The 56379-nt window shown below is 46.1% G+C and carries 52 protein-coding genes and 3 pseudogenes (1 of these 55 cut by a window edge); 18 read left to right on the top strand and 37 right to left on the bottom strand.

Annotated elements, in window-relative coordinates; translation table 11 throughout:
* Window positions 1-575: 575 nt before the first annotated feature.
* A complete protein-coding gene (locus tag ACE1CM_RS41715; RefSeq protein ID WP_374885125.1) occupies window positions 576-2228 on the bottom strand; it encodes an HD domain-containing protein in 1653 nt (550 codons plus the stop codon).
* 497 nt (window positions 2229-2725) lie between these two features.
* Here ACE1CM_RS41715 and ACE1CM_RS41710 point away from each other — a divergent pair, with 497 nt between their 5' ends.
* Both ACE1CM_RS41710 and ACE1CM_RS41705 read left to right on the top strand, forming a co-directional pair.
* Entirely contained in the window at window positions 2726-3610 is an 885-nt protein-coding gene (locus tag ACE1CM_RS41710) for a 4-hydroxybenzoate solanesyltransferase (protein ID WP_374885123.1), read from the top strand.
* A 266-nt stretch (window positions 3611-3876) separates the two neighbouring features.
* Complete coding sequence (locus ACE1CM_RS41705; RefSeq protein WP_374885122.1) at window positions 3877-4371, top strand: TIGR00725 family protein; 495 nt, start codon at window positions 3877-3879, stop codon at window positions 4369-4371.
* Between the two features lie 148 nt (window positions 4372-4519).
* Here ACE1CM_RS41705 and ACE1CM_RS41700 read toward each other — a convergent pair whose 3' ends face one another.
* The 11 genes from ACE1CM_RS41700 to ACE1CM_RS41650 all read right to left on the bottom strand — a co-directional run bounded on the left by ACE1CM_RS41700 (window position 4520) and on the right by ACE1CM_RS41650 (window position 10445).
* The gene (locus ACE1CM_RS41700; protein WP_374885120.1) at window positions 4520-4672 is read right to left on the bottom strand and encodes a hypothetical protein; all 153 of its coding nucleotides are present in this window, start codon (window positions 4670-4672) and stop codon (window positions 4520-4522) included.
* 61 nt (window positions 4673-4733) lie between these two features.
* Window positions 4734-4922: a hypothetical protein gene (locus ACE1CM_RS41695; RefSeq protein ID WP_374885119.1), complete on the bottom strand. Its 189-nt coding sequence runs from the start codon at window positions 4920-4922 to the stop codon at window positions 4734-4736.
* 88 nt (window positions 4923-5010) lie between these two features.
* The gene (locus ACE1CM_RS41690) at window positions 5011-5220 is read right to left on the bottom strand and encodes a hypothetical protein (RefSeq protein WP_374885117.1); all 210 of its coding nucleotides are present in this window, start codon (window positions 5218-5220) and stop codon (window positions 5011-5013) included.
* Window positions 5217-5507: an Eco57I restriction-modification methylase domain-containing protein gene (locus ACE1CM_RS41685; protein WP_374885115.1), complete on the bottom strand. Its 291-nt coding sequence runs from the start codon at window positions 5505-5507 to the stop codon at window positions 5217-5219. Before ACE1CM_RS41685 ends, ACE1CM_RS41690 begins: the two co-directional genes overlap by 4 nt.
* A complete protein-coding gene (locus ACE1CM_RS41680) occupies window positions 5507-5836 on the bottom strand; it encodes a hypothetical protein (protein ID WP_374885114.1) in 330 nt (109 codons plus the stop codon). The genes ACE1CM_RS41685 and ACE1CM_RS41680 overlap by 1 nt, the downstream gene beginning before the upstream one ends.
* Window positions 5837-5878: 42 nt before the next feature.
* On the bottom strand, window positions 5879-6148 hold the full coding sequence (locus ACE1CM_RS41675; RefSeq protein WP_374885112.1) for a hypothetical protein: 270 nt from the start codon (window positions 6146-6148) through the stop codon (window positions 5879-5881).
* Window positions 6149-6259: 111 nt separating this feature from the next.
* Complete coding sequence (locus ACE1CM_RS41670; RefSeq protein ID WP_374885111.1) at window positions 6260-6754, bottom strand: hypothetical protein; 495 nt, start codon at window positions 6752-6754, stop codon at window positions 6260-6262.
* Window positions 6755-6951: 197 nt separating this feature from the next.
* Window positions 6952-7461: a hypothetical protein gene (locus ACE1CM_RS41665; protein WP_374885109.1), complete on the bottom strand. Its 510-nt coding sequence runs from the start codon at window positions 7459-7461 to the stop codon at window positions 6952-6954.
* Window positions 7462-7651: 190 nt separating this feature from the next.
* Window positions 7652-8668 (bottom strand): thiamine-phosphate kinase, encoded by a 1017-nt coding sequence (gene thiL / locus ACE1CM_RS41660; RefSeq protein WP_374885107.1) that lies wholly within the window; start codon window positions 8666-8668, stop codon window positions 7652-7654.
* 235 nt (window positions 8669-8903) lie between these two features.
* Complete coding sequence (locus ACE1CM_RS41655) at window positions 8904-9221, bottom strand: hypothetical protein (RefSeq protein ID WP_374885106.1); 318 nt, start codon at window positions 9219-9221, stop codon at window positions 8904-8906.
* 108 nt (window positions 9222-9329) lie between these two features.
* On the bottom strand, window positions 9330-10445 hold the full coding sequence (locus ACE1CM_RS41650; RefSeq protein WP_374885104.1) for a peptidylprolyl isomerase: 1116 nt from the start codon (window positions 10443-10445) through the stop codon (window positions 9330-9332).
* 321 nt (window positions 10446-10766) lie between these two features.
* Between ACE1CM_RS41650 and efp the strand changes: the two genes are divergently transcribed.
* The 3 genes from efp to ACE1CM_RS41635 all read left to right on the top strand — a co-directional run bounded on the left by efp (window position 10767) and on the right by ACE1CM_RS41635 (window position 12436).
* On the top strand, window positions 10767-11324 hold the full coding sequence (gene efp / locus ACE1CM_RS41645; RefSeq protein WP_226578363.1) for an elongation factor P: 558 nt from the start codon (window positions 10767-10769) through the stop codon (window positions 11322-11324).
* A 164-nt stretch (window positions 11325-11488) separates the two neighbouring features.
* Window positions 11489-12013 (top strand): acetyl-CoA carboxylase biotin carboxyl carrier protein, encoded by a 525-nt coding sequence (gene accB, locus ACE1CM_RS41640; RefSeq protein WP_374885103.1) that lies wholly within the window; start codon window positions 11489-11491, stop codon window positions 12011-12013.
* 69 nt (window positions 12014-12082) lie between these two features.
* Complete coding sequence (locus ACE1CM_RS41635; RefSeq protein WP_226578369.1) at window positions 12083-12436, top strand: metalloregulator ArsR/SmtB family transcription factor; 354 nt, start codon at window positions 12083-12085, stop codon at window positions 12434-12436.
* Between the two features lie 110 nt (window positions 12437-12546).
* On the opposite strand, the gene ACE1CM_RS41630 is transcribed toward ACE1CM_RS41635, so the two are convergent.
* The 4 genes from ACE1CM_RS41630 to ACE1CM_RS41615 all read right to left on the bottom strand — a co-directional run bounded on the left by ACE1CM_RS41630 (window position 12547) and on the right by ACE1CM_RS41615 (window position 16307).
* On the bottom strand, window positions 12547-13131 hold the full coding sequence (locus ACE1CM_RS41630; protein ID WP_374885101.1) for a GerMN domain-containing protein: 585 nt from the start codon (window positions 13129-13131) through the stop codon (window positions 12547-12549).
* Between the two features lie 72 nt (window positions 13132-13203).
* Window positions 13204-14040 carry a DUF2993 domain-containing protein gene (locus tag ACE1CM_RS41625; RefSeq protein WP_374885100.1) on the bottom strand — a complete coding sequence of 279 codons (837 nt, stop codon included), beginning with the start codon at window positions 14038-14040 and terminating at the stop codon, window positions 13204-13206.
* Between the two features lie 159 nt (window positions 14041-14199).
* Entirely contained in the window at window positions 14200-16068 is a 1869-nt protein-coding gene (gene proS / locus ACE1CM_RS41620; protein ID WP_374885099.1) for a proline--tRNA ligase, read from the bottom strand.
* Window positions 16069-16103: 35 nt separating this feature from the next.
* The gene (locus ACE1CM_RS41615; protein WP_374885097.1) at window positions 16104-16307 is read right to left on the bottom strand and encodes a hypothetical protein; all 204 of its coding nucleotides are present in this window, start codon (window positions 16305-16307) and stop codon (window positions 16104-16106) included.
* A 168-nt stretch (window positions 16308-16475) separates the two neighbouring features.
* Here ACE1CM_RS41615 and ACE1CM_RS41610 point away from each other — a divergent pair, with 168 nt between their 5' ends.
* Entirely contained in the window at window positions 16476-17804 is a 1329-nt protein-coding gene (locus ACE1CM_RS41610) for a TMEM143 family protein (RefSeq protein ID WP_374885095.1), read from the top strand.
* A 332-nt stretch (window positions 17805-18136) separates the two neighbouring features.
* The gene (locus tag ACE1CM_RS41605) at window positions 18137-18646 is read left to right on the top strand and encodes a hypothetical protein (protein ID WP_374885094.1); all 510 of its coding nucleotides are present in this window, start codon (window positions 18137-18139) and stop codon (window positions 18644-18646) included.
* A gap of 194 nt (window positions 18647-18840) precedes the next feature.
* On the opposite strand, the gene ACE1CM_RS41600 is transcribed toward ACE1CM_RS41605, so the two are convergent.
* Together ACE1CM_RS41600 and dnaK are read right to left on the bottom strand one after the other, a co-directional pair.
* Complete coding sequence (locus ACE1CM_RS41600; protein ID WP_374885093.1) at window positions 18841-19500, bottom strand: acetoacetate decarboxylase family protein; 660 nt, start codon at window positions 19498-19500, stop codon at window positions 18841-18843.
* Window positions 19501-19854: 354 nt separating this feature from the next.
* Complete coding sequence (gene dnaK, locus ACE1CM_RS41595; RefSeq protein ID WP_374885092.1) at window positions 19855-21762, bottom strand: molecular chaperone DnaK; 1908 nt, start codon at window positions 21760-21762, stop codon at window positions 19855-19857.
* Between the two features lie 389 nt (window positions 21763-22151).
* On the opposite strand from dnaK, the gene ACE1CM_RS41590 reads away from it, so the two are divergent.
* The 5 genes and pseudogenes from ACE1CM_RS41590 to ACE1CM_RS41570 all read left to right on the top strand — a co-directional run bounded on the left by ACE1CM_RS41590 (window position 22152) and on the right by ACE1CM_RS41570 (window position 23798).
* The gene (locus ACE1CM_RS41590) at window positions 22152-22352 is read left to right on the top strand and encodes a type II toxin-antitoxin system HicB family antitoxin (protein ID WP_374885090.1); all 201 of its coding nucleotides are present in this window, start codon (window positions 22152-22154) and stop codon (window positions 22350-22352) included.
* Window positions 22353-22456: 104 nt separating this feature from the next.
* Window positions 22457-22558, top strand: a pseudogene (locus ACE1CM_RS41585) (type II toxin-antitoxin system HicA family toxin); the annotation flags it as partial.
* A 16-nt stretch (window positions 22559-22574) separates the two neighbouring features.
* On the top strand, window positions 22575-23099 hold the full coding sequence (locus tag ACE1CM_RS41580) for a hypothetical protein (protein ID WP_374885088.1): 525 nt from the start codon (window positions 22575-22577) through the stop codon (window positions 23097-23099).
* A 128-nt stretch (window positions 23100-23227) separates the two neighbouring features.
* Entirely contained in the window at window positions 23228-23524 is a 297-nt protein-coding gene (locus tag ACE1CM_RS41575) for a BrnT family toxin (protein WP_374885086.1), read from the top strand.
* Window positions 23514-23798 carry a hypothetical protein gene (locus ACE1CM_RS41570; RefSeq protein WP_374885084.1) on the top strand — a complete coding sequence of 95 codons (285 nt, stop codon included), beginning with the start codon at window positions 23514-23516 and terminating at the stop codon, window positions 23796-23798. Before ACE1CM_RS41575 ends, ACE1CM_RS41570 begins: the two co-directional genes overlap by 11 nt.
* Window positions 23799-23921: 123 nt before the next feature.
* Here ACE1CM_RS41570 and ACE1CM_RS41565 read toward each other — a convergent pair whose 3' ends face one another.
* Together ACE1CM_RS41565 and ACE1CM_RS41560 are read right to left on the bottom strand one after the other, a co-directional pair.
* Window positions 23922-24716: a Uma2 family endonuclease gene (locus tag ACE1CM_RS41565; RefSeq protein ID WP_374885082.1), complete on the bottom strand. Its 795-nt coding sequence runs from the start codon at window positions 24714-24716 to the stop codon at window positions 23922-23924.
* 189 nt (window positions 24717-24905) lie between these two features.
* On the bottom strand, window positions 24906-25274 hold the full coding sequence (locus tag ACE1CM_RS41560) for a hypothetical protein (RefSeq protein ID WP_374885080.1): 369 nt from the start codon (window positions 25272-25274) through the stop codon (window positions 24906-24908).
* Between the two features lie 190 nt (window positions 25275-25464).
* Between ACE1CM_RS41560 and dusB the strand changes: the two genes are divergently transcribed.
* Window positions 25465-26538 carry a tRNA dihydrouridine synthase DusB gene (gene dusB, locus ACE1CM_RS41555; protein ID WP_374885078.1) on the top strand — a complete coding sequence of 358 codons (1074 nt, stop codon included), beginning with the start codon at window positions 25465-25467 and terminating at the stop codon, window positions 26536-26538.
* Between the two features lie 308 nt (window positions 26539-26846).
* Here dusB and ACE1CM_RS41550 read toward each other — a convergent pair whose 3' ends face one another.
* Window positions 26847-28679 carry a hypothetical protein gene (locus ACE1CM_RS41550; protein WP_374885076.1) on the bottom strand — a complete coding sequence of 611 codons (1833 nt, stop codon included), beginning with the start codon at window positions 28677-28679 and terminating at the stop codon, window positions 26847-26849.
* Window positions 28680-28758: 79 nt separating this feature from the next.
* Window positions 28759-28976: pseudogene (locus tag ACE1CM_RS41545) on the bottom strand (cofactor assembly of complex C subunit B); the annotation flags it as partial.
* Window positions 28977-29220: 244 nt separating this feature from the next.
* Between ACE1CM_RS41545 and ACE1CM_RS41540 the strand changes: the two are divergent.
* Together ACE1CM_RS41540 and ACE1CM_RS41535 are read left to right on the top strand one after the other, a co-directional pair.
* Complete coding sequence (locus ACE1CM_RS41540; RefSeq protein WP_374885074.1) at window positions 29221-31257, top strand: GAF domain-containing protein; 2037 nt, start codon at window positions 29221-29223, stop codon at window positions 31255-31257.
* A gap of 13 nt (window positions 31258-31270) precedes the next feature.
* A complete protein-coding gene (locus ACE1CM_RS41535) occupies window positions 31271-31666 on the top strand; it encodes a response regulator (protein WP_374885072.1) in 396 nt (131 codons plus the stop codon).
* Window positions 31667-31933: 267 nt separating this feature from the next.
* On the opposite strand, the gene ACE1CM_RS41530 is transcribed toward ACE1CM_RS41535, so the two are convergent.
* Entirely contained in the window at window positions 31934-34531 is a 2598-nt protein-coding gene (locus ACE1CM_RS41530; protein ID WP_374885070.1) for a GAF domain-containing protein, read from the bottom strand.
* Between the two features lie 292 nt (window positions 34532-34823).
* Window positions 34824-36614 carry a DNA repair protein RecN gene (gene recN, locus ACE1CM_RS41525; protein WP_374885068.1) on the bottom strand — a complete coding sequence of 597 codons (1791 nt, stop codon included), beginning with the start codon at window positions 36612-36614 and terminating at the stop codon, window positions 34824-34826.
* Window positions 36615-37320: 706 nt separating this feature from the next.
* Here recN and ACE1CM_RS41520 point away from each other — a divergent pair.
* Complete coding sequence (locus ACE1CM_RS41520) at window positions 37321-39315, top strand: ABC1 kinase family protein (RefSeq protein ID WP_374885066.1); 1995 nt, start codon at window positions 37321-37323, stop codon at window positions 39313-39315.
* A 123-nt stretch (window positions 39316-39438) separates the two neighbouring features.
* Here ACE1CM_RS41520 and ACE1CM_RS41515 read toward each other — a convergent pair whose 3' ends face one another.
* From ACE1CM_RS41515 to ACE1CM_RS41500, 4 genes are all read right to left on the bottom strand, one after another.
* Window positions 39439-39858 (bottom strand): hypothetical protein, encoded by a 420-nt coding sequence (locus ACE1CM_RS41515; RefSeq protein WP_374885064.1) that lies wholly within the window; start codon window positions 39856-39858, stop codon window positions 39439-39441.
* Between the two features lie 632 nt (window positions 39859-40490).
* Window positions 40491-41441: a RodZ domain-containing protein gene (locus ACE1CM_RS41510; RefSeq protein WP_374885062.1), complete on the bottom strand. Its 951-nt coding sequence runs from the start codon at window positions 41439-41441 to the stop codon at window positions 40491-40493.
* Window positions 41442-41566: 125 nt separating this feature from the next.
* Window positions 41567-44395 (bottom strand): valine--tRNA ligase, encoded by a 2829-nt coding sequence (locus ACE1CM_RS41505; RefSeq protein WP_374885060.1) that lies wholly within the window; start codon window positions 44393-44395, stop codon window positions 41567-41569.
* 51 nt (window positions 44396-44446) lie between these two features.
* A complete protein-coding gene (locus tag ACE1CM_RS41500) occupies window positions 44447-44986 on the bottom strand; it encodes a carbonic anhydrase (protein WP_374885058.1) in 540 nt (179 codons plus the stop codon).
* A 27-nt stretch (window positions 44987-45013) separates the two neighbouring features.
* On the opposite strand from ACE1CM_RS41500, the gene ACE1CM_RS41495 reads away from it, so the two are divergent.
* Complete coding sequence (locus ACE1CM_RS41495) at window positions 45014-45433, top strand: GxxExxY protein (RefSeq protein ID WP_374885057.1); 420 nt, start codon at window positions 45014-45016, stop codon at window positions 45431-45433.
* Window positions 45434-45474: 41 nt separating this feature from the next.
* Here the strand turns inward: ACE1CM_RS41495 and ACE1CM_RS41490 are convergent, their stop codons facing one another.
* The 6 genes from ACE1CM_RS41490 to ACE1CM_RS41465 form a co-directional block, all read right to left on the bottom strand.
* Window positions 45475-45846, bottom strand: coding sequence for a hypothetical protein (locus ACE1CM_RS41490; RefSeq protein ID WP_374885056.1), 372 nt, complete (start codon window positions 45844-45846; stop codon window positions 45475-45477).
* A gap of 24 nt (window positions 45847-45870) precedes the next feature.
* Window positions 45871-46872, bottom strand: a complete 1002-nt coding sequence (locus tag ACE1CM_RS41485) for a serine/threonine protein kinase (RefSeq protein ID WP_374885055.1) — start codon at window positions 46870-46872, stop codon at window positions 45871-45873.
* 3 nt (window positions 46873-46875) lie between these two features.
* The gene (locus ACE1CM_RS41480; protein WP_374885053.1) at window positions 46876-48699 is read right to left on the bottom strand and encodes an ankyrin repeat domain-containing protein; all 1824 of its coding nucleotides are present in this window, start codon (window positions 48697-48699) and stop codon (window positions 46876-46878) included.
* 235 nt (window positions 48700-48934) lie between these two features.
* On the bottom strand, window positions 48935-49795 hold the full coding sequence (locus ACE1CM_RS41475) for a hypothetical protein (RefSeq protein WP_374885051.1): 861 nt from the start codon (window positions 49793-49795) through the stop codon (window positions 48935-48937).
* An 87-nt stretch (window positions 49796-49882) separates the two neighbouring features.
* Window positions 49883-50422 carry a hypothetical protein gene (locus ACE1CM_RS41470; RefSeq protein ID WP_374885049.1) on the bottom strand — a complete coding sequence of 180 codons (540 nt, stop codon included), beginning with the start codon at window positions 50420-50422 and terminating at the stop codon, window positions 49883-49885.
* Window positions 50423-50634: 212 nt separating this feature from the next.
* The gene (locus tag ACE1CM_RS41465; RefSeq protein WP_374885047.1) at window positions 50635-51645 is read right to left on the bottom strand and encodes a phosphoribulokinase; all 1011 of its coding nucleotides are present in this window, start codon (window positions 51643-51645) and stop codon (window positions 50635-50637) included.
* A 904-nt stretch (window positions 51646-52549) separates the two neighbouring features.
* On the opposite strand from ACE1CM_RS41465, the gene petH reads away from it, so the two are divergent.
* A complete protein-coding gene (gene petH / locus ACE1CM_RS41460) occupies window positions 52550-53749 on the top strand; it encodes a ferredoxin--NADP reductase (protein WP_374885045.1) in 1200 nt (399 codons plus the stop codon).
* 181 nt (window positions 53750-53930) lie between these two features.
* Here petH and ACE1CM_RS41455 read toward each other — a convergent pair.
* The 3 genes and pseudogenes from ACE1CM_RS41455 to pap all read right to left on the bottom strand — a co-directional run.
* Window positions 53931-54110, bottom strand: a pseudogene (locus ACE1CM_RS41455) (transposase); the annotation flags it as partial.
* A gap of 545 nt (window positions 54111-54655) precedes the next feature.
* Window positions 54656-55789, bottom strand: coding sequence for a YdcF family protein (locus ACE1CM_RS41450; protein WP_374885043.1), 1134 nt, complete (start codon window positions 55787-55789; stop codon window positions 54656-54658).
* Window positions 55790-55899: 110 nt separating this feature from the next.
* Window positions 55900-56379: the 3' portion of a polyphosphate:AMP phosphotransferase gene (gene pap, locus ACE1CM_RS41445; protein WP_374885041.1), read on the bottom strand. It continues 1008 nt past the right edge of the window; only the last 480 of its 1488 coding nucleotides appear in the window; its start codon lies off the right edge, out of view; it ends in the stop codon at window positions 55900-55902.

The raw sequence follows: 56379 nt of genomic DNA, 5'->3' as shown, positions 1-56379 counted from the left end.
AATCGGTCGGCGGGACAAGGCACGATCGATCTGTCGGTGATTGGAAAATGTTAATCTTGCCGTGCCCCTACCACCGACGATTCATCTGTCGGCGGGGCACGGCACAATAAATCTATCGCTGATGGCAAAATTAATCTTGCCGGGCCCCTACCCCCAACGAATAATCGGTCGGCGGGACAAGGCTCTATCGCTCTGTCGGTGATTGTAAAATGTTAATCTTGCCGTGCCCCTACCACCGACGATTAATCTGTCGGCGGGGCACGGCACAATAAATCTATCGCTGATGGCAAAATTAATCTTGCCGTGCCCCTACCACCAACGATTAATCGGTCGGCGGGGCACGGCACAATAAATCTATCGCTGATGGCAAAATTAATCTTGCCGTGCCCCTACCACCGACGATTAATCTGTCGGCGGCGCACGGCACAATAAATCTATCGCTGATGGCAAAATTAATCTTGCCGTGCCCCTACCACCAACGATTAATCTGTCGGCGGCACAAGGCACGATCGATCTGTCGGTGATTGGAAAATGTTAATCCTGCCGTGTCCCTACCACGTTAATCGTGCCGCATCCTAACCAACAGCAACTGGAACTGGTGACAATTTGGTCATCAACCTAACGCCGAATTCCTGTTCAAACTGCATCTTTTTATAATCCAAATTCCACAGTTCTAACGCGCAATCATCGTTAGGTTGTGCAGGTTCCAGGTGCAAGCGAAATTCTCGCAATTCTGGACGATACTCGCACTTGACGCGCTTCACAGCACCAATTTGTCGCCGGTCTAGCGCCACGGCTAAGCGCAACAAAGCACTCAATTGGCATACCATTTGCCGCTGTTCTTTGGTGGGCAAATTGCGGTAGGGATCGTGCTTTTTCTTGGGCGCACTTTTGCGATGATAGCGAGCAATATTGGCAATCAATTCGATCTCGCATTCGGTATAACCGAGTAACTCGCTGTGGCGAATTAAGTAATAAGAATGTTGGTGGTGCGCCGAGTGACTGACGTGGTGACCGCTGTTGTGTAAAATTGCCGCAGCCCACAATAGTTCTCGTTCTGCTGCACCCCAGTTGTGCAGGCGTCCTTGAGTTTGGTCGAATAAACTCATGGCAAATTCTGCCACTCGTTGGGAATGTTCCAAATTGACTTGATATTTTTGGGCAGTTTTAAGCACGCTGCGCTGACGCACCGAACTTTGATAGCGCAATCGGTCTTCAATTAAACCGTGGGTTAGCATCCAGTCTACGATCGCACCTTCCCGCAGACTGCGTTCGCAAACTGCGATCGTTTCCACTCCCAGCAATGTCATTGCTTCCTGCAAAATCACCGCCCCAGCTAGAATAATTTCGGAACGGCGATCCGACATTCCAGGAATCGCGGCGCGTTCTGTATAATTCAACCTCCGGAAGCGATTCACCCACTCGCGCAAATCTTTTAAACTAAACTGATACCCATTTAGCGTCGAGGGAAGTATCCCCAACTTTTCGCGGGCATTAATCGCGGCTATGGTTTCAATCGTACCCGCAGTTCCGACGAGGCGAGGAATTTCCCCCGGTTTTAAGTGTGTTTGCAAGTCTTCTACGGGACGTTCTAACATCCCGCGCACGTAAGCTTGCAAAAACTGATATTCGGCGTTGCTGATGGGGTCGGTTTTGACTAATTCTGCGCTGAGTCGCACCGCGCCTATTTTGGTGCTGCTGAGACTTTGCGGTTCGTGACTATCGCCTAAAATTAATTCCGTCGAACCGCCGCCGATATCGATAATAATGTGGGGCTGGTTATTAAATTCCATCCCCGACAGCACCCCTAAATAAATGCGGCGCGCTTCTTCTTGACCGGAAATTAAATCGACGTGCAGTCCAACTTCGGCTTCTATCCGTTGCAGGAAGTCTCGTCCGTTGGGAGACTCGCGCACCGCGCTAGTTGCGATCGCAATAATTTGTTCGGCGTTGAGGCTTTTAGCGACTTCGAGACAGCGACGCAATGCAGCGATCGCTCGTTGCATTGCTTCTTCTTTGAGGCATTTGGTGATCGGGTCGCGATCGCCCAACCTCACTGTATCTTTTTCTCGGTCAATAATCGTAAAAGCCGGTAGCGAAGGAATAATCCGCACTACCACCATGTGAATCGAATTCGTACCGATATCAATCGCCGCTATAATGCGATGATCTTGGGAGCCAGCACGATCCGAAACATTCACCCAGCTATCTGAAATTGTATTCACCATCTAAGTAGTAGGTAGTTGTTACTTTGTAGGGGCGGGTTTGGCTGCCAAGAAGACATCCCTACCAGAACAAACTCGCCCGTAAATTAGTTAGCAGGACGCAGGTTGGTCGTCGTTAGTTCTTTCTTCACCGTCTTCTTTCACGATTCAGGGCTTCATCACCAGTTTCGGTAAAATCGGCACCTGCCTACTTAGACGCATCCACGATGATTATCCAGCCCCCCAAGAATAAAGATATCCGATTTAAAGCAAAAAAATGCAAATGCTAATTTTATTTGACAGGACTTACCCACGAAGATCCCGATCCTATCACCTTTGTTTCTGGCTGGAATCTCGAGTTCCCAAACCAACGATTTTTCAGAGAAACCCGGTTTCTGGCTGGGATCTCGAGTTCCCAAACCAACGATTTTTCAGAGAAACTTTGGTGTTTGCCTAAGTCCTGTTGATTTAGCTGGAAATTTAACGGTATAAATTCCTATTAGAACGTCGAGGACTCGAATATGCTCACCCACCAAGAACGCCAAGACGAACCCACCTGGCTTTTGATTATGCGGCTGTTGAGGTGGGACAAACCAGCCGGACGCCTGATTTTAATGATACCGGCACTTTGGGCTGTATTTTTAGCTGGTCACGGAATGCCGCCAGCGCCGCTAGTAGGCGTGATTATATTAGGTACATTAGCGACTAGCGCGGCTGGTTGTGTAATCAACGATTTGTGGGATCGAGATATCGATCCGCAAGTGGAACGGACGCGATCGCGTCCCCTCGCTTCTCGTGCTTTATCCGTCCGCACTGGTGCTGTCGTGGCGATTGTAGCGATGAGTTGCGCCGGAATTTTAGCGCTGTATCTCAATCCTCTCAGTTTCTGGCTGTGCGTGGCGGCAATTCCGGCGATTGTGTTTTACCCTACCGCGAAGCGAGTATTTCCCGTCCCCCAGTTGGTGCTTTCCATTGCTTGGGGATTTGCGGTATTAATTAGCTGGAGTGCTGCGAAGTCTCACCTAGAACCCGCCAGTTGGATACTTTGGGGCGCGGTAATCCTCTGGACGTTAGGATTTGATACCGTGTATGCCATGAGTGACAGAGAAGATGACCAACGTATCGGCATTAATTCCAGTGCCATATTCTTTGGCAAATATGCCGCCCTTGCAGTTGGTATCTTCTTTATCGGTACGATTGGTTTGCTAGCTTGGCTAGGCGCTATCATGCAATTGCATTCGGGCTTTTGGCTAGCATTAGGAATCGCCACAATCGGCTGGATTTGGCATTATTCTCGCCTGCGCCAAGACGATTTACCCAGACCCGTTTACGGCAAAATCTTTCGTCAAAACGTTTGGATTGGGTTTATTTTATTAGCTGGGATGATTGTGGGATTTCTTTGGTAATCGGTAATAGGTAATTGGTAATCTCAGAGCTTGCACCAGCCGTTTTAGCCTGCCCGGAAATCAATTTCAAAGGCTTTTAGCTCAAGTCCTCTTAAGAGGACTGAAAGCTTTTGATCGTAAGTATTTAGTCCTCTTGGGAGGACTTGAGCTACTCGCTGTGGGAATTTATTCCCTGGCGCATGTTGGGACTGGTGCAAGATGTGAGTAATGAAACTGTCTTACAATTACCAATTACCCATTAGCAATTAGCCAGCAATTAGCAAACTATGAAAAAAATCATTATTGGCGTCATGGGTCCTGGAGCAAATGCCACCCCATCTGATTTAGAAACTGCCCGCGAATTGGGCAAACTAATTGCTCAACAAGGATGGGTATTATTGACAGGTGGTCGAAATGTTGGCGTGATGGAAGCTGCAAGTATAGGGGCAAAATCAGCAAATGGTTTAACAGTTGGAATTCTGCCTTCATCTGATACTAGCAATGTTTCTGATGCGGTTGATATTGCCATTGTTACCGATATGGGAAATGCCCGGAATAATATTAACGTACTTTCTTCCGATGTAGTAATTGCTTGCGGCATGGGTGCAGGGACGGCATCAGAAATTGCCTTGGCGATTAAAGGGAATAAGCCAGTTATTTTGTTGAATTGCGACGATAAGAGTGAGGCTTTTTTTAGAAGTTTATCGAAAGATGTAGCGATCGCAGACACTCCCCAAGCAGCGATTCAACAAGCCAAACAAATTATATCATCTCCGATGTAGGGTGCGTTAGACGAGAGTACGGCACCATCACCACTAAAGGATAAATAAACCCGCCTCGTCTAACTCGTCACCTCTAACCCCAACGTTTCTTGATATAATCAGTCGCTTCTCTAACGTTTAATGGTCGATTAGAATTACCAGCCCGGATCTAAAAATATTCATCTTGTCCATCTTTAATATAAACAGGTCGCGGCGAGGGCGAGACTCTAATTCTACACACATCTTTACCTTCTACTTCACCAAAGCTAATTTGAATACAAGTACCGCAATCTTGACCGCAAGCATTGAGTAAAGCAGTCATCAGGTTATTTTCATAAACATCGCGGTTCTTGCGGTTATCTAATTTTTTGTTGTAGTCATATTCAATCCCAACAACCTTTCTCTAGGTTTAAAAATGCGGCAACGGTTTCTGTAATCCGTAACTCCGTCGTTGTACTATCTTTTTCAAAAGTAAGGACAACAAACTTAAAACGGCTATCAACAACCTCAAAAATTATCTGGCGATTTTCAAAACAGAATAACCCAGTAACTTTAGTTTTGCTAAACAACATTTCCCTTGCTTAGTTCCCAAGTCAGTGTAGATACCGCTGGGAATAACAATTCCACACTCACCAGGACGTCAGAGATTAAAACACTGTTCTACAAACAGCTTATAAAGATTAATATCCGTCCCGACTTTTTTTTGACAATGGAAATCTGATTTTTATAATGTTCAGACGAACGATAGTAAGCACTAACGTGAGGATACTGACTTTGATATTCCAGCCAAGCGTTAGCAATTTCAGTATTTTGTAAAAGCTTTTTTTGTTCCTTCTCAAAAGCCTTGATATCCATCTTATTCTTCGTCACCAGTTCGTTATGCTGTGCGAAGAATTCGGCTTGAAAGTCTCCCACGGTGGATTAGTGATAATCGCATCAAAACCACCCTGTTCTAACACCTTATCAAAGTGATAACCCCAGTGAAAAGGCTTCAAGGCGGCAATATCATCAATTTTCAATACACGCTTCTTTGACTTCCCAGATAACTGAACTTCCTCATATTTAATACCCAGACGCTGACTAAACTCATCCAACAGCAAAAGATTTAACTTCTCTTGGGATTCCTGGTTGAGTTTCTCAATGTGACTGCGCAACATCAACAACCGAGATTCTTGAGAAGTACCCTGTTGTTCTCCATAACAGAAGCATACCAGCGTCTGTCAGATTCATTGGTAATACCTTGAATGCCAGATTCGGGGTCAAGTAATGCTGTATGCTGTAGTTTAAACTCTTCAAAAAACTTCTTATTAACGCGTTCAACATCAAAACCTGATTGCAGACGTTGAACAATATCGATAACGCCTACAGCTTCTAATTCTTCTATGTCAACTTTTAAAGCACTAATTTTACTTAAGAGTAAATCCCATGGTTCCCGTTTCACATAAACATGGTCGCGGGGATAAATTTTTGTGCCTTCTCGCTTCACCCAATACCAAAGAGATTGGGTGCGATTACCATCAATAAAAATTCAGAGATTTTCTAAATGTAACTGAGAAATGTCTCTGTAAATTGCCTCACGAATTTTAGCATTAGGAATTTGACCCGCATCTGCGGTAATTTCAAAAACAACTACCTTTGACAATTCTGCAATTTTCTGGCGAGTATACTTTTCCCCATTAATTGTCATTGATAAAGCTTTTTTAGGTGACGGGTTATTCCACCCAAGCTGATGGATAAACAGGTCATCAAACTTAAATTCTTGCAGAAGTTGGCGGCTATGTTGAAAATCAATCGTCATAATCGGTGAGATATAAAACTTTCTTTACTCTGGTTATAGCCAATCGCCAAATTATGATTACAGCCACTTTCTGCAACCATTGGTTGCAGTTTTTCATCATTATATAATAGTTTAACCCTTCGGTAATTTCTGTTGCATTATGCGCTTTGCAGCTTCATAATCGTCATTTAACAAATAGCAAAAATGATAGTAACTTGCTAAATAGAAATTGCACCCAAATTTTTCATAGCGGTCAGCTACAGCGAGAAAACCATATCTGGCATCTTGTTCGCTTCTAAACCAATCTTCAAAAAAAGAATCATGTAAATAAAGCGTTATTGTTTTTGCATCAGCACTGGGAATTAAACGAATTAATTCAATACTGGGATGATGAGAACGGCTAACTGGTAGCAGTATATTAAAACCATTAAAATTGAGGAAATCAGCTAAATCATCTTCGCTCATTTGATAGGAGGGAAATAATGATGATTCTGGCAACTTAATAAAATTTCGCCAACTCATCCAAAATTCATGCTTGGCATCAAATCCAGGGTCAATATCTAATCTCCAATTATCTTCTTGGCAAAGGTCGTCGATGACTTCTTTGGGTAAATCTGCTAGCTTCATAATAAAATTACCCAACTAAACTTGAATATTCTTATTGTACCAGATACCCTACTTGTTTAGGACTTACGCAGCGACACCATGTATGGTAGTTGCGGTGCCGTACTCTCGTCTAACGCACCCTACATTTACAGCGAATTGCTTTCCGAGTGAAGTACAGCCTTTTGGCTTAGTTTGTCAAGCGCGCAGCGCTTGACAAACTAACTTTCCACAAACAATCCCAAAGAGCAAATAATTTGTGGTTCTCGTTTTTCAGCTTCTTCACTTACAATACACAAGCGTTCATCCGTCCGCAAAGCAACTACTAATTCAGCTAACTGCTGGTTACTAATGCCACTGGGTAATTGACGGTTTAAAGTATCAATAGCTGACTGTCGCAACGGATAACGATAAATGTCATCAATCGCCTTTAAGAGTTCTTCTGTTACAAATGCTGTTCCTTTCTTGTCTTGAACATACTTCTTCAGTCGTTCATAAGTGCGGAACCTAGCACCTGATGGTCTTCCCAACTCAACCCCACTATTCTGCTCTGATTCGGCGATTAATTCCGCACCTTTTTTAACTAATTCATGATGCCGTTCATCTCTTGTAATTGCTGGTGTAGAGGGTTCGCATTCTGCTACTTTTAAAACTGCTAATTGCGACTGGGTGACACTGTTACCGTTCCGGTCAACCCACACTAGGGAATCATTACCCTCAGCGGTTTTCATGTACAGCAAAACTCCTTCCGGTTGCACTGGTGTGGGGGTATGAGCGCGAGTAGAATATTCGGCATTTTCTTGCAGTCGCTGGCGCAGTCTTTGAGGTAAATTAATAATCCTTTCTACACCCTCAGCCGGGAGAAAAGAATAGCAGCGAATTTCTTTTACTTTTATTTCTTTATCGCAACCCGCTCAAACCTTAAAAATGCTGAAATCCTTGATTTAAATTTATTTTTTTTTTATAATTATAATTATTATTAATATCAACTAAATTAACTGTTTTTTCAGCGTTAATTTTCCCGATAATTGCTGCTTTTTTGTCTAATTCTTCCACAAATTTACCAGCTATTTCTGGGGGAATACAGAGAACTAATTCAAAGTCTTCGCCGCCGTATAATGCCCAATTTAATGCTTGTTCTGCTGACACAAAATTGAGTAAACTATCCGAGAGGGGAATATGCGATCGCTCGACCACCGCCCCCACTCCACTCGCCCGACAAATCTGCACAATCCCATCAGCCAATCCATCGCTGCTATCCATTCCAGCAATGGGTAATTGGTAATGGGTAATGGGTAATGGGTAATTGTCTAGAATGTCCCACAAAATCGGTAAAACATCTAATCTGGGTTTGGGGCGTTGATGGGCTTGAATTAAGATGTTGCGATCGCGATCGCTTAGATTATTTCCCAATTCGGGATTTAGTAGTAATTCTAATCCGGCGCGGGACGAACCGTGAACGCCTGTAACTACAATTGCATAGCCCGGTTGTGCGGCACTGCGGCGGATAATCCGATTGGGGGTAACTTCGCCAAACGCAGTGATGGAGAGGGTGACAACGGGCGATCGCACCACATCTCCCCCCACAATCGGGGTATTGTATTGTCCCAAACATTCGCTCATCCCCTCATAAACCTGCTCCACCCAACTCACCTCTGTATCCCCCGTCACACCCAAACCTACGGTAATTCCCAGAGGAGATGCGCCCATAGCGGCTAAATCGGATAAATTAGCAGCAGCCGCACGCCAGCCTGTATCTTGGGGAGAGGTGGTACGATCGCTAAAATGCACCCCATCGACTAACATATCGGTAGTGACAACAAGCTCGTACCCAGGCTGCAATCGAAGAACAGCCGCATCATCGCCCACTATTTCATCGGGACAAAACCGCTGCAATCGTTGTAATAACCCTTGTTCCCCAATATCCCTAATCTGCATAAATTGTTTGTAGTAGGGACTTTAGTCCCCAAACCTAATAACAAAGGACGTTCGTCCTGACTACGAACTGAAAAGCATTTTAGTCAGTTTTAACTGACAAAACTTACACAAACACCAAAGTTTCTCTGAAAAATCGTCGCTTTGGAAGTAAAGAGCGTAGCAAGAAACCCGGTTTCTATGTTTGCTAATTGTGGGCGAATCAAATCTAAAATCTGCCATCTCAAATCTGAAATAATCACCAATCTCCTTTTGCCAAAGACGGAGGTAAACGCAATTTAGGAAAGCGATAAAAAGGTTCGCCATCCCGATCGAATTCCAGAATTGCACCAAAAGTCTTAACCTGTAGATCCAGGTACTGCTTAGCCAACTGAGAATCAACAGTTGCAGCCGCAGCTAGCTGGATCAGGGAAATACAACTATCTTGCTCCTTCAACAACTCATAGAAAGCTACTTCTAGTCGCCGTTGCTTCTGCCGATCGCCAGTTGCCTTAATTATAAATAAGCCAGCCGTTCCAGCAAGCGCGAGGATTAATATAAACTCAACAATCGCCATGTCAGGTAAAAATCTAGGCTAATTTATATTTTGCAATATTTTACGATATCGCTCCCAGACAATAGCCTGAGAGCGAAATTTTGGGCAGATATTGCCCTCGGGCTTAATTTAAGCAGCTTGAGGCTGAACCAGATTTTCTGCCCCTCGAACTACCTTAGCCGATTCGATCGTATCGCCTGCCCGCAGCTTTTCCAACACTTCCTTCCCTTCCGTCAGGTAGCCAAACACTGAATAGCGACCATCGAGTAAGTTGAGTCCGGCGGGAGTGAGTTCGGGTTCAAATAGGAAAAAGAAAAACTGAGACGATCCCCCATCTGGCTCGAATTCGGGACGCGCCATCGCCACAGTACCATAGGCAGAGAAGGGTAAAACCGGCTTTTCGCGGAAGCGTCCGGCATCTTCTAGGGTAATACCATAAGTCGGTGCCCGGTCGCCTTTAACCAGAATTTCTAGGGGAATGGCGCGGTACTTGCCAGTTGCTGGGTCAATAAAACCTTGATCCGGACCGGGTGGATCTCCAGCTTGCAACACGTAAGATTCTTCAGCGCGAATAAACTTCATCCCGTCGTAAAAACCGCGCTCAACTAAATCTACAAAGTTACCCGCAGTCACGGGGGCGCTATAGCCATCTACAACTAAGGTAATCGGGCCTTTATTGGTCGTCATTTCGATGGTGGCGCGACCTTTAAGCTGAGGTAGATTGCTATATTCGGCGGGAACTTCATAGGGGAATTTCTGCACCATCAAATCTTCTAGATCCCCGACTAAATTCAGCGCCTTGGAACGCTCGAGCGATATTTGGTTTTTATCCTTGGCTTCGTTAGCGTTGGAGATCGCGGTTAATTGCCCTTTCAATTCCTCGATCAAAGCCTCAGCTTTTGGCTTTTGTGCTTCAGGGACGCTGGCTAGCAATTTCTCAGGACGGGAGAGAATCGAACCCGCTTTGCTAATATCGCTAGAAATAGCACTCCAACGGCGATTGGCTCGCAGTTGGTTCGCAATGTCTTCCAAACTCGATTGCAAGTCTCGCACCGGCTGATTGTCAATCGGTAGCGCGTACCGCAATAGCGCTCTACCATCGGTGATAGGATTTCCCACAGGTAAACGGCTCTGGCGGTAGGCAGCAGAAAGCCCCAAAGAGAGCGTTACCAGCAGCAGCATCGCGATGCCGGTTAAGAGCCAGCGTTTGGCAAGCTCAAAGAATGGAAGACTAGAACGAGGCATAAATAAAGTTTTAAGTAAACACAATCTTACATCTTGCCATAGAGGGGAGGACGCTCGCTTGGCGGGGACACTCTGACGCGGGGAATGAAGATAGGGAAAATGGGGAAGATGGGGAAGATGGGGAAGGTGATGCAGGTGATGAAGACGATCAAGATAGGGAAGATGGGTAAGATATTACTTCTACTTCAAGCATCTCCCTTGTCTCCCTTGTCTCCCTCATCTCCCCATCACCATAGCCCCCCTGCCTCTGGAACCCCTGTTTGGTCACTAAGAGCGGTACAATCATTAAGCCGATCGTTCTGCCTGTGGGAAACAAGGTTCATGATTTCGAGTAACGATTTTCGACCCGGCGTATCAATTGAATGGAATAATGGCGTTTGGCGGGTCGTAGAATTCCTCCACGTCAAACCAGGTAAGGGTTCTGCTTTTGTGCGAACCAAGCTGAAAAACGTCCAAACTGGCAACGTGGTAGAACAAACCTTCCGCGCTGGTGAAACGGTGCCCCAAGCCAATCTAGAAAAGAGTACGATGCAGCATACCTATAAAGACGGCGATGATTACGTCTTTATGGATATGGAAACCTATGAAGAAGCGAGACTTTCTGCTAAACAGATTGGCGATCGCGTCAAGTACCTCAAAGAAGGCATGGAGGTGAACGTCATCCGCTGGAACACCCAAGTGATGGAAGTAGAACTGCCCAACTCGGTTGTATTGGAAATAGTTCAAACCGATCCTGGTGTCAAGGGCGACACCGCCACCGGCGGTAGCAAACCCGCTATTGTCGAAACCGGGGCGCAAGTGATGGTTCCCCTGTTTATTTCTATAGGCGAGCGCATCCGCATTGATACCCGCGAAGATAAATATCTAGGTCGCGAGTAAATTTTAGAGGTGAGATTTTAGATTTGAGATTGGGGAATGTCGTTCCCAGGCAGCTCCGTGGGAACGAGGGTAATGGGTAATGGAAAAAACAATTACCACTTACCAATTACCCATTACCTGTTACCAATTACCTTCAAAACGAATTTAACGGGGTCAGACTTATTGTGGAATTGGACTTGAATGCACTGCGCGAACTCCTGGCGGTTTTAAATCAAACCGAGATTACCGAACTGACACTCAAAAGCGCGGACTTTGAATTGACAGTGCGTAAGGGTAGCTCATTGAGCGATCGCCCACCCGAACGCTTATCACCCCAAGCTTTAGCTTTCGACCAGGAGAGTCGCGCGATGCCCCCTGACCTGCCAGTCCGCCCTACAACAACTCCTGCTGGCGCGGTAGGCAGTTTTGCTTCTCCTCCACCGGCATCACCCCCACAAGCTGAGTCGAAATGGGTGGCTATTAAGTCCCCGATGGTGGGGACATTTTACCGCGCCCCCGCTCCCAACGAACCGCCGTTTGTGGAAGTGGGCGATCGCATCCGCGTTGGGCAAACGATTTGTATCATCGAAGCCATGAAGCTGATGAACGAAATTGAAGCCGAAGTGTCAGGACAGGTAATGGAGATCCTCGTATCCAACGGCAATCCCGTGGAATACGACCAAATTTTGCTGCGGATTAATCCAGACTGAACATTACTCTATTGCTATAGAAAAGGAACTGGTAAAATTTTTGGGCATCGGTCCTTTTTGATAAATTCAATGAGACAAGCGCAACCTGTACCGCAAGAAGTTGTGCAACAAGTGGCTGAGTACTTCAGCATTTTGAGCGAACCAATGCGCCTTCGGCTGTTAAACTTACTTCGCAATGGCGAGAAATGCGTCCAAGAGCTAGTAGATGCCACGCAAACGAGTCAGGCGAACGTTTCCAAGCACTTAAAAGTGATGTTGCAGGCAGGTATCCTCAGCCGCCGCAGCGAAGGCACCTCCGCCTTCTACAAGGTGGAGGATGAGTTAATTTTTGAGCTGTGTAACCTGGTATGCGATCGCCTAGCTACCCGCATCGAACAACAAGCCCGTCACTTTCGCGATTTTAGCCTCGCCAGCAAACAATAGTTGGGTAATTGGTAATTGGTAATTGGTAATTGGTTGCGATTTATACTTTTCAGTTGACCGATTACCCATTACCCTCGTTCCTACGGCTCTGCCTGGGAACGCCATCACCCCTACAGGTGAAAATCCGCGTCAAAACTTTGGCGAGTCATCGGTTGGTCGATGGTTAAACCTTCACCGCCTAACTCTGTCAAGGGTTTCCCCTCGACAGATATATACACTTTGGCTTTGGGGTTTAAACTGGTTGCGGTGTAAATCACCTGTCCCAAGCGGCTTTGCATCGAAGCCGTACCGCCGCCCCTCGTGAATTCTTGGGACAAATCAACGGATACGGTATCATTTTTAACCGCCAAGCTGCGGAGTTTGGTTCCCTGGGGAATGCTGGAAGAAACACCCGCATCAGCACCCGTAGATCCCGATAACAAGCGGTTAAAAGCTTCTTCTAGAGACTGTTTTGGATTTTGGTTTCCCGTCTTGGTTGACGCTACCGGACGACCAACCAGGTGTATTTTATTATCCTGAGCTGCAACTAAATAAACTTGAGCCGTCTGCTGTTGTTCTGGCTGGACAACAGCAGACGGAGTGGGAGTATTATTTGTTACCGTCTGGTTTTCCCTTCCACAAGCAGTAACTAAAGCCAGGGTCACGACACCCGCAATGACGCTGCGAGGGATACGACAGAGTAGTTGTTGTTGCATGATTGGGTTCTCCTTCCAAATAAGCAGACTGGGTGTGAGGAGACCGAAATAGAGCTATGTGTTTGGCAACGGCTAGTTGTTGACCTTCTGGAGCGAAGGTGAGGGCAAAACTCGTACAAACGCCGCGATCTCCAGTTGATCTGGATTTATCTTTAATTGTAGAAGCCTTGCTGTAATTCCGGACTGTTCCAATTGACCGAGATCGAACTGTTCGGTTAAACTCTGGCTCAGCGGGCCAAGCAGAAAAGAAGGTATCTCGTTATTATCGATCGATGCACTTGGCTCGATTAATTGCAACCGCCGCCCCGATACAAAAGCTATCCCAGACTCAAGTCTAATCGGTAATTTCCTCCCATTGGCGGCATCGGTTTGGGTTTCGCCCTCCTGCTGTAACTCTACCTGGAACCGCAGGCGGTTGTTTGCCAGAAATTCTACCCTGGGATTGACGAAAGTGTAGCGTTGCGAACCTTGATTTAAAAAAGCACCCGCATAGCGGGTTACCAGATTCTGCAACAGCGCCTTGATTCTGGGTGTCTGTAAAGCTTTGTTGATATCCCCTGCGGTTAAAACTAACCGCACCCCAGCTTGCAAAGGTTGGCGTAAAGCTGCGGTAGGCAACTGTCCCCGCTGTCTCAGACGCTGTATATTAACGTCAACGGGGTCGGTTTCTAATTCTAAAGCAGCGATGCGAGCTTCGGGGATGAGCCACAATCCGCGTCCAGCAATGCGCACCCGTTCTAGTTTACCTTGCACCAACTGGTAGCTGGGAATGTTGTCTACTCGGACTTGTAATTGTTCTACCCTGTCAAACTGGGAACGGATGCTATTTCTAGCAATACTCTCTACGAAAAACCCAGCCGTAGATAGCAGACCAAATACCGCAGATAAAAGATAGGTAATGATTTCCATTGGGAATGGCTAATCGCTAATTGCTCATGGCTCATTGTTAATTGTTATTGGTTTTTTGGCAATTAGCCATTGTTAAGAATAAATTTCACAGATGTAGGGGCACGGCGTAGAAGGATTTTTGGTTTTTATTAAAAGTTTGTCTAATGCCGTGCCCCTACTTTAGGATAAGGCAGCCTCGATCCACTGCTTGAGCGTGGATACTACTTCATCGATGGGAATTTCTTGGGATTTGTGGGTAGCGCGTTCGACAACTTCCACTTTACCCGATTGCAGCGATCGCCCGGTGACAATCCGGTAAGGTATGCCAATCAAATCGGCATCTTTAAACTTTACACCCGCTCGCTCGTTGCGGTCATCTAGCAGGGTTTCAACTCCCGCTTGATTTAATGCTGTATAAAGTTTCTCCCCGACTTCTATCTGTTGGGCGTCGGATACATTGGGAATCGAGATAATCGCGTGGTAGGGAGCGAGCGCTACAGGCCAAATTATCCCATCTTTGTCGTAAGATTGCTCCACCGCCGATTGTGCTAATCGCGACACGCCTACCCCGTAACACCCCATCACCAAAGGCATTTCTTCCCCTTGTTCGTTGGTGTAGGTAGCGCCCATTGCTTTAGAGTATTTTGTCCCTAGTTGGAAGATATGACCGACTTCGATTCCCCTGGCGCTTTGGAGGGTTTGTTCCGGGTCGTGGGTGGCGCGATCGCCCGGTCTAGCTTTCCGTATATCTACTATGCTTTCTGGTAACTTAAATTGAGATCCCCAATTCGCTCCCACTACGTGATAGCCAGATTCGTTAGAACCAGTGACGAAATTCTTTAAATCAACCGCAGTTTTATCAACTAACCGCAAAAACTTGGGATCCCCCCCTGGCCCCCCCTTAGCAAGGGGGGGATCCCCCCCTGGCCCCCCCTTAGCAAGGGGGGGTTGGGGGGGATCCGAGGTAATATAATCATCTGCGATATCTGGTGCAATATAGCCCAAAGGTAAAGACTTCGCCGCCCATTTTTGCTGTGCTTCGGCATCGGGTACTTGCAGGGCTAAAACCGTTTTAGCATTGTATCGCTCTGCTTGCCGTACTAACTCATTTTGCAGCTTAACATCATTAACTTCTTGGTCGCCGCGAATGCTGACCAATACCAGCACCGTCATGCCATTATCATAAACAGCTTGGTAGAGGACATTTTTGACAACTTGAGTCGGGGAACATTTAAGGAATTGGCAGAGTTTTTCTATCGTTTCGGTTCCCGGAGTTTCCCGTTTTTCATAACTATTAAACGGCGAAGGTTCTGCATCCGCTGGCAACGAAACCGCCTTTTCTACATTCGCGGCATACTTGCCATCTTCGGTGTATAGAACCTCATCTTCTCCCGCATCTGCGAGTACCATAAATTCTTGCGAACCCGAACCGCCAATTGCCCCCGAATCAGCTTCCACCGCGCGGAATTTTAAACCAGAACGCCGCAGCATATTGCTGTAAGCATGGTGCATATCCTGATAAGTTTTTTTCAGGCTTTCCTCATCTGCGTGGAAAGAATAGCCATCCTTCATGATGAATTCGCGCCCCCGCATTAAGCCAAATCTAGGGCGAATTTCATCGCGGAATTTCGTTTGAATTTGATACAGATGCAAAGGTAATTGCCGATAAGAACGAATCATTTCCTTAGCGACAGTTGTAATTACTTCTTCATGAGTCGGACCAAGACCCAATTCCGTCTCGCGGCGGTCTACGAGGGCGAACATAATACCCTCAGCCTTAGTATAAGTATCCCAACGACCCGATTCTTTCCACAACTCGGCGGGTTGTAATTGGGGGAGGAGACACTCTTGCGCCCCCGTGGCGTTCATTTCTTCCCGGACAATTTGGGAAACCTTTTGCAGCACCCGCCACATCAGAGGCAGATAGGCATAAATACCGCTACCGATGCGACGTATATAACCTGCACGCAGGAGTAATTTATGACTGGGTATTTCTGCTTCTGCTGGGTCTTCCCGCAGCGTGACAAATAACATTTGAGACAGTCGCATCGTTTCTTCCTTTTCCCGACGGGATGCTTGCTTTCTCAGTCTAGAACATTCGGGGGTTCAAATCTTTCAGATGAGCGGGACTTACCCAAGGGCGTTGCCAGAAACCCGGTTTCGACCGTCGATTTCTCGTTGACAAACCAACGATTTTTCGTACAAACCGGGAATATGAGCGTAAGTCCTGATGATATAGCAATCTCATCCTTGTCGCCCTTGTCTGTAGGGGCGAGTTGATTCCGCATATCTGGCTCTCTGCAAGATATCTGGTTAAAGTCCGTCCCTACTATAGATAGTCTCCCATAAATCCGCCTTCCAGTCTTGGGTCGCCATTGGCTTGGCTGTGAACCGTAGTTTATGGTATCACCTTATTAATCGATTTTTACAACCAGACTATCCAAAACATCGATATTATGGCAGTTTATCAAGACCGCGAAGCGTTCATTCCCTATCGTCGATCCGACCTGATCGAACTTTGCGTGGAAGACGGTCAGTTAGCCGCCGCAGATGTGTCAAAGTTCCGCAATTTATGCGAAATCTTGTCTGCCTATTACCATTTTAATTTACATCAACAATTAGAGTTATTAAAATCTAATTATGCTCCGTTTAATCCGGATGCCGATACCAAATTTAGAAATGAATTGACAACAGACCAAAAGGCCAATATGCAAGCCCAATTGGTGACGGTTTTTGAGAATATACTGACCCAAGCTAATTATATACGCTTAAACAAAAAAATGTTACAATTGGCGGTGCAGGAAAAGTCATTAATTGAGTTAAAAACACAGATTGATTTTGCCGACTTTGACCAGATCGTTTTCTACTACCGAGGCGACCGAAAACAGAAAATTTTAGTCAAAAAATTATTGAAAAATGTAGAAAAGACGATTCAGGTATTTGAGCGGGTAGTATTGTTGCTAAAATCCAAAAATTACAGATATTTTGAATCTAAAAATTCTTCGATAAAAAACCTTAATTTTAAGCCTGGTAAAATATACATTTACTTTTACAAAAACATTCCCAAATATGACCTAGAGTTTTTATTTCCCAACATTAAGATCAGCATGACATGGAAAGACCGTCTCCTGTTTGGCATTCCGGCGGTTGGGGCTGGTATTCCGCTCGTACTCAAAATTATACCTGAATTGTTAGCGATTGTAGGGGTGATATTATTTGTCTTTTTCGGTCAGTCGATCCTGGTAAAATATATCAGCCAAGATCAAGTCCGTAATATTATGCCCATACTGGTAGCTTTCTTGTCTCTAATTGTTGGTTTGGGCGGGTTTGCGTTCCGGCAATATAACAATTACAAGAATAAGAAAATCAAGTTTCAAAAAGAAATAACAGACACTCTGTTTTTCAGAAATTTGGCTAATAACGCTAGGGTTTTTAGCTCTTTAATTGACGAGGCCGAAGAGGAAGAATGTAAAGAAATTATCCTGGTATATTATCACCTAATGACGAGCAAAACACCTGTGAATCCGGAACAATTGGATGACCGAATTGAGGCATGGATGGAAGAAAAATTTGGGACGAAAATTGACTTCGATATCAATGGCCCCCTACGCAACCTGGAAGCAATACGCGGCAAAATTGTCAAAGAAGGAGAAGCGGAAGCTAGTACGCCAGAAATACCGCTCCTGACTTACGATAACCAGGGATTTTGTCAAGTTCCATCCCTGGACGATGCCAAAACAATCGTAGATTACGTTTGGGACAATATCTTTCTCTACGCCAAATGATGGCATCTCAGGAAAAGCCAGATGTCAATTTGCCCGTGGGATGAATTACCATAAATTGGTCAGTAAATTTGATAATTGTTTTTAACAGAGGTGCGAACGCGAGTGCGTGCCTCCGGCATATCGCGACACCCCACACCCCTATTTGTAATCGCACCGTACACATATGTGAAAGCACTTGCACAAACGCGCCTGCGCCTTAGTCCGAAGATTACCATTTACAATGCAGATCCTTCTGCTTGGTCAGAAACAAGTCTATGGGCGAAGTTGAAGAATTCCTGAGGTTACTTGAGGAAAGACCAAGATAGCAAGGCTTTGGATTAAGGAATACCATTATGCGGTATCTTGCAGAAGTCCAAAAAATAGGAACGCTTGGCATTAAAACACAACTCAAGCTGCTAGCTTATCAGGAAAGCGAACAGATTTGGAGTCCCGTATCCGATGAAGAGACAATTTTATCAGAGACAGCTAATAAGTACAAAGCTGGTGCTTTTGTGCTAGTTGAATTGAACAAAAGCAAACAAGTCCAACAAATTGAAGAAGCAGCACGTCCTTTAGTTGGCATTTTACAAAGTTATGCCCATTTACCGAAAAAGTTACAGCGCCTAGAAGAAGACATAAAATTGTGGCAGCAGTCTTACTCCGAACAGAAAAAAATGCTGACGCGGCGTAGTTTAGCGCTGCAAAATCGAGAACAACAATTGAAACAACAAAAAGAAGATTTTAACCAAAAGCTAGACCGACAACGCGAGCAAATTGACAGCGTGTGGGATGACCTCGATCGACTGCGCCAACAGCTAAATCTCGACCGTCAGAAGCTAACAGAAACTTTGCAGCAACTTTGACCTCTTGCCGCCATAAATGGACGGGGATTCTAAACTCTTGCTTCACCGAGGGATAAAACCAATCGGTTACGCTTTTTAGTGTTGGTGGTGCGTTACACGACCTTAACGCACCCTACTAAAATCCACAGATCTATTTCCCACGACTTGCGGCGCACCCGCTACCAAACGCAGTGTTGGTGGTGCGTTACACGACCTTAACGCACCCTACTAAAATCCACAGATCTATTTCCCACGACTTGCGGCGCACCTGCTACCAAGCGCAAATCGTCGCAATAAACAGATAGCCAAGGTTGACCTAAATTTAAACTAGAAAAAGGACTTTCTGCGGGGACTACCAATTTGCTGTTAATCAACCCCAAACGAGATTCAACCTCACCTTTAAACAACAACAAATCTGTACCCAAACTGCTCAAAACTGGGCTGCTTAACGGTATCGGCAACCCAAAACTTGGCTGACTGTAAGTGAGGCTGCAAAGTTGTCGATTTCCTTGGCGGATGGTAACGTTAGACTGCTCTCCCTTCACCCAAGTAAACTCAGCCAATTCTTTTGGTAGACCCCAAATTTCTCGACCGCCTGCTACAGAATCGGAATTATCGACATAAATATGGGACACCCAAACACCAATTTTGCCGGAATAGTTCACCACACCAGCAACAACAATTAACTCGTTGTATTCCAGGACAGAACCTAATCCGTAGGAGGATACATAAACCCCGCCTAGAGTTTTTCCAGGCCATACAGCAATAATGTCTAATTCTTTTGGAATAAAAGGACGCGATCTGTCAATATCGATTAACTGTAAAGTTTGAATTGCGTAGCCTTTGAGCGTCCACGGTGCTTGTGGATATGACATTGAAAGATTCTCCTGTTAACCCTTTTCCCTTTTTAGCGTAAGGTATCGAGCAGATAATCTGCCAAAAGGTGAAACTATTGTACTAGCTAAACTCATTAATATTTCATATGATGTCTGGTAGATTACCCATAATCATCAGCCGGGACACGGCACGATTAACGTTATCTGTTTGTCCGAGATATCTCTTTAGCCTTAGTCCCTACGCAACGACTCTGTGAGGTTTTTTTATTATGGGCAATTCAACGGACATCATATTATTTCAACTAAAGTAAGCAAAAAAAGAGGAGAGGAATGCGATCCCATACCCCTCCTCCCTAGTTAATTAGCCATTAGCAATTAGCCATTAACTAATAACTATTTCGTTTCCGAGAATTCGGCGTCAATCACATCATCGCCGCCAGAAGAACCAGTCGAACCAGTGCCACCTGTGCCAGCATCGCCACCAGGTGCAGCACCTGCACCAGCTTGTTGATAGATATTGCTACCAATGCTGTACAGGGTTTGTTGCAGTTCGGGCATTAAGGTCTTGATGCGTTCGTCGTCTTCTTTGGCAACGGCGTCTTTCAAGTCTTTGATCAAACCTTCAGCCTTGGTTTTATCCGCAGCGGGGACTTTATCTCCCAACTCTTTAAGCTGCTTCTCAGCTTGGTATGCCAGAGAGTCTGCTTGGTTCTTGCGGTCGATCTTTTCGCGACGTTCCTTGTCTGCGGCAGCGTTGCGTTCGGCTTCTTTAACCATGCGCTCAACGTCATCTTTGGGCAGGGTAGAAGCGCCGGTAATGCTGATCGATTGTTCTTTACCAGTGCCTTTATCCTTGGCGGTAACGTTCAGGATACCGTTGGCGTCGATATCGAAGGTAACTTCAATTTGAGGTACGCCACGGGGTGCGGGAGGAATGCCATCGAGTCGGAAAGTACCCAGACTCTTGTTGTCGTTGGACATTTCCCGTTCGCCTTGGAGGATGTGGATTTCTACGTTGGTTTGACCATCCACGGCGGTGGAGAACACTTCCGACTTCTTGGTAGGAATCGTGGTGTTGCGTGGGATAATCTTGGTCATAACGCCGCCCAAGGTTTCCACACCCAAAGACAGGGGAGTTACATCCAGCAAGAGGATGTCTTTAACTTCACCCGCGAGGACGCCTGCTTGAATCGCAGCACCAACGGCGACTACTTCATCCGGGTTCACGGTTTGGTTGGGTTGTTTGGCTAGAACCCGCGCCACCAATTCTTGCACGGCGGGAATCCGAGTCGAACCACCCACCAATACAACTTCATCGATTTGCTCTTTATTTAACTTGGCGTCGCGCAGAGCGTTTTCTACCGGAATGCGGCAACGATCGATTAAATCCGAGCAAAGTTCTTCAAATTTAGCCCGAGTCAGCTGCACTTCCAGGTGTTTTGGACCTTCCTGAGTTGCGGTGATGAAGGGCAGGTTAATTTCGGCTTGGGTAACGCTAGAAAGCTCGATCTTGGCTTTTTCTGCGGCTTCGGTGAGGCGTTGCAGCGCTTGTCTGTCTTTCCGCAGTTCGATGCCTTCGTTTTTCTTGAACTGTTCGGCGAGGAAGTCTACGATTTTCTTGTCGAAGTCGTCACCGCCCAGGTGGGTATCGCCAGAGGTTGCCAGTACTTCAAACACGCCGTCGCCGACTTCTAGAATCGATACGTCAAACGTACCGCCGCCTAAGTCGAATACGAGAATAGTTTCGTTGCTCTTCTTGTCTAAACCGTAAGCGAGAGAAGCTGCGGTGGGTTCGTTGATGATCCGCAGTACTTCAATGCCCGCAATTTTACCAGCGTCTTTGGTAGCTTGACGTTGGGAGTCGTTGAAGTAGGCAGGAACGGTAATAACAGCTTGGGTGACTTGTTCGCCCAGATATTTGCTGGCGTCATCTACCAGCTTCCGCAGCACTTGGGCGGAAATTTCTTCTGGGGCAAATTGCTTACCTTGAGAAGGGCAGTCAAGCTTGACATTGCCGTTGACGTTGAGGACTTTGTAAGAAACTTCGGTTGCTTCGTGGGTGACTTCGGAGAATTTACGCCCGATAAACCGTTTGACCGAATAGAAGGTGTTTTCCGGGTTCATCACCGATTGACGTTTGGCGATTTGACCGACCAAGCGATCGCCATTTTTGGTAAACGCCACAACCGAAGGCGTGGTGCGAAAACCCTCTGCGTTAGCAATTACTGTGGGTTTACCACCTTCCATCACTGCCACGCAAGAGTTTGTCGTACCTAAGTCAATTCCAACTACTTTTGCCATAAGAGTATTCTGGTTCTATGTCGCTACAAAAACTTTGGCCCTCTTTTGACCAGATGCTGACCAAGGAATTCGGTGTCTTCCACATCAGCAGCAAGTCTAGCTTCAATACCATTTTGGTAAGCTTACTGATCTATATAGTGAGGGCGGTACGGTATCTGTTGAAGGGGGGTTTCCCGAACCTAACCGAGGACGGTTAGGTTTGTTTGTGGTGTAGCATGTCCAGAGCCTTTTAGGTTCTGCCAATCGCTACCACTGCAACTACTGTAGGAAATGCTAAGCGGTTGGGGTTTGGGGTGAACCGTATAAGATCGGGGGTATTTGCCGCCAGTGAAAGGAGTGGGAGAGGCAAAACGTTAAGATCTTGAGCAAAGCATTATCAAAGATAGGCGATGAAAATTAAGGCTGTTATCTGGCAAGAAGACGGGGTGTGGTGCGCTTCTGTACCTGCTTTACCGGGATGTCACACTTGGGGCGAAAACTACGAGCATTTATTGGAGATGCTGGAAGATGCTATCCAGGGGTGGCTTGAAGTTGCCAGCGAACAGAAGGAAATTGAACCCGAAAAACAGTTGATTGAGCTATCACTATGAAAGCGATTTCGGGTAAAGCACTCTGTAAAATTGTTGAACGACATGGTTGGATACTAAAGCGGGTTACTGGCAGTCATCATATCTAGGGGAAGGATGATGTTGAAGCTATTCTCTCCATTCCCGTTCATAGCAACCGAGATCTGCCCACTGGCACTTTAAGGAGTTTGATGAAAGATGCAGGTCTGAGCCTGGAAGACCTAGAATAACAGCGATCGCGCCTTGATGTTCTCTGCTTCCTTAATATCGCTCCTCACTCTAGGTTGGGTTAACCCACAATTTATAACGCCTGCACAGCTATTAACGCAAGTTGCTAGTTATAATAAACATTGGGCGTTGCTAATAGCTAATAGCGGAGGTTGTCGTTGTATGGTATCCCAGTTTCGCAACCCGCGACTAGATCCCCGTCAGTGGTCTACCGACGGATATTGGTCGCTTGAAAGCTACGACGACGCCTTCGGCCGCACACCGTGTTGTGGTCAGGCTTTCTTCACTCGCCTCTTGTCCGAGCATCCTGAACTGCGCGACGATTTACACTTTCTCCGTTGGTCGGTACAATCCGAACACGTTTATGCGTTTGTTGATCGGGTCGAGGACGGATTTGGCGTGCAGTTTGATCCCTACTTAGAATACATAATTGTGTTCGATGGTGACGGCACGAATAACGAAATCGGCGACTGGTTTGAAAACCAAGTCCAAGAGGCAATCGACTACATCACCTTGACATACTTGTGGAGAAAACTGCTTTAAGTTTAACTTCATTTGTAGGGTGCGTTAATGCAGTAACGCACCGCGATACGAGTTGCTAGTGCGATCGCTGCCAACTTCATTGGAAAATATATTGACAATGTAAATACATTCTGCCTACACTATGAGGTATGGATGTGTATTTCGTGCTTAATGGTGTCACCTTCGTTTGGAATGAGGAGAAGGCTCGGATCAATCCGATCAAACATGAAGGTGTAACATTTCAGCAAGCCGCAGAAGCCTTCTTCGATCCATTTTTAGTGGTGGTTGATGCTAGTCGCAATGATGAAGCACGAGATGCCATTATTGGTTTAGATAGGCGATGGAATCTTTTGTATGTCGTCCATATTGAGGGTGAGGATGACATGATTCGGATTATTTCGGCTCGTAAAGCGACGCGCCAGGAACGTGAATACTATGAAAGCTGAATCTTTAAAAAAACGACTAGATCGAAATCGTCCAATGACAACTATAACGATTCGCATTCCTGAAGATGTGATTGAGGATCTAAAGCGAGTAGCGCCATTACTGGGATTTTCAGGTTATCAACCGTTAGTTCGTGCTTATATCGGACAAGGACTCAGAGCCGATCTTGAGCGATTAGAAGGTGATACTATCTCTGCATTGATTGCTAGCCTCAAACGTCACGGTGTTAGCGATGAAGTAATTAATCAAGCACTCAGCGAAGTAAGAGAGCAATAGTTATCTGTATCAGGACTGATGCGAAGAAACCGGGTTTCTATCAATAGAAATTGACGCAGAAACCCGGTTTCTAACTCGGTCTTTAGCCCCCCTTGGCAAGGGGGGTTGGGGGGATCGCCCATGCTAGATTAGGTCTGGATTTTCTCCTAACTCGCGTAACCTTTGGGCTAAGCGATCGGCACGTTGTTGTTCTGCCTCAGCGCGTTGTTGTTCCGAGTCAGCACGTTGTTGTTCCGAGTCGGCGCGTTGTTGTTCTGCGTCGGCGCGTTGTTTTTCGGCTTCCTCTGGTAACAATACTAAATTCCCCGCCTCATCGTAAAACCTCAGCCAAATCGCTGTATCATCTTCTACCTGGCCTTCCCAAGTTCCCAACCACAACCCCAATCCCTGACACCACACCCAACCTTGGGCATTGGGGTCAATTGGTTGATAGCCGCGATCGCTCTCCCAATGCCACCCTTGTAACGATTCTGACTTAAACGGATGAAAAACAAAGTAATCGCTAGTCTTAAATACTCGTTCGTATAGCCGTTTCTTTTCCCCCAAGTCTGCTGCTTCGGTAGAATCAGACAACAATTCAACTATGACATCTGGGTAGCGTCCTTCTTCTTCCCAAACAACCCAACCAAGTCGATTTGGGTTATATTCAACATCAAGGACGACAAAAAAATCGGGGCCGCGAAAATCTCGATTGCGGGCTTGTTTGCTGCTGTAATAAATAAACATATTCCCGCCAACAAAAAAGTCGTTGCGGTCTGCCCAATGATGTTTTAGAGAACGAATCAACAGATTCATCTCGATGCGGTGGCGGTTGCTTTCCAAAGGCTCTCCATCGTCAAAAATTAAATCGGTTGGTGGCATAGGAGGCTGCCATTCTAAGTCAGCCTCAACTGGTGGTGTGGTGATTTCCTGTGGCATCGCGTCTCAATTGAGCGGTGATAGGTTTTATTATAACGTTTTGGTTTTTTATCTAGGAGAAAAACTGCTAATCGCTAATGGTTAATGGCAAGAACAATGCGAGCGCTATTACATATAAATTGGTAGCAGTATCTGGATAAAGGGGGATGCGCTCGCCAATCCAAAATAAGCGAGCGCTCCCATTAACTATTACCGCGATTGTCGCCGTCTTGTTAAGTCGAGAATCCTTTGGCTAGCAGTTCTGACAATCCGATTAATTTTGGTTTTTTGAGTGTCGGAAAGACTTTCTAGTGTATCTAAACTATCCAAGATATTATTTCCAGATCGTCGCGCTTGTCGATATTGGGTTTGTTGCTCTGGTGTCAGCAGTTTTTCAATCTCAGCTTCGGCTTCGGATTGTATCTGTTCAACCTGCAATCTTTGCTGCTGAAGTGGAGTGGAGGGTTGCGGACGACGCTGGGGTGGAGGAACGGGAATCGGAATGTCTTGAGCTAAACTAGAGGAAGAAGTTGCAGCCAGAGCGATCGCAACTAAGGAAATAATATTTAGCTTCACCATTTTCTTAACCCAAAAATCTAGTTAAGCCTATTTAATAATAAGTTTAGCCATAACCTCAAATCGCAAGTTAAACCAAATCCGCCAATTTTCTAGCTTCCCTGTCCCTTATGTAAAGCGATTAGCCCTGGGAGCGTTCCGCTGCGCCGCATCGCGCCTAAAATAAAGAAAGCTAAACTGTTTCGACGTTGCTATGGTAACCCTATCTCCCACCCTCCAAACCAGACTAATGACTCCGCTAAGGATTGGGGGTTTTGCAGTCAAAAGCCGGGTGCTACAATCTCCCCTATCTGGGGTGACGGATTTGGTATTCCGTCGTCTGGTGCGCCGCTACGCACCCGACTCGATGATGTATACCGAAATGGTCAACGCCACGGGGTTGCACTATGTCAAACAGTTGCCCAAAATTATGGAGGTAGACCCGAACGAACGACCGATTAGTATCCAACTATTCGACTGTCGCCCAGATTTCCTCGCAGAAGCAGCGGTAAAAGCAGTAGAAGAAGGCGCGGATACGGTTGATATTAATATGGGTTGTCCGGTCAATAAAATTACTAAAAACGGCGGCGGTTCTTCCTTATTGCGTCAACCAGAAGTCGCCGAAGCAATTGTCCGAGAAGTCACTAAAGCTGTAAATGTGCCGGTAACGGTTAAAACTCGCATAGGTTGGTCGGATAAGGAAATTAATATCCTAGAATTTGCTAAGCGAATGGAAGATGCAGGCGCGCAAATGATTACCGTCCACGGTCGTACCCGCGCCCAAGGTTATAATGGCTCTGCGAAATGGGAATGGATTCGCCGCGTTAAGGAAATTCTTTCCATTCCAGTTATCGCTAATGGAGATATTTTTTCGGTTGAGGCTGCTGTAAAGTGCTTAGAAGAAACAGGCGCTGATGGGGTAATGTGTTCGCGCGGAACTCTGGGTTATCCCTTCTTAGTGGGCGAAATTGACTACTTTTTGAAGACAGGAATCCAAAAAGAACCACCCACGCCGGTACAGAGGTTGGAATGTGCGAAAGAACACTTGCAAGCTTTGTACGAATATAAGGGAGAACGGGGTATCCGTCAGGCGCGCAAGCACATGACTTGGTATGCGAAAGGTTTTATGGGTGCGGCGGATTTGCGAGGAAAACTCAGCGTTATCGAAACTTTAGAACAAGGGGTAGAGGTAATTGATAATGCGATCGCTCACCTTCTCTCTATTGACTATACCAGTTACAACTGGCAGGAAGATGAATCTGTCAACTCCCAAATGGTAGAAGTTTGAATCAACTACCCGCGCCTACTAACTAAGGCAAGTTGCTAGTTATAAACAAGGGCGTTGCTAATTGCTAATTGCTAATTGCTAATTGCTAATCTTGGATTTTTACTGATTGATATGATGTCAGGCTTTTCACCCATAATTAAAACTCAGAGCGTCAGAGTGTCCCCGCAAAGCGAGCGTCAGTCCTAACTATGGGTAATCAAACCGACATGATATGAACCATTAGCCATTAGCCATTAGCCATTAGCCATTAGCCATTAGCCGCTCCCAGAGAGATAATTAGCAACTTGAGTTAACTAGGGAATAGAGTATTAAGTTTCAGGATTCTTTTTGGACAAGTCTCTTGTGAACAACCACAGATAAAAGCACAGTAGCAGCACCAAGGTCACCCAACTAATTATGGTGCCTATCCGTTCTACAACTGTACCTCTATACCAAATCCTGATGTCATAAGTTCCTGGTGATAATTCCAACTGCATACGCCCATCTTCAGCAGGATAAAGCAGTTGCTCTTGACTCTGATTGCTGGGAGGAGGAGTAATCTGAATTCCCCAACCTGGATAATACAACGTTCCGATGTTTACCAATACTTCTGTAGTGGCATCGATCTTCAGCTGGCGTTGACCAGGATGCCAGTCTTTAATGGAAAATTTACCATTTCCCTTAGCGAACTCAACCTGTTGATAGCGCCTTGGTGGTATTCTGGGAGCGAATTTCCGAGGAGTAAGCCAATTTTTCGTTTGTAATGCACTCGGTAAGTAATCCATTGCATCAGCTTGGAAAAACTGCAAGTCACGGTCAAGGTAGAGAAAGATTCTCTGACCTAACTCTAAGTAGTGGTAATCTCCCACTTTTCTATTTTTAATCTGCTGTAAAACTTTAGCCGGAATTGCTGCTCTATTGGTGACCAGATAGTCGATTGCTTTTAGATTTGTATTCTTAAAGTCAATCAGATAAAGATTGGCACTTTCGTATGTCAGGTACAAAACTGCGACGAAAATAACAATTCGACCAAATTTCTTTCTAGCTATTGAGAACCGATCTCTTAAAAATTCAAGCGTGTAGCTAAAAATATATGGTGTCAGAGAAGATGTCACCATTAAGAATCTCCAGGGAAACTGGATTTTCTTAAAAGTGGAAATTGTTTCATATATAAATAGCGACGCATCTGTCATCATAAAAATGGCAAATGCCACCATTATTATTTCTAGAGTTGCCAAAATGTGTTTGGGTTCTTTTGAACGCCAATATCTTGTAAATAATACAGCAATAATCAGAATTGCTAAATTCAGAAAAAATGTTTTAGAAAGAGTTCTTTCCCAGGGGATTTGCACCAGGCTGAACCGAAAATTTAAGATGCCATTTATAAAGAACTTATCGTTAATATATTCTCTACCCGCTCCTTTTATCAGATGGGTATCTAAAAGAACGGGCAAAACAAAAAAAGCATCCAGAGCTATGGCTAAAAACAGCGGCGAAAACAAAGAGGTCAAAGCTCGTTGCCACTTAATCTGACCCAAGGCGATTAGAATGGTGACTGATAGCACATAAGATGATACGAAAATCAGCGAGGAAGGAAGATGGGATAAAAATAAAGCAGCAAACCCTAACGTTAGTAGTATTAATTGTCTCTTATTAAAATTTATTATACCTAGATAAATGCCGATAGTTAGCCAAGGTACTAAAGCTATGGCAACGGTTTCAGGAAAAGCCCCGCGTTTGAATATATCAATTATTAAATAAGGGTTGAATATTCCTAAAATTATTGATGTATAGCTAGATAAAGAGTTTTTTCCAAACAGTAGTCTAGCTAATTTTATGACTCCAATAGCATTTAAAATTAAGACAATAATGAGGGCACCTTTAATTTGTTGGCTTGGTGCTAGCTGCAAAATGGCAAAGGGAAGACTGAGCAATCTGAACAGCGGTGGATAAAACACAAATGTTGGCGTTCCTAGTCCACCAAATGCTTCTTCAAACCATTTGGGATACATCCATCCATCAAGGATTTGCTGATTCCAGTAATACCCCCAGGTCAGATGCCAAAATCCATCGTGATTCGATATGACGTTATAGTTGAGAACTGCAATCGCCAATCCTACAGTAATGATACCGACCACCGCGATATCTAAATATCGAGTCAAGTTGAATCTAGCATTTATAATCATATTTTTATATTCCTATAAACCAGAACAAGGCTTTGCTGTATGGCTTTCCCGTATCTATTGGTTGACAAATTACACCCTGAGTATTTTCTGGCAAGTAGTCAAATTCTATTTTTCCGGGGTAAAGTGCGAGGTTAACTAAGTACACAGGTTTTTGCTGCTCTAGAACCCGCTCCAAGATCCCACCCGGTTTCACCTCTGGATTTGTCCCAAAATCCCGCAACGCAGGAGGACTTTATATTTATAACACACGAGTAGCGATCGCGTCACTGTATTTTAGGACTTACGCAAATCAACCCGGTTTTTACGAAAAATTCCCATCTACGAAAAAACCGGGTTTCTGCCCCCGGGTGCGTAAGTCCTGTATTTGTTAACAATGCCATGCCCAGAAAAGCCAGTTCCGTTTTTACCCCTGCGAGCTGACTGTCAAATTCAATAAAGTTTTACATTAAAAGTTAAAAGTTATTCATGATACAGTTAACTTAGAGAGATAAAAATTTAATTGACAAAAAAAATACAAATGAGTAACGCTGACATATCTAAGAATCCAGGGACGACTTTAGCCTATGGCGGTTTATTGCATCGAATCGTCAATCGCATCCGCCAATCCCTAGAGTTAAAGGAAATTTTATCGGCAACGGTGGCAGAAATCCGCTCATTCTTAAAGACAGACCGAGTCAAAGTTTATCGCTTTCATCCGGATGGTAGCGGGCAAGTAATTGCCGAGTCTGTTTATCAGAATCGCCTACCGAGTTTGTTGGATTTGAACTTTCCTGCAGGCGATATTCCGCCTGCTTCACGGGAAATGTTTATTAAAGCGGGACAGCGCTCGATTGTGGATATAGCAGCGCAGCAAATCACCCTCAGTCGCCTGGAACATCCAATTACGACGGGAGACTTGACAATTGGAGAAGTTTATCGCCAACCGATTGCTGATATCCTCAAGCGTCCGGTAGACCCCTGCCATGTAGAATATTTAACCGCAATGGGGGTGCAGTCTTCTTTGGTGGTGCCAATTCTCTACCAAAACAATCTTTGGGGTTTGCTGGTATCCCACCATTCCCAACCGCAAGCTTTTTCAGAGGAAGATCTGCACGTTGTCCAATTGGTAGCAGATCAATTAGCGGTGGCGATCGCCCAATCCGAAATGCTGCATCAAACCCGCCAACAAGTGCGTCGGGAAGCGATTATCAATCAAATTTCCAGTCTGCTGCACTCGCCGCGCCACATTGACGAAATTCTGCAACTCGGACTGGAAAGAATTGTCAGAGCGGTTCAAGGTTCCGGTGGCAGATTATACCTGATGCCAAGGGAAAGCACTGCACCCGTCCTCTATACCTGCGGCGCTCAAACTGCCGCTATCTTCAACGGCGACCAAGCAGGATTGCTGGAAGAAACTCCTTTCTGGCAACAATTGATCGAAGCGACAAATCAACCGATCCAAACAGGGAATCACAAGGGTCTGCAAGTTATTACCGACCTCTACCAAGAAGAAGAACTTAAATCTGTTACTTGGATTTTCGGGCGCACCCGCATTCGGGGATTGCTCGTAATGCCTCTCCAGTACAGTCAAGAATCTATCGGTTGCCTAACTATTTTCCGCGATGCAATTGATACCGACATTAACTGGGGAGGGTATTGGGAGAAGGATGAACGGCAACAGCTACCCCGCAAATCTTTCCAACTCTGGCGAGAGCAAAGAAAGAACCAACCCCCGCAATGGACTCGCGAAGACATCGATTTAGTTCAGTCCCTGGGAATTCACCTAGCAATGGCGGTGATGCAAAATCGCCTTTACCAAGCACAAAAGCACAACTTGGAACTCAATGCCGCGCGCGCTGCGGCAGAAGAAGCGAGCCGACTGAAATCAAATTTTATCGCCACGACCAGCCACGAATTGCGGACGCCCCTGACTGCTGTGGTAAACTTTCTGCAACTGCTAAAGGAAGGTTACTACGATAACGAGGAGCAGTTAAAAAAATACATCCAACTTGCCCATCAATCGGCTAACAATTTGGTCAATATCATCAACGATGTCTTAGACATTGCCAAAATAGAAGCAGGTCGCATGACGGTTGATTTAGAACCAGTCAGTCTGATGCCGTTGTTGGAAGAGCAGCAAAACCTTTTCAGTTTGGAAAGCCAGCGTCGGGGAATTAAACTGGTTATTGAGTGTGAATGGGATCGCGTCTTAGCTGACAAAGATAAACTCAGACAGGTTCTCACCAACCTATTTTCTAACGCCTTTAAGTTTACCGAAACAGGTGAGGTTCGAGTCTGCGCCATCAAACGAGCAAGGGACGCGATAGTTGAAATTTCAGTAACCGATACCGGCATCGGCATTACTACCAGCGAACCAGAATCTTTATTTGAGCCTTTTGTTCAAGAAGATAGCTCAATCAAACGGCATTACGGCGGCACAGGTCTGGGTCTAGCTATTTGTAAACGGTTAGTTGAACTGATGGGAGGTCAGATTTATCTTCAAAGTCCTGGCAAAAACGAGGGAACGACGGTAACATTCACGCTACCTGATGTGGAAGGCGAACTAACTGCCTAAAAAGAGGTGGAATTTGAACATTCTGCTGGTGGAAGACGATATTATCCTAGCCGAGTCTACAGCTTGCTTGATTCAACGGATTGGCGGGCATCAAGTCTATATTACAGATGAGCCAACTGAAGTTTTTCGGTATTGCCAATCTGGAACAATAGACGTAGTTATGATGGATGTTAATTTGCCAGGAGCCGCGTGGCAAGGTGAATTTGTTAGCGGAACAGAGCTATCGCAATTGCTTAAAAATCAACCGGAAACAGCAGATATTCCGATTGTTTTAGTCACAGCCTACGCCGTGGCAAACGAACAGCAAAAACTCCTGGAAATATCCAAAGCAGATGGATTATATGCCAAACCTATTACTGACTTTAAAGCCTTTTTAGCAATGTTGGTTAAGTTGGGAACTAAGAGCTAATTGGTAATTGGTAATTGCTAATTGCTAATTGCTAATTGCTAATTGCTAATATAGCATTTTTCCCGCTCGCTCCATTAGCCGAGCTTTTGAGGTAACTAGCAACTTAAGTTAATTATTATTATTTATTCACTGGGTGCAATCTTCTCTACTTCCCACGGTCGTTCCCAGGGAAGACTGGCAGAGCTATCAATTAGCAATTAGCAATTAGCAATTACCAATTATAGAATCCCGGTAACTCATAGGAAACCGGGATTCTGTAGCCCTTGTTTACTTCTCCGTCAAAGAGTAAACACCATCCCAATCATCGGGTGGGGGATTTTTGAGATACTGCTGACAGCGTTCTAGATACAAAGATGCGGCTTTGTCTTGAGCAATATCTTCCAGAATCGTGCCAAACTCGCCCATGGCGCGGGTAAACTTGCGATTCAGGTAATACTCGCGTCCTCGATGGTAAAGTTCAATAATCTGTTGCTTAGTCTCCTCCAAAGGTTCGGATTGCAACCCCACGAGTTCGTAGATTTTCACGGGTTGGGTTTTGCCTTTGACGCGAATTTGGTCGAGTTCTCTGTACCAAATTCTCTTCGCGCAGGGGTGGAAAGTACTTTCGCTAATCACAATATCGCAGCCGTATTGTTTGCTAGCACCTTCCAAGCGCGATCCAAGGTTAACGCCGTCGCCAATTGCGGTGAATTCCATGCGTTTGCTGGAGCCAATATTACCGCTGATCACGATATCGGAGTTAATCCCAATACCGATCTTGATTTCTTGCTTTTTGGCTTCTCGACGGCGCTGGTTAAATTCTGCCAGTCGATGGCGCATTTCGATGGCAGTTTGTACCGCGCACCAGGCATGATCTTCCAAGGGTAATGGGGAACCAAACACTGCCATGATGGCGTCGCCGATGTATTTATCGAGAGTCCCTTTGTGTTTGAATACAGCATCGACCATTGATTCAAAATATTCGTTGAGCATTTGCACCACTTCTTCGGCTTGCATACTTTCGGTTAAGGTGGTGTAGCTGCGAATATCGGAGAATAAAACTGTTACTTCTTTGCGATCGCCTCCCAGTTTAGCATCGCCGGTAGAGAGCAACTGTTCTGCCAATTCCTGGGTCATGTAGCGGTACATCGTACTCTTGAGGCGTTTTTCGTCGCTGATGTCATCCATCACCACCAACGCGCCACTCACCTTACAGGGGTCGCTGACATCCGCCATCGTGTTGATCGACAGGTTAATGCTATGTTCTTCAACTCCGGTAGAAATTAAAGTGCGATCCGGGTAATACTGCTGGCGTGCTTTTTCTTCCTCTGCGGCTAAAGCGCTGCCGAACCATTTGTCAAAGTCACCTTCTTTGATTTTGATGATGTCCCGCACCGACTTACCTTCGATGCGATCGCATTCGGCAATTCCCAGCAATTTTTTGGCACTTTCGTTGGCGGCGATAATATTGCCAGCTTTATCGGTGGAAATTACCCCATTGCTCAAGCTGCGAAGAATATCGCGCTGCATTTGTTCTTGTTGCTTGACTGTTTCAAACAGTTTTGCATTTTGCAGCGCTACCCCTGCTTGAATATTAAAAGCTTCCATGAAAGCTTCATCGGTTTGATTAAAACTCGCCCGCCAACATTCTGGTGCATTAGGCCAATCATTTGGATCGTAATTCGGATGGTCGCCTTGCTTTTTCTTATTCACTAATTGCGTCACGCCTATTAACTTGCCATCCGAATTAAAAACCGGCATACAAAGCAAGCTGCAAGTGCGATATCCCGTCGATTTATCGAATTTTTTAGAATTATCCGAATCTGGATGAAGGTACAAATCAAATCCAATATTGAGCGTCTGACTTGTTTGGGCGACTTTGCCTGCAAAACCGACGCCGACGTCAACGCGCATTTCTTTTAACGAGCCATCTGCTTGGGGAATTTTCGTCCACAAATCGTTGCGTTCTTCATCTAACAACCACAGCGTACTGCGGTCTGCATTCATCAGTTTTTTGGCTTCATCCATTACGCGTTTGAGGGTTTCTTCTAAGTCCAAACCGCACTTACTGAGCGACTCGGTTGCATTAATTAGTGCGTCTGCTGCTCGTTGCCTTTGCGTCGCCATGTAAAAGGCGCGGGAACTTTCTAAAATCAGGCGAATCGAAGGAGCAAATTCTTGAAAAACTCTTTGGTCTTCTTCGGTAAAACCTGCCAGGTCGATCCTTTCTGCTAAGGGCGATGCCGGATCGTCGTTGGGGAATTTTAACTTATTGAGTAATTGAACTACCGCGACTAAATCTCCCTCTTGGTTTAACAACGGCAACACCAGCATCGTGTAGGTGCGGTAGCCGGTTTCTTGGTCTTTTTTCTGAGCAAAAGTCGAGCGCGGGTCATCGTAGAAATCGTAGGGAATATTGACTACTTTTTTGTAAGTTGCTACCTCCCCTGCAATGCCTTTGTCTGCGGGAATTCTCAGTTCTAACGGTTGACCGTCTTCCCCTTCTGCTACAATTGACCAAAGTTGATTTTTTTCTTCATCCAATAGGAATATTGTCGAGCGGTCTGCACCTAGTAATTCCCTTGTTTTTAAGGTAATCGCGCTTAACATTTCGTGGAGGATGTTATCAAACCCTGATGGTCCTAGCAGCATCGACAGGGTTTGATTCACCACCTCGAGCCTTTGTTCAACGTCAGTGACTACCCTTTTGAAACTATCTTGGGTTAAGGGAGCCAGAAACGCCGAGAACGTCCCTTTCGGCGTTGTTACTAATGCTCCGCCTGCGTTAGAACTTTGATGCAGCAGGCGATCTTTGGTTTCTTTTGGGGTAACATCAATCGTGACAGTTGTTGCTACAGTGGTTCGATGCGAGGATGAAGCAGTCATAGCTGTTGCCGTTACACAATAATTTTGGCTATTTGAAAAAGACAGAAAGTTTAACTTACCAATTGAGCGAACTCGGTGGGCAAATTCATGACGACTCCTGTGCTTACTCTGTCAGTTATGGTTGAGCATGGTAAAAATGCTGTAGCAGAAACTACGAAATGCCTTAATTTAATATTCTGGCATTTTAAGCTGAAAGTTATGTAATTATGCCTACCAATTTTGAAACTTGTCGGAATTACCCGAAGGCAAAAGGTTGGAAAAAACACTTTAAAACTCCATTAGGGTAAAAGGATTAACTATTGTTTAAATTTTTACCATTGGTTGTCTCAGTTTGAAAGGGTTGACGCCGGGAAGCTGCTTGTGTCAAAAGCGACTGGGCCCAGGCGATCGCTTCGGCGGCATACTGTCCCCCAGCGAGTTGTGCCAATTCCTGACGGCGTGTCAGAATATCCTCTAAGGCAGACACGCGGACAACGGTGCGAACCGATGGGTCAGCGATTGGTTGTTCGGTGTCAGTTGCAACTAACTCGGTGGCGATCGCTTGTTTATCGACGCGGAAATGACAGTCAGCCATAGCAGCAATCAATGGTTGGTGAGTGACGCATAGAACTTGATGGTGGTAACTGAGTTGGTGGAGTTTTTCAGCGATGGCGGCGGCGACTCGACCGGAAACCCCGACATCGATCTCATCAAAGATTAGGGTTCCCACCTCGTCCACGTGAGAGAAACATGACTTAATCGCGAGTAAAAATCTGCTCATTTCACCCCCCGATGCGGTTTCCGTTAATGGTTTTAACGGTTCGCCTGGGTTGGGGGTAAATAAAAATGTTATGCGATCCCCACCAGAAGCACTAGGTGCGATGGGAGCAATATCGACTTTAAACTGAACTTTTTCCATTGCCAAAGGCTTGAGTGCTTCCACCAAGCGCGCTTCTAATTGAGCCGCAGCAGTTTTTCTTAACTGGGTTAACTTTTGGCAAACTTGTAACAAAACTTGTTGTCGTTCAGTGTAAATCTGCTCTAGAACTTCCAGGGACTGCTCGTTATCTTGGAGTTCTGCCAATTCTGCTTGGATGCGTTGACTGTAGGCGATCGCCTCCGATAGAGTCGGGCCATATTTACGACAAATCTGCTTTAATTCCTGGACGCGCTGCTCTACGGTTTCCAAGCGCTCTTGATCTGCTTCTAAACTTTCTCCGTAAGCGTTTATCTGCCGTCCTGCTTCTTCTATCTGAGCCAAAGCCGTACTCACCATATCCAGGAGCGGTTGCAGGCTGGCGTCGTAGGCTACCATGTCGCTTAAGAGCGCTTCCCCATGACCTAAAAGGTCGGCGGCGGCGTCGGCGTCCCCATCGTTTTGATAAAGCGTCTGATAAACTTTATAGCTTTGCTGTTGCAGTTCGACTACGTGGGAGAGGCGAGAGCGTTCTTGTTGAAGCATCTCTAACTCATCGGGATCGGTCAAAGACGCGCCGCTCAGTTCCCGCACTTGAAATTCGAGTAAATCGATTTGTTGCAGCCGCTGGCGTTCCCCGATGCGCCGCTGTTCCAGGGTAGAAAGCGCCTGTTGACAAGCTTGATTTGCGGCTAATACTTGCCGCCGCACCAACAGCAACTCCTCCCCGCCAAAGTTGTCGAGCCAGTCGCGCTGAGTTGCAGGCTGTCCCAACAGGACAGATTGACCTTGGGCCGTGATTTCCACCAAGCGATCGCGCAACCGTTCGACGATTTGTCTGGTCACCAAAACCCCATTGATGCGCGAGCGACTGCGGAGCGTGCCTTGACGCACCGCCAATTCCCGACAACAGACTAATTCACTTTCATCAATTAAGTCAATTTCCTGCTGCACCAGCCAAGCCGCCAATTCCGGTGAAAGCCGAAAAGTTGCTTCCACTAAAGCTCGTGGGGAACCCGCGCGAATCAATCGACTGGTAACTTTGCCTCCCAAAGCAGCATCGATCGCATCGAGAATAATAGACTTGCCCGCGCCCGTTTCGCCAGTTAAAACATTTAGACCCAATCCAAATGTCAACTCTAGGTGGTCGATCAGGGCAAAGTTTTCGATCCGCAGTCCGAGTAACATGGAGTCAAATTCGCCTTGAGGAAAGATGCATTCCCCTGCGATCCCAGTGGAAACTGGTAAGGGTTACAAATCATAGCCCATGAACGGGCTTCCCTTGCGCCGGACAAGGGGGGCTACCACCCTAAGTTTAGTGTGTGTTTACCCGTTCGCCACCTACTCAAGGCAGAATGCGCTCTGCTACGGTGCAGTCCTTCAATTCCTCATTGTTACAATTATTAACATAGTCACCCCGACTCAGTTTTACCGTCAGCACCCCGCTCTCCCATAGGCGGGGCATCATGCCTCAAATCTTTAGGTAAGGGAAGGTGCTGACCAGCCTAAGTCCCATTAACGGGGAAACGAAGTTATCGGTAAGCGTTTAAGTTCCTACCAGGGGATGCTGCCGCCAGTTCCCTGACGGCAGTCGCTCATGGGGGTTTCCCCCTCTGGCGGCGCTGCCTCCTCTAGAACCTGATAGTTAAACAGTTTTACTCGGGGCAAGACAGTGCTATCAGGATAGTACCGACCGATAACCTTGGCGTTAGGGAAACGGAACGCGCTAGCGTTCGGCTAACTTCACCCCAGAAATGGGTGTTTTGGGGACAACCATCCCCACACAGGGGCAACCATACCCCTCTACCCCGAAAGGGGCGGCATTTAAAAATGCCGTGTCACGTTCATTCACCACTTAAAAGATGGTGGTTTCCACGTTAGAGTGAGTTGTTAAATGAATGTAAAAACGCCTGATTCGATCAACGCTGCAACCTCAGTCGCCGTGGAGGATGCAGCAGTTTATGCGCCGACGATAGGGGTGAGCGAAGACTCTGGGCAGGAACTGGCGCGCTCTGAAGCGGGCGAGTTTGTCGCTTACGCTCCAGAAGCGATCGCCCAATATTACCGCAACCGTCCTCTACAGGTATGGGGTAGATTTTTAGCGATATTATTGCCATTTGTCAAATTTGGCATCAGCCTGTGGAGCGATCGCCGTCAAGGTCGCTTGGCACAAAATGAGCAGCGACGCGCGGTACAATTGCGCGAACTCCTAACTAACCTGGGACCAGCGTACATCAAGGTAGGACAAGCGCTTTCCACGCGCCCAGACTTGGTACCGCCGTTGTATTTAGAAGAGTTAACGCGCCTGCAAGACGCCCTACCGCCGTTTCCCAACGAAGTCGCCTACCAGTTTATTGAAGAAGAACTAGGCGCAACACCGGATGAAATCTACGCCGAACTATCACCCGAACCTTTAGCCGCCGCTTCTTTGGGACAAGTTTACAAAGGCAAGCTCAAAACTGGCGAAACTGTAGCCGTAAAAGTACAACGCCCCGATTTAGCGCAAAAAATTACTCTAGATTTGTATATTGCCCGTCGGCTGGCTGCCTGGGCCCAAAATACCTTTAAAGGGCGGTTAAAAAGCGACCTGGTTGCCATTCTGGATGAATTTGGCAGCCGCATCTTTGAAGAGATGGACTACATCCACGAAGGCAAGAACGCAGAGCGGTTTGAGCGCCTCTACGGCTCGCTCAAGGATATTTATATTCCCAAGATTTACTGGCAATACACCAGGCGGCGCGTCTTGACGATGGAGTGGGTCACCGGGACTAAATTAACCAACCCAGAGGCAATAGAGGCGCAAGGAATCGACGCTCGCTATCTGATTGAAGTGGGGGTGCAGTGTTCGTTACGCCAGTTGCTCGAACACGGCTTTTTCCACGCCGATCCCCATCCAGGTAACCTGCTAGCCAGTCCGGATGGCAAATTAGTGTATCTCGACTTTGGCATGATGAGCGAAGTCAAGCCTTATCAGCGGTATGGCTTGATTGAAGCCGTCGTCCACCTAGTCAACCGGGATTTTGAAGGATTGGCGAAAGATTACGTCAAGCTGGAGTTTTTGACCCCCGATGTTGACCTGACGCCGATTATCCCAGCATTTGCCGCCGTATTTAACGATGCCCTGGGCGCGAGTGTCGCCGAATTGAACTTTAAGAGCATTACGGATCAGCTATCGGCTTTGATGTACGAATATCCGTTCCGAGTGCCTGCCTACTACGCTTTAATTATTCGCTCCTTGGTGACGTTGGAGGGAATCGCAATTCACGTCGATCCGGAATTTAAAGTCCTCAGCAAAGCTTATCCTTATATTTCCAAGCGCTTGTTGACCGATCCCGCGCCCCAATTGCGAGCATCTTTGCAGGATCTGCTGTTTAAAGACGGGCAATTCCGCTGGAATCGCTTGGAAAACTTGTTGCGGAATGCCCGTAACTCTCAAGACTACGATTTGAATAAGGTACTGGATCAGGCGAGCGAGTTTCTGTTTTCCGAACGGGGAGACTTTATTCGCCAGCGCCTGGTAAATGAAATTGTCAACAGCGTAGACTCTCTGACGCGCAATGCCTTCGAGAACCTAAAGTATCGGTTTAGCGAACGGCTGGGTTTAGCCACGGTCAACGAAGCACCTGTAGCAACCGACACACCGCCTACTTGGGAGCATATCAAGCGAATTGGGCAAATCCTGCAAGAAACTCCCGGCTTTGACCCGATGACAGTGTTACCTTTGATACCAAAGTTGTTGGTGAAGCCGGAAACGCAACAATTTGGTCAGCAAGTGGCTAGTGGGTTAGCACAACGAGCGATCGCGCGCTTGATCCGCGAACTGCTGCTAGAAGAAGATCCTGACGCGGCCAACTCATCCCCTATATTAGCCCTACCCCCCACAAGGTGAGCGGGTGAGCGGGTGTGCAGGGGAGATGGGGAGATGGGGAGATGGGGAGATGGGGAGATGGGGAGATGGGGAGAATATAGATTCAAATTCCCCTCTGCACCTGGGCCCACCTGCGCACCTGCCCTATTCTTCCTTATCGTCCTGATCGCGCTGCTCTAGTAAGCGTTGAATTTCTTCCCGACGGGCTTCGAGTTCCAGAGTTTTGCGGGCTAGTTCCTGCTTTTCCAGGGTAACCGATTGTAGCCCTTGTTCAATCCGTTCCTTTTCCTGGGCTAAAAACGCCGGGGTGATACCACTGGTAAGGTAGTCGCTCACCAGGGAGACTACCCATTTTGTGGCATCTTTAACGCTCAAAACCTGGTGGGTTGGAGAAAGATCCACCAACACCAACACGCCATCATTCCAAGCACCTGCCTCTGACGACGGAATTACAGGGGTTTCAGCTATGACGACCCAAGCAGTTTCAAAGTCTTGGCGAGCCAGTAATCGTAGCTGCGGTTCACCGGAAGGTTCCTGCTTTTGTACTTGGGCCAAATGTAGCATTGGTTTATTTGTTACTATCTGACATCAATTGATAATATCCTTGTCGGTTCAACGCAGATCGGTAAAATAGGCAGAATTTGAGTTGCTCCCACCGCGCGATGGGAGTACCGAGAAGCTGGGATCTGAGCAACGGCGGCGTGCAATAGCCATACGCCACGCCACAAATCCCGCAGCAAGTCGAGCCTACCAATGCCAACCTACCGATGCAAACATATAATTCCCCCAAATGGCTAGTCCGCAAACATATCGAGCGATTTTTTGGGCTAGCCCTCGACAATTTTATTCAAATTATGCCGAGGGTGAATCTGTCACAATAGGTTCGATGGCTTTCCCGCGACAGTTTACAGATCGATCCTACCGAGCGCTGCCTTGAGTTTAATCGTCAGTAACTTTTATTACAACAGTTTACTGGCTTACCAACAAAGACAACGGGAACAGCGCTTAGGATATCACTGGTTGACCCTCTGGGATCAACATAGTCAGTTTAAATGGTTGTATTTTTTGGCTAATGCTGCTGCTGCGGCTGGCAGCGATGAAGATATTTACTATAAAACAATATTTTTGTCAATATACTTTTTGGTGTTTGAAAAACCCGGTAACTTCTGCGAAACCGGGTTTCTTATGTTAACAAGCTATTGCTCTGGAGTGAAGGTTACTTGCTTGACAGCCCCAAGTTTTCCTAAAGGTTGCGCTTCCTTTTGATTAACAGAAACCAATACAGCACCCGCATTACCCGATCTTATAGTCAACTGTTTTTCAGCTGAAAAGCTTTGCTGCATTCCCTTGTGTAAAATGCCCTCAAATAAAGTTTTCCCATCTGCGGTTACTCTGACCCAGGATTCATCTTGAATATTTAGAGTGACTTGAATCGGTAAAACCCCCGAAGTGTTAATCGCGGGTGTATCTGTGGTACTCGGTTGAATTGCCAGTTCCGTGGGACTAGCTGTAGGACTCGGTTGAATTGCCAGTTCCGTGGGACTAACTGTGGGACTTTTGGAAATACTTGTGGATGCGATTGGATTTGGGCTAGATGTTACTGGTGACGCAGAGACGGGTTGAGAGATGGGTTGCTGTTTTTGAGCAGCAGATTCTGGCGTGCGTGGTTTATTGAATGCATAAACAAGTGAAACAAGGGCGGCTACCCCTAATATGATGTAGGCCAAATAGGGAGGGATGGTTTTGGCGGGGGGTGGTGCAGCAGGGGTATCGATTTCTGGTGGTTCTGACGGATCTTCAATAATATTAGGCTCAGAAATTTCAAGATCTGCTTTTTTAGCTGTAGAATTTCCTAATATTGCTTGGGCATCAAATTCTACAGGTGGGTAATCGGTAGAAAATGTTTTCGCTAAAGCATTCCCATCCAGTCCTAAAAAATCACCATAGCGACGGATAAATCCTTGAATATATATTGGCTCCGGTAAATCATCTAATTTACCTTCTTCTAGAGCTTTTAACATCCTTAATCGAATACATGTTTTAGCCGCTACTTGTTCTATAGATATAGACTGCTGTTGTCGTAATTTTTGGAGATGCGTTCCGATTTCCCTGAGTTGCTCTTCTTGAGCATTATTTAAAACCGCCACAATATTGCTCCTTTTTTCACACTTTAGTTTTTATTTAACAAAGAAGTTAACATACCATACTGCTTACGTATAGACAAATCGTTAAATAGTTTTTGAGCGGGTGGGGGTTGCCCACCCGACGGATTTTAGCCTAGTTGGTTGAGGCGAGATCGCAATATTTCTGCTTGTTTTTCCACCTCAGCCAAATTATCTCGCGCCCCTTGCACTACTTCAGGTTTGGCGTTTTCCACAAAAGCCTGATTGTTAAGACGCCCTGACAGAGCTTTAATTTCCCCTTCCAGTTTAGTCAGCTTCTTCTGAAGTTTAGCGCGGTACGCTGCCACGTCGATGACCCCGGCGAGGGGAATTAGCACTTGCACCGTACCCACCACGCCAGCAATAGTTTGACCTATTTCAGTTTCTAATGCTGAGGTTATGGTGAGATTATCAACCTTGGCTAAGTCTTGAATATAAGACTGACCTGCCGATAAAATTTGGCGTTCCTTGTCGCTTTCGCTTTGCAAGATTGCCGCTACTTTCACCCCTGGTTTAATATCCGCTTCAGCGCGTAAATTGCGAATTGTTCGGATTGTACCAAACAGCAGTTCAAATTGTGCCTCTAATTCTGGACTAATTAGATCTGTATCTGCTGCGGGATAAGATTGCCTTGCCAAGGTTTGATCCTCCCCGGTTTGAGTCAGAGTGTGCCAAATTTCCTCAGTAATGTGAGGCATGAAGGGATGGAGTAACTTCAAAATCCCTTCCAGCACGTAGGCGAGAGTTTGCTGGGCTACCTTTCTAGATCTAGCAAAAGCATCTTTATGAAGGCGTGATTTGACTAATTCGATGTACCAGTCGCAGAAGTCGCCCCAGATAAATTCGTAAAGACCCTTCGCAGCTTCGCCCAAACCGTAATTTTCGATGTAGTTACAAGTTTGCTGCACTACTTGATGATAGCGCGAGAGAATCCAGCGATCGCACAACTCCAACTCGGAGATCCCCCCAGAGTCCCCCCTTGCCAAGGGGGGATTAAGGGGGGATTGGTCCCCCCTTGCCAAGGGGGGATTAAGCGGGGATCGGTCCCCCCTTGCCAAGGGGGGATTAAGGGGGGATCGAGGTGTTTGTCCGCCCAAATTCATCATCACAAACCGGGACGCATTCCACAGCTTATTCGTAAAATTGCGCGACGCCTCTACCGTCGGCGACTCATGCTTTTCCCGGTCATATTGAAACCGGATATCTTGTCCCGCGCCAGCGACTTCCTTCACCAGGGTGTACCGCAGCGCATCCGTACCGTATTTATCAATCATCAACAGCGGATCGATGCCATTACCTTTAGTTTTAGACATCTTTTCGCCATTTTCATCCAGCACCAACCCGTGGATATAAACATCCTGGAACGGCATTTTATCCGTAAAGTATCCCGCCATCATCGTCATCCGGGCGACCCAGAAAAAGATGATGTCAAACCCAGTCACCAGCGTCGTAGTCGGGTAGTAAAATTCTAAATCCGTTGTTTTTTCAGGCCAACCCAAAGTAGAAAAAGGCCATAACCCCGAAGAAAACCAAGTATCCAGCACATCTGGGTCTTGAATTAACTTGACATTTTCCCCAAATTGTGCTGTTGCTTTTTCTTTGGCTTCAGCTTCAGTGTGTGCCACCACAAACGGCGTCGAGTCGGTAATTTCGCCCTTCGTTTCGCTGACGGCGTACCAGGCGGGAATTTGATGACCCCACCAAAGTTGCCGGGAGATGCACCAATCCTTTAACTTCACCAACCAATCGCGGTAAACCTTAGTCCAGCGGTGGGGGACAAACTGGGGGGAATTTTCCTCATCGAGGCATTTTAAAGCCTTCTGACCCAGGGGGGTAATCTTGACAAACCACTGAGTCGAGAGGAGAGGTTCAACCGGGACCTTACCGCGATCGCTATAAGGCACAGTATGCTTATAGTCCTCAACCTTTACCAAAAACCCATCTTCATCCAACCGCTTGACAACATTTTTCCGTGCCACAAAACGGTCTTGACCTTGGAACGGCCCCGCATTTTCATTCAGCGTGCCGTCCTTATTCATAATATTAATCATCGGCAAACCGTGCCGATTCCCCATCTCAAAATCATTAGGATCGTGCGCTGGCGTCACCTTGACGCACCCCGTCCCAAAACTTGGGTCAACCAACTCATCAGCAATAATGGGAATTTGCCGATGCATAATTGGCAGCATTACAGTCTTGCCAATCAAATGCTGATAGCGGTCATCATTTGGATTCACCGCCACCCCTGTATCGCCCAACATCGTCTCAGGGCGAGTTGTCGCCACCTCCAAATAACCGGAATTATCGGTCAAAGGATAGCGGAAGTGCCATAAATTCCCATCAACTTCCCGATTATCCACCTCCAGATCCGACACCGCCGACTGAGTTGCCGGACACCAATTCACCAAATAATTTCCGCGATAAATTAACCCTGTCTCATAAAGCTGGACAAAAGCTTCCACCACAGCCTTAGACAAGCCCTCATCCATCGTAAAGCGTTCCCGCGACCAATCGACAGATAAGCCCAAACGCCGGATCTGGTTTACAATAGATCCGCCAGAATTTTCCCTCCACTGCCAAGCGCGTTCCAGGAACATCTCCCGCCCCAAGTCATAGCGAGTTTTGCCCTCTTTTTGCAATTGTTGTTCCAACATCACGTGTACCGCAATACTCGCGTGGTCAGTTCCAGGTAACCATAAAGTATTGCGTCCCTTCATCCGGTGGTAGCGGACAAGGATATCCATGATAGTTTGTCCCAAAGCATGTCCCATGTGTAAACTACCCGTGACATTAGGCGGCGGAATCATGAGACAATAGGGTTCGCCCTCCTGCGAGGGTTCAGCCTTAAAGAATTGACGTTCTTCCCAAAACTTTTGCCACTTAGCTTCAGTAGCAAAAGGATCGTATTGACTTGGCAGGGAGGGGATAATGGCAGTCATGGACAAAAGAAATGCTGAATACTTCTTTGATCTTGCCACAGGCAGGGTAACTTAGGCTTTAGGCAAAGGCGTCACGGGTTTAACATCAGCATTAAGGTAGACGAAATAGAGTTCGATGTTGAGATCCGGGTAGACTTCGCGAATAGCCCAATAAGCCCGACTTAAATATTCTGCATGAACTTGCCGCTCTTTTACTGGGTCTTGACTTAAATTAGGGTCAATTTTATCTGCATAAGCAGAACAGTCTTCGTGGTCGAGAATAATCACCTTGCGGATGTGGTGCAATCGATAGGATAAGTCTAATTGATCCCAAAAAGCTTGGGCATCCGCTTGGTGGGGAATTCCGCTTAATGCGAGGGAAGCTCCCGCTAGTGCGGTGAAATCGTATTTATTGGTGAGATTTTGCAAGGATAAAAAGTAGCGTTCTGCTTCTAGGATTTCAAAATCAATGCAGCTGAGGACTAAAGCTTTAGCAATTTTTTCAGCTCTGGCTGGTTTAGGGGCTGATAGCATAGCTAGAGATAGAGATGCGGGGAGGAGTCGCAAGAATTGGCGGCGATGGATACCCGCGCAGGTTGGACAGTGTTTCATGAGATATCAGTAAGAGAGGAAGAGGAAATGAACCGCAGAGGCGCAGAGGAAGCAGAGAGAAGAGAGTTGGGAGAGGAGATGAGTCAGTTGACTTATGCGGTGATTGGGGCGGCGATGGAGGTGCATCGGGTGTTGGGGCCTGGGTTTTTGGAGTCGGTTTATCATAAGTCTTTAAAACAGGAGCTTGAGATGCGTGAGATACCTTGTGAATATAAGAAGACGATACCAGTTAGATATAAAGGTTATCAGGTTGGTGAGTATGAGTTAGATTTTCTCGTTGCTAATGTCCTCATTGTTGAATTGAAAGCAGTCGAAAGGTTAGCCCCTATTCACGATGCCCAAGTCATGTCTTATCTTAAAACGACCAAACTTCCTCTTGGCCTTCTGATCAACTTTAACGTCCCCGTCCTCAAAGAAGGCATCAAGCGCATCATCCTCTCTTCTTAATCCTCTCTTGGCGTTCTGGAGCGTCTTTTGCGGTTCATTTCTTAAATTCCTCTGGATGTCACGAGCGAGCGCATTTTAAAAGCATTTATTTCCTCTATCAGCCACTCCTTCTCCCGCTTTGTCATAAATAAACCAAAACAATACTCTCTCCACTCCCACTTCAGCACGTATATTGTCAAATGTTTTTTATTCAATTGCCAACAAGTACTCTTCAGTTCCATCTGATTAATTTCCTCCCTGCATTTTGTGACATCTTGATAGCACCAACCCAGCAACCATCTCCTTAGCCGGAAATTGTGCAGGTCAATTTCCAGTCTGGTGCGTGATAGAGGGGTGATGATAAAATTTTTCAGCATCCACAGTCCAAACGGTGCATAAACACCGAGCAAAAATATAAAGCTAAGGCTAGACAAAAAGTTATCAAAGAAGTAGTCTAATCAGCCTAATATAAACCAGCCCATCTGCAATAATAATTTATTCCAACCCAAGAAAGTCAACGCGAAAAGTTTGCTGTAATTACTGCGAAATCCCTCTGACGGAATCTCTATAACCAACGAATAATCAGTGTTATTCAAGGCGATCAAACTATCTTTTGGTCGTCGGATGTTGCTTGAATAGCTGGAAAGTTCCTGTTGACCCTGCAATACTGCTAAAGCGGCATTTGCTGATGGAAATCGGTCTTCTATTATGGGTTCAATTGTCTTCTCCAACCAGTCGGCAAACTCGTTGGAAACACTCGCGTGGGAGCGAAAATTAATCTTGAGTTTGCGCTGGGGCAAATCAGCAGGAGATTTCTGAGTTAATAGGAAAAGCAGCGTGGTTCCCAAACCATACAAATCGGTGGATAGTACCGCTTGCCCCCGAAACTGTTCGGGTGCCATGTATCCGTAAGTTCCCACAACGGTACTACCCCCAGTAATGGTGTGGTGATAAACGTCTTGTACCGCGCCAAAATCTACTAGGAATATCCGCCCATTTTCCTGTCGGATAATATTTTGCGGCTTGATATCTCGGTGGATGATGGGTGGGGTGAGTTCTTGCAGGTAAACTACAATTTCTAAGACCTGAATCGCTATATCTTTAACTTCGGCTTCATCAGGATGCCAGCCATTTTCTACCCAAGCAGCGAGGGATTTTCCTGGTGCTAATTGTTGCACTAGGTAGAAACCCCGGTCTTGGTTTGTGTCTACCTGGAAGTACTCTAGGTAATGCGGGATGGCTGGATGATTTAGTTGGGAGAGAATTTTACTTTCTCGTTCAAACAATTCGAGGGTTTTCCAGTCAGCCATCCGCCGCACTGATAAAGCTTTGAGCGCGACTGGTTGATTGTTTTGTAAATCAATCGCTTCATAAGTTATCCCGATGCCACCTTGTCCCAAAATGCTTTCGATGCGATATCTTTGAGCAATAATTTCGCCTGATTGGTGCAAAAGTTCCATAATTTAGTTCTGGGGGCCTCTGTTGTCGTCTATTCTCAAATTTATGTGATAACTCTTTGGAGGTGACTCTTTGCCACCGTGCTTTTTCAGTAGCTCTCTTAAGTTCTTAGATTTGTTCATTCCGGTCCCAAGGTAGTGATATATCCTGTTCATTGGAGTATCGTCTAGATTATTTTTGGCATTGACATCAGCACCTTTAGCAATCAGCAGTTCTGCCACTTCCTTGCTGTTGTTCTCTGCTGCCTTGTGCAACGGAGTATTGCCCTCATTATTTTTGGCATTGACATCTGCACCCTTAGCAATCAGCAGTTCTGCTATATATTTATTGTTTGCTAAGTGCAGCGGAGTGCCGCCCCCATCATTAGCCAAGGCATTGACATCAGCACCCTTAGCTATCAGCAATTCTGCCAGGTTCTTATTGTTGTTGTTTGCTGCCTTGTGCAGCGGAGTACCCATGAAAGATACCAAGGCATTGATATCAGCACCCTTAGCTATCAGCAGTTCTGCTATGTACTTATTGTTTGCTAAGTGCAGTGGAGTATCTCCTGAATCGCTCTTGGCATTAACACTAGCACCCTTGGCAATTAGCAGTTCTACTATTTCCTTTGAGCCTTTCTCTGCTGCCCAGTGCAGTGGAGTGTCGCCCCCAGTTTGTTTAGCGTTAACATCAGCACCCTTGGCAATCAGCCGTTCTATTAATTCTTTGTTGCCATACTTAACAGCACAAGTTAATAATGGGATATTTTCCCCTGAACTGTAGGACTCCCAACGGTCTGATATCTTATAAGCCTGAGCATGAATGTTGCCTCCTTGGTTTAAATAATTCCTTAAAGCATCGGCGTTTTCGCATATCTCTGCTGAGGGTCTAAATCCGAGGTGACTCAGAATAGCCCATTTGAAGGAATTTAGGGTAGTAACTGTAGCAACAATAGCAATTGGCACTGCTACTAAGCTTTTCCACGGTACGGAAGATCTCGTAGCAGTAACCATCGGTTTGCGTTGCAGTACGGCTAAAGCTTCTTTTGCCGATGGGAAGCGATCTTCTACATCTGGATCTAGCATTTTCTCTAGCCAGTCGGCAAACCGATCGGAAATCTGGATGCGGGAACGGAAATCAATTTTCAACCCATCTGTCGGCAAATCAGTGGGGGAACGATGGGTTAGCAAAAACAGCAATGTTGCTCCTAAACCATACAAATCTGTTGCCGGAACCGCTTGGGAGCGAAACTGTTCTGGAGCCATGTAGCCGTAAGTTCCTACTACGGTACTACCCCGCATGAAGGTGTTGTAATAGGTGTTTTGTACTGCACCAAAATCGACTAGGAACAGATCCCCCCAATTCCCCTTATTAAGGGGGCCATGGGGGGATCGCAGAATGATATTTTGTGGCTTGATATCTCGGTGGATGACTGGGGGTTTTAGCTGGTGCAGATAAACTAGAATTTCCAATATTTGAATCGCTATGCGTCCCACTTGCTCTTCATTAGCGTGCCAGCCACTCTGAACCATTGCGGCTAAGGATTTTCCGCTTGCCAGTTGTTGGGCAATATAGAACGAACGGTCAGAGGGTGTGTCTACATGGAAGTATTCTAGGTAACGCGGAATGGCGGGATGATTTAGTTGAGAAAGTATTCGGGCTTCTCGTTCAAATAGCTCGATTTTTTTCCAGTCGGTCATGCGGCGCAGCGATAGTGCTTTGAGTGCGAAAAGGTTCCCGCTTTTTATGTCTTGTACTTGGTATGTCGTCCCGCTTGCGCCTTGCCCTAATATGTCTAGAATGCGATATTTTTCGGCAATAATTTCTCCTGACTGATGCAGCAGTTCCATGCTGGTTTCCTTATTTTGCGCGCTCGCTCGATCCTAACTTACTATAATTCCCAATCTCAGCGTTCGCTTTACTCGTGCCGCAGGCATATCGCTCTCCACCCCTCTCACAATTACTCAAACTCCCGCGACCGCAAATCCGAAACCGCTACCTCCCATCCCCAAAGTATCTCTTCTTTTCTCTTACCTCTGCGCTCTCTGCGTCTTTTGCGGTTCAATTAGGTATTCTTCCGTTATATTAGAGTAATCCCTTACTGCGAAGCAACTTCTCAAACTGAGGAAATCGCCGGATTTTTCGCCCAAATAACAGGATAGCGATCGCTGGAATTGTCGCCAAAACAGTCCCAATAACTCCTGGCCAAATTTGTCCGTAAAGTGGACCATACCCTAACGTGTAAAAAGCGCAACTCAGGACTAAACCAAATGTAAAACTGGTCACACAAAACCACCTGGCATGAAGATTTAAAGCAATAAATGGGAAAAGAATAGCCGGATACCAAGGCATCAGCCAGGGTGTAGCAAACAGCAACAGAACCAGCGTCACCCATCCCATGTCTACCACTAGCTTGCTTTCTGAGTAATTTTTATTCAAGTAAGCTTTCAAAGCCACCCAAGCATAGTAGGCGACATACCCAAGATATGTCAGATATCTAAATCCTGTTAAAATCGACTCTTGCGAAATGACTAAGTTGGGAAAAAGATATTCAACGTATTGGGAATTGAGGATTAATTTCAGCATATCGTGCAACGACCCGCTGACAATATCTCCAACTCCAGGGTTTAACAAGCCTTTCCATGTTTCTAATGAAGGCAAGAGCGAAGATTGCAGTGCCAATACTATCGATGTCGATAAAATAATTGACAATGTTAAACTTTTCCAGCGTTTCTGTTGCACGAGCAAGGCTAAAACTAGAGGCCACCAAATAATTGGTAGTGTTTTAGATAAAATCCCCAGCCAAATTGCTAAAACCCCCACCACATTGCGTTTTTTTATCGCTATTGTGGCAATAATTATTGACGTACATACGAAGACATCAACGTGAGCTTCTGTGACTAATTCAAACAATAGTAGCGGATTTAATAAATAAGCTATCGCCATCCTAACCCGATCCTTATTAAACCGCATTTCCTGCCAAATTAGATAATTATTAAAAAGATGTAATAGCAAGCAAATAAATTTAAAAATCTAAACCACGAAAATTGGGCTAACCGGGACTAAAGCAGCAGAAATTATCAAAAATCTTTGGGAAATTGGGCCGTATGTCGATGTTTGATTCCAGAAAATAAAGGGTGATAAAACAGATGCAAAATCTCCTGCGCTCATGTAGGGATTCAATCCGTTTATAGCCATGAGGCCATATTGTAGGTACAAATAAATATCCTGAGTCAAGGGATAACCGATAAATGCGATCGCTAAAAACACCCAAGTCGATTTCAAAATATCTAAAAATTCATATCCTTTATATTTTTGCTCGTTCCTCACCAGCCAAGTTAGGTAAATAACTGTCAAAACTAAGTATTGGCTTCCCATCCGAAATCGAGACGAATAGTTGGAGAGATCCCCATCATCTACCGTTTTATAACCCGATACGATGCTCGTGTAAAAGTCATAACCCCTAACCAAGGTTTCCAGGCAAAAAACTGTAGCGAGCGCAATGGCAATAATTACTATTATTCTTGAACTCAAATTTTTGAAAGCTATCCCCATGATCGGCAATTTGTTCACGATATGAGACAGATTTAATTACTATAACAGGCTCTGGTTGAGGTGTAAAAATAATTACATAAACCGATGCTGGGTCATGGGATTTTTGCATGGCGACCCATTGGTATTTCAAAATCTCCGATTCTAAATCATAAACAATGCCTATTGCTTGGGATGAAGCTAAAAAAAAGGGACGCTTTGTGCGCCCCCTAAACCTTTAACCAAAACCAGTTCTAAACACTTGCAGTAGCTGCAATTCGGGCTTCCTTAGCGGTCAAACGCTCGTAGGTAGCCCGCATTTTTAGACCTGTCAGCACTTGGAATAATCCGGTACCGTTGTTCGAGCCTGGGTATTCCTTGTGCTGGAGTACCAGATGGGTTAACTCGCCGTGGTACTTGGTTGCGGTTTTGCTCATATGGCTCTCGATGTAGATGACTTGCTCGAGATTCTCGAATTCTCCATCCACCTCTAGAACCGAGACGGGGTGACCATAATAGGAATCTGGGCCATAATGCATCCGGATACCGGGGTAGGAGCAGGTCAGCTTGGTACCGCAGGGTATCCAATCGATTGTTGACCCTTCGTCAAACAGGTACGCAGGCTCAAAGCCATCGACGCCTAGCCGCTGGACTAGGCGCACGCGCAGGATCTTGCCTGTTTTCTCTTCTTTGAGTAATTGAGTGGGTAGCACCTGGATCACAACATCGGCGAATTCCCGCTGCGGCTCGATGTAGGCGCTAAAATCGGGGCGGCGAGCGTTGATGGCAGCCATCACGTCGTCGTAGGTGTGACCCCGTTCGGACATGTCGCGCTGGATTTTCCAGGCGATTTTAACTTCGTCGCTGATGTCTAGGTAAACGCTGAAGTCGAGCAGACTGCGTACCCGTTCGTCGTACAAAGGATGTAGTCCCTCAACCACGATAATGTGATTCGGCTCTACTATCTCTGGTGGGTCAATCATGCCGGTTTCGTGATTGTAAATCGGCTTGTTGATCGCCTGACCGTGCTTGAGCGCTTTGATTTGCTCGTACATCAGGTCAAAGTTGTTTGCTCTCGGATCAAGCGCGGTAATCCCCGTTTCTTTACGCTGCTTTCTGTCTAAGCAGTGGTAATCGTCGAGGCAAATCACCGTGACGAATTCACTACCGAATAAATCGGTCAAGCGGCGCAAAAATGTGGATTTACCGCACCCTGAGTCTCCTGCAACGCCAATTAGAACCACGCGATCCGGCTTACTGGTCATAGCTTCCTCTATCGATTAAAATTGTTTCCTATCTGGCTGGTTAAGCGAGCGAAATCCACAGCCTGGAGGCTACCCCCGGCATTGGAAAGACAACTAACCCCTATGTCAACCGCCCGATATGCCTGCGGCAAGACGGGCGATTGCATCTAAGTGCTTGTTTCTTGCCAATCCCTGTCACAGTCTGGCGTCTGCTCTTTAGGGAAGACTCAAGCCCTTGAGTAAGTATTTACTACTAGCTTTTAATGACACATCTTACCAGAGTGGGGTTGCACCTACAAGGCATTCGGGGTTGGGATCATTTCGCTCAAGTATTTATGCTAATGTTAGTTGAGCATTTTTAATAAAGAAAAAATTAAACTGACTCGCTCGTGACACTTTACAAGGGATTTCCCTTGTAACGTGATCTTAGGTGTCGGTTTTTCCTTTCCTGCCGTCTCGCTAGGAGTGCATCGCGACTTTTGATAGCGATCAACCCAATAGCAAGGCAGGCACGTCAGCACCCCGCTCTAAAGAGACGGGGCTAGCAAGCCTCTTCCTTTAGGTAGCTGACAAGCCATAGTCCCAGCAATGGGGAAACGAAGTTATCGGCAAGGGATGAAGCAAGTTACCAGGGGATGCTTCCACCAGTTCCCTGCTCTAGAACCAAATAGTTAAACAGTTTTACTCGGGGTAAGACATTGCTGTTTGGATAGTACCGGCTGATAACATTGGCGAAAGCGTTGCGGAACGCGCTAGCGTTCGGCTAACTTTACTGGAGTAGCAAGGCGATTCCCGGCATACAGGGAAAAGATGGACACTACTCCTCTGTCCATCTTCCCCAAAAGGGGACGGCATGAAAAATGCCGCGTTGTGTTTCCTCCGTGGTCTCTTGACACACGGTTTCCAGACTCCCGGAGATTTTTAGATGAACAATCCTAGCGTCGCAAGTAGCCGAGTCTTTGTTTATGAAGTGGTCGGTCTGCGTCAGAACGAAGTAACTGACAAAGCAAACTCTCCTATCCGTCGCAGCGGCAGCGTGTTTATTACGGTGCCCTACAACCGCATGAATCAAGAAATGCAGCGGATTGCGCGCATGGGCGGCAAAATTGTCAGTATCCAGCCTTTAACCTCTGAGAACGGAGCGAACGGAAAAACCACACCGGGAAGTGGACTCCCAGAAACGAAGTTAGAGGAAAATCCCAAGCCAATGACTCAAGCGAAGGAAAAAACGGAACACAAAAAAGACATTCCCGTTAATCTTTACCGCCCGAATGCTCCCTATATTGGCAAATGTTTGTCGAATGAAGAGCTAGTGCGCGAGGGCGGCGAAGGTACCGTCCGTCACTTGAAATTCGACCTCTCTGCGGGTAATCTGCGGTATCTAGAAGGCCAAAGTATCGGGATCATCCCAGAAGGAACCGATAAAAACGGCAAACCTCACAAAATTAGGCTGTACTCGATCGCCTCGACTCGTCACGGGGACGATCTCGATGGCAAGACTGTATCCCTCTGTGTCCGTCAACTCGAATACAAGCACCCGGAAACTGGGGAAAAAGTCTACGGCGTCTGCTCTACTTACTTGTGCAATTTGGAACCAGGGGCTGATGTGAAAATCACTGGCCCGGTCGGTAAGGAAATGCTTTTGCCGGACGATCCGGAAGCCACTATCATCATGATGGCAACGGGGACTGGTATTGCTCCTTTCCGCGCTTTCCTGTGGCGGATGTTTAAGGAAAAGGAACAAAACCCAGACTACCAATTCAAGGGTTTGGCTTGGATGTTCTTTGGTTGTGCCTATACTCCCAATATCCTCTACAAGGATCAACTCTTCGAGTTGACGCAGCAGTACCCGGATAACTTCCGTCTAACTTATGCCATCAGCCGCGAACAAAAGAACGCCAGCGGTGGCAAGATGTACATCCAAGACCGGATTAAAGAAAACGCAGACCAATTGTGGGAGTTGATCCAAAAACCCAATACCCACACCTATATCTGCGGTTTGAAGGGTATGGAAGGCGGTATCGACGAAGGTATGTCAGCCGCTGCTAGCAAGTTCGGCGTCAACTGGGCAGATTACCAGAAGCAGCTGAAAAAACAAGAGCGCTGGCACGTTGAAACATACTAGGGATTGACACTCCCCATGCCTAAAGGCGAGGGGATTCTTGGTTCATTGAGGCTTCTTGCTTTTGCAGGTCTTGCGACCAACAAAAGTAGAGCAAGCCTCTCCCCAAGCTTTACGTCCCCAATGCCCGACCGTAGATTTTGCTTGTAATGAGGTGCAACAGCTACAGTTTTACTGTTGAACTTCAAAGCAAAATATTCAATCCAACGACGAAAAATTCCCCTTTTCTATAGCGATTACTCCCTTTAACTTTTCTGGCAAGTTGACGTTGTAATCTTGTTAATAGCGATCTGGCTCTTTTTAAGGCTTTTGGATTGACAAAAACCACTCCTGTTGATAAAGTCGCTAAAGTTTTTATCCCTAAATCTACCCCGACATAATCTTATTCCTTATCGGTGATTAGGGGTGATATTTCATAGGCACAAGGAATGTACCAATCGCCCGCTGTTTGGGATATAGTCACCTTTTTGGTTTTTGTTTGAGGTAAAGATTCATAAGTTGACACCCATCCAATCGTCGGTAATTTAATCCGAAATCCGCCCAGAGCAATTGGTTTTCCACCTGCATTTATTGTAAAACTCTCCTGACAGCCTTTCTTTTTAAATTTGGGATACTCTGACCGCTCGTCGAAAAAGTTTTTAAAGGCTTTCCCTAAATTATCAAAAGCAAATTCCGTAATTTTTTGACAAATACCTTTCTGTTTAATCCAGGTTAAAACTGGCTTAACTTCTTTGTTAAAGAATTTCTTTAAACTTAGCCTGTGCTTTAGGGGAAGGCATCCCCAAAGTAACGATCTCCGGAGTCGAAACCTCTACTCTACTTGGGGAAACCAAGGCACGAGCAAGTTTTGACTTCGGAGTACACAATCCCCGTGTCAAAAGACCGGGGAGTTTCAAGCAACAGATCTAATTACGAGGGACAGGGTAAATTCCTCACTTGCTGGATTGGTTCTACACCAGAAGCCAACCAACCGCGCAACAGGTAGTAAACCGATGTCCAAAATTCGTTGACGACGCGGGTGCTGATAAACAGCGAGTCCGCATTGGAGATAAAGTCAGCAACTCTCAACTGGCGAAGGTCGCGGATGGTAATCGTTGATACATCTTTGCAAGTCGGGTTTGGGAATACGTCTACCAATATTTTAGGGATAGCCCCAGATTGGAACGATAAGAACCCGGCAGGACTGGGAATAGTATCAATTCCTAACAGGGCAAACGTTTGTCTGGCGCGTTGCATCCCCAAGGCAGGGGTGACCAGGATAACCCGATCTGGAAGTTCTCCTCGAGCTACAAGGCTTTTGACTGCTAGGGCGCTGGTACGAAAATCACTGCCACTCGGTTCGAGCAGAATCCTTTCTCTGGGGACGCCCAGGCGGACTAATAACCGACCAATATCCCTTGCCTCTACCAGATTAACCTCTGTGGGAGTCGCGGTGTTGAATCCCAGTCTTGCACCCGCACTGACAACTACAATCGGATCGCTACCCAAGGCGCGTTGGCGCAGATATTCTTCTGCCGTTTGCAGGATGCGAGCGCTGGTATCGGTGAGTTGTAATTGCCTGGGTTCGAGTAAATTCAGCTGGGTTGCCGACTGCCCCAACAATACAATTGCTCCAACGGGTTCGTTCCGTCGTGCTGCTAGCTGTGCTGCGTTGAGCGCTTCCAGTTCCCCTTGCTGCGCCAACCAAGAAGCTACCAGCGGTTGACTGAAAAACACCAAGATCAAAAACGCCGACCAAAGATAGTTGGTTGCTTCTTTTGTTATTCCACCTTTTTGGACTCCGCCCAAGGCTAAAAATAACAAAAACAGCGATAGCCCCAAGGGTTTTAACGGGAAAGTAAACAGCGCCCCAAAGTCTACGACCGAGCTTGTGAACGGCGATACAAACGCGACTAAGATGAATATCAGTATAATGAAAGCACCTACCCAAGCCAGGTAAGCCCTGGGTTTCACTTTGTCGCCTGCTTTCCGGTCAACGAGAACGTTCCAAACAATGTAAACGAGCAGCCCTAAAAGTATTAGCTGGATTATATTTAGAAACATGGGGTCACTTCCTCACTTAAAATGTCCAAGGCCAAAGATTTTAGATTAAAAGGGTTCCCTAGAATCTTGGAAATCTAAAATCGATAGGTTGAAAGTTGTTACCGATGTACCTATTTGCCTTTCAGCTTTTGCCCGATCGCCTGAATTACCGTCTGAATTACCTTAACACGGGCGTAGTACTTATCGTTAGCGGGTATTAGCGTCCAAGCTGCTGTTGGTGTGCTGGTGCGCTGTATCATTTGATTCACGGCAACTGAGTATAAAGGCCATTTGTCTCGATTGCGCCAATCTTCTTGTGTGAGTTTATATTGTTTAAACGGGTCGTTTTGGCGTTCCATAAATCGCTCTAGCTGTTTTTCCGGACTTACGTGCAGCCAGAACTTGACCAAAACGTAACCGGCACCTGTGAGTTGGGCTTCAAACTCGTTGATTTCCTGATAGGCGCGACGCCATTCGTTGTCGGCGGCAAATCCTTCGATGCGCTCGACTAATACTCGTCCGTACCAGCTGCGGTCAAAAATGCCGATGGTGCCAGATGTTGGTAAGCGCCGCCAGAATCGCCAGAGGTAGTGGTGGGCTTTTTCTTCATC

The sequence above is a fragment of the Microseira sp. BLCC-F43 genome (genome assembly GCF_041929235.1).
In the GTDB taxonomy this organism is placed as follows: Bacteria; Cyanobacteriota; Cyanobacteriia; order Cyanobacteriales; family Aerosakkonemataceae; genus Microseira.
The sequence above is the reverse complement of the archived record's forward strand: the minus strand, read 5'-3'. Positions and strand labels throughout refer to the sequence as shown.

Bases quoted from the DNA above. Each gene is read 5' to 3' on its own strand.
- ACE1CM_RS41500 (WP_374885058.1), bottom strand. From the start codon at position 44,986: ATGAAACACTGTCCAACCTGCGCGGGTATCCATCGCCGCCAATTCTTG.
- ACE1CM_RS41715 (WP_374885125.1), bottom strand. From the start codon at position 2,228: ATGGTGAATACAATTTCAGATAGCTGGGTGAATGTTTCGGATCGTGCT.
- ACE1CM_RS41615 (WP_374885097.1), bottom strand. From the start codon at position 16,307: ATGCGGAATCAACTCGCCCCTACAGACAAGGGCGACAAGGATGAGATT.
- ACE1CM_RS41600 (WP_374885093.1), bottom strand. From the start codon at position 19,500: ATGTCATATCCACAAGCACCGTGGACGCTCAAAGGCTACGCAATTCAA.
- ACE1CM_RS41695 (WP_374885119.1), bottom strand. From the start codon at position 4,922: ATGTTGTTTAGCAAAACTAAAGTTACTGGGTTATTCTGTTTTGAAAAT.
- ACE1CM_RS41590 (WP_374885090.1), top strand. From the start codon at position 22,152: ATGAAAATTAAGGCTGTTATCTGGCAAGAAGACGGGGTGTGGTGCGCT.
- ACE1CM_RS41495 (WP_374885057.1), top strand. From the start codon at position 45,014: ATGAACCGCAGAGGCGCAGAGGAAGCAGAGAGAAGAGAGTTGGGAGAG.
- ACE1CM_RS41570 (WP_374885084.1), top strand. From the start codon at position 23,514: ATGAAAGCTGAATCTTTAAAAAAACGACTAGATCGAAATCGTCCAATG.
- ACE1CM_RS41675 (WP_374885112.1), bottom strand. From the start codon at position 6,148: ATGACGATTGATTTTCAACATAGCCGCCAACTTCTGCAAGAATTTAAG.
- ACE1CM_RS41450 (WP_374885043.1), bottom strand. From the start codon at position 55,789: ATGTTTCTAAATATAATCCAGCTAATACTTTTAGGGCTGCTCGTTTAC.
- ACE1CM_RS41635 (WP_226578369.1), top strand. From the start codon at position 12,083: ATGAGACAAGCGCAACCTGTACCGCAAGAAGTTGTGCAACAAGTGGCT.
- ACE1CM_RS41530 (WP_374885070.1), bottom strand. From the start codon at position 34,531: ATGACTGCTTCATCCTCGCATCGAACCACTGTAGCAACAACTGTCACG.
- ACE1CM_RS41685 (WP_374885115.1), bottom strand. From the start codon at position 5,507: ATGTTGCGCAGTCACATTGAGAAACTCAACCAGGAATCCCAAGAGAAG.
- ACE1CM_RS41575 (WP_374885086.1), top strand. From the start codon at position 23,228: ATGGATGTGTATTTCGTGCTTAATGGTGTCACCTTCGTTTGGAATGAG.
- ACE1CM_RS41610 (WP_374885095.1), top strand. From the start codon at position 16,476: ATGGCAGTTTATCAAGACCGCGAAGCGTTCATTCCCTATCGTCGATCC.
- ACE1CM_RS41480 (WP_374885053.1), bottom strand. From the start codon at position 48,699: ATGGAACTGCTGCATCAGTCAGGAGAAATTATTGCCGAAAAATATCGC.
- dnaK (WP_374885092.1), bottom strand. From the start codon at position 21,762: ATGGCAAAAGTAGTTGGAATTGACTTAGGTACGACAAACTCTTGCGTG.
- ACE1CM_RS41670 (WP_374885111.1), bottom strand. From the start codon at position 6,754: ATGAAGCTAGCAGATTTACCCAAAGAAGTCATCGACGACCTTTGCCAA.
- ACE1CM_RS41665 (WP_374885109.1), bottom strand. From the start codon at position 7,461: ATGAAAACCGCTGAGGGTAATGATTCCCTAGTGTGGGTTGACCGGAAC.
- ACE1CM_RS41465 (WP_374885047.1), bottom strand. From the start codon at position 51,645: ATGACCAGTAAGCCGGATCGCGTGGTTCTAATTGGCGTTGCAGGAGAC.
- thiL (WP_374885107.1), bottom strand. From the start codon at position 8,668: ATGCAGATTAGGGATATTGGGGAACAAGGGTTATTACAACGATTGCAG.
- ACE1CM_RS41630 (WP_374885101.1), bottom strand. From the start codon at position 13,131: ATGCAACAACAACTACTCTGTCGTATCCCTCGCAGCGTCATTGCGGGT.
- recN (WP_374885068.1), bottom strand. From the start codon at position 36,614: ATGTTACTCGGACTGCGGATCGAAAACTTTGCCCTGATCGACCACCTA.
- ACE1CM_RS41475 (WP_374885051.1), bottom strand. From the start codon at position 49,795: ATGGCGATAGCTTATTTATTAAATCCGCTACTATTGTTTGAATTAGTC.
- ACE1CM_RS41485 (WP_374885055.1), bottom strand. From the start codon at position 46,872: ATGGAACTTTTGCACCAATCAGGCGAAATTATTGCTCAAAGATATCGC.
- ACE1CM_RS41565 (WP_374885082.1), bottom strand. From the start codon at position 24,716: ATGCCACAGGAAATCACCACACCACCAGTTGAGGCTGACTTAGAATGG.
- ACE1CM_RS41710 (WP_374885123.1), top strand. From the start codon at position 2,726: ATGCTCACCCACCAAGAACGCCAAGACGAACCCACCTGGCTTTTGATT.
- ACE1CM_RS41655 (WP_374885106.1), bottom strand. From the start codon at position 9,221: ATGGCGATTGTTGAGTTTATATTAATCCTCGCGCTTGCTGGAACGGCT.
- ACE1CM_RS41705 (WP_374885122.1), top strand. From the start codon at position 3,877: ATGAAAAAAATCATTATTGGCGTCATGGGTCCTGGAGCAAATGCCACC.
- ACE1CM_RS41560 (WP_374885080.1), bottom strand. From the start codon at position 25,274: ATGGTGAAGCTAAATATTATTTCCTTAGTTGCGATCGCTCTGGCTGCA.
- efp (WP_226578363.1), top strand. From the start codon at position 10,767: ATGATTTCGAGTAACGATTTTCGACCCGGCGTATCAATTGAATGGAAT.
- proS (WP_374885099.1), bottom strand. From the start codon at position 16,068: ATGCGACTGTCTCAAATGTTATTTGTCACGCTGCGGGAAGACCCAGCA.
- ACE1CM_RS41605 (WP_374885094.1), top strand. From the start codon at position 18,137: ATGCGGTATCTTGCAGAAGTCCAAAAAATAGGAACGCTTGGCATTAAA.
- ACE1CM_RS41580 (WP_374885088.1), top strand. From the start codon at position 22,575: ATGTTCTCTGCTTCCTTAATATCGCTCCTCACTCTAGGTTGGGTTAAC.
- ACE1CM_RS41520 (WP_374885066.1), top strand. From the start codon at position 37,321: ATGAATGTAAAAACGCCTGATTCGATCAACGCTGCAACCTCAGTCGCC.
- petH (WP_374885045.1), top strand. From the start codon at position 52,550: ATGAACAATCCTAGCGTCGCAAGTAGCCGAGTCTTTGTTTATGAAGTG.
- ACE1CM_RS41625 (WP_374885100.1), bottom strand. From the start codon at position 14,040: ATGGAAATCATTACCTATCTTTTATCTGCGGTATTTGGTCTGCTATCT.
- ACE1CM_RS41540 (WP_374885074.1), top strand. From the start codon at position 29,221: ATGAGTAACGCTGACATATCTAAGAATCCAGGGACGACTTTAGCCTAT.
- ACE1CM_RS41700 (WP_374885120.1), bottom strand. From the start codon at position 4,672: ATGACTGCTTTACTCAATGCTTGCGGTCAAGATTGCGGTACTTGTATT.
- ACE1CM_RS41505 (WP_374885060.1), bottom strand. From the start codon at position 44,395: ATGACTGCCATTATCCCCTCCCTGCCAAGTCAATACGATCCTTTTGCT.
- ACE1CM_RS41650 (WP_374885104.1), bottom strand. From the start codon at position 10,445: ATGCCTCGTTCTAGTCTTCCATTCTTTGAGCTTGCCAAACGCTGGCTC.
- ACE1CM_RS41515 (WP_374885064.1), bottom strand. From the start codon at position 39,858: ATGCTACATTTGGCCCAAGTACAAAAGCAGGAACCTTCCGGTGAACCG.
- dusB (WP_374885078.1), top strand. From the start codon at position 25,465: ATGGTAACCCTATCTCCCACCCTCCAAACCAGACTAATGACTCCGCTA.